We start from the raw sequence: 57362 nt of genomic DNA, 5'->3' as shown, positions 1-57362 counted from the left end.
GAATCTTTAAATTGTATCGTTCTCAAATCAAACATGTTTATATTTACGCAATCGTTACCCTGTGTGAGATCACTCAAATAGTGTAATTTACATATGAATTACACTTTTAATAATGATCTATATCACAGTAAAAATATCCTCTTGGCATAAAATGGTCTGCCGCATCAAAGTTCGCCACATTGACAAAGAGCGTGTGGCACCGAGATGTTTAACAATGTCATCACAAGGATTTATAATGAGAAGCCGCATTGAACATGCACTCGCAGAGACACCTGCAAGCATTGCAGACTTCCTATCTCCTATTCTATTGGCTGAAAACTTTGATGCCACTCTATCAAAAGAACAATATTCTAAGCTTTTGGATTTATCGGGACTTACTGATCAAGACTTGAGAGTCGCCTTACTCCCTTTTGCCGCTGCCTATGCTCATGCTTCGATATCAAATTTTTATGTTGGCGCGATTGCTCGAGGCTTATCTGGACGTTTGTATTTCGGCGCAAACCTAGAAATTTCAGGAACTCAACTAGGCCAGACCGTGCATGCTGAGCAATCGGCCATCAGTCATGCATGGATGAAGGGTGAGAAAGGCATTTTAGATATTACCATTAACTTTAGCCCTTGCGGTCATTGCCGCCAGTTTATGAATGAACTGATCACCGCTGATAGGCTCATGATTCAGCTACCAGCTCTGAGTGAGAAACCACTTCAAAGCTATTTGCCAGATTCTTTTGGCCCCGCAGATCTTGGCGTAACTTCTGGTTTAATGGCTGACACTGATCACCAACTTGTATCTGAACACAATGATGAAATGATTGCATCGGCGGTCGCTGCGCTAAATAAAAGCTACGCACCATACACAAAGAATCATAGTGGAGTCAGCATCAAGATTAAAGGTGGCAAAATTTACCAAGGCGCCTACGCTGAGAATGCTGCTTTCAATCCTAGTTTGCCCCCGCTTCAAGTCGCACTTTGTCAGCTCCTACTAGATGGAAAGTCGTTTAGCCAGATAGAATCAGTCGCATTGGCAGAAAAACTGGATGGTTCATGCAGTCATTTAGATACAACACAAACTACTTTGGACACTATCGATCCCGACATTCCATTAAGCTATTTAAGCCTTTGATATATTGAGGACAGAGGTGGATAAAAACCACCTTTGTCTAATTGATCAAACATCGAAGAATGACCTGGCATCAATCTCCAAATCGCATGGTGCGATTGCCTTCTCAATTTTGTATCGTTTATCCTTTAAGTCAATGAACTTAACATCAATAAATCTTTTATACTTGCGCGAGTAAAAGCACTTCACTTCCGGTTTTAAAGGATCACTCACATTCGATGTCCACACGATTCCAACTTTTCCATCGTTTAACTCAACAATCGCACCAACAGGATAAACTCCAACGCAGTTTATGAACTTATAAACCAAGTCTTTGTCTAGGTGAAAAGGGGTCAGAGAAAGTAAAACCTTGAATGCATCAGCCGAACTCATGCCTTCTTTGTAACATCGGTCGGCAGTCAGAGCATCATATATATCCACAATGCAACTCATGCGGCCATGCAACGGGATTTCGTCTCCTTTCAGCCCATTTGGATAGCCTTTTCCATCAAGCTTTTCATGGTGCATCAAACAAACATCACGACTGATGGGGCTGATCCCTTCCACTTCGGAAATAATTTGTTCCGCATACACTTGGTGGAGCTTCATATGCTCAAACTCTTCCGGCGTTAGTTTTCCTTTCTTATGTAATACCTTATCATCAACTTTTATTTTACCAACATCATGAATAATACCGCCTATCGCCATCTCCTTGAGCATATCACTTGGTAACTCTAAGAACTTACCAAATGTCACTAGCAAGGTAGCTACATTAACTGAGTGCTCAAGTAGATACTCATCCTTGTTTCTTAGCGCAGACACACAATGAAGCGCATCCGTATCGTCAAGCGCTTCACTAATCAAGTCTTCAGCCCAACGTTCAAGATCAGGAACAATAAGCGCAGTATCATCAAAAGTATCATGCAAAAGCTTATTCGCTAATTCTTTGGCGTCGCGGATTATCTTAGCGGCTGTCGACTGTCTTACCTTGCGACTCGATAACTTGCGTTTAGCCGTTGTTACCATGCGAGGAATATTATCGGACAAACCATCACCAACGGGTTTAAATACACTACCTTCAATAGAAAGGCTCTGATCCACCCAAGCGAATTTAATCCCACTACTTTCTAACTGTTGAATTGCTTTCTTTGACGATACCCTTCCGGCATGGGCAAGATGCACACGCTCACTATCTTCAATCGCGGTTACAAACATCCCAACAGTAAGCGTTTTAATGGGGATCTTTATCGAGTTATCAGGGTCAAACTTCATGAAGTCACTTCACCAATCGATAGTAATGATATAAATATAATTTAAATTATAAACTCAATTTATTTCAGTCACTGGAAAGTTAACGTGATTCCATTGGTACAGGAAACCAGAGGCACATAAGTGGAGTGAATTATATGCATGTCAAATTCAAACCCAACAAATACTTATCTATTGAGTTTGAATCGATCGCTTTTGCTGTCTTACCTACTATTTGTTATTCAATGGTGCTGCACAAACAGGTAGCGGTACCAAAATCAGCAAATCGACTGGTGAACTGCGTCCCGTTAGGCTTGGCTTCATCATAATTTACCTTGAGTACACTAGGCTCACCTTGGGATGCATCAATTAAGCTGATTGACTGATCTGCATTGATGGTAAACAAGACATCGTTAGTAAATCGATCAGGCTCTTCCCAATACCACACCTGAGTATTGGGAGCGTAATCATCACTGCATTGATCACTCAGACTGAGCTGTTCATCTGACGTATCAAGACAGAGTCCAAGATCGGCAACACTACGGTAACGTTTCTCTTGATCATAAACAAAAGCTTGCGACTTACTTCCTTCGACACATTGCTTAAACGACAGCTGGTAATTTGGTTCAACCGTCAGACACATAGCATCGTCTTGACTCAAGTAGACAGATTTAATTGTTACAGCGTCACTACCAAGAAACCATGGACTGTCCCAATCGACCAATATAGTGAAATCGTCGCTGTATTCTCGTTGTTCAAAATTACGATCTTCTCTCCAACTGTGATGCCTACCTGATGAAAATAACTCATTAGAAATGATGTACCTCCTACCAAGAAACATACGATTTTGACCAAACAAAGCAAGTGTGTTTACTGTTGATCGAATATTAATGGTTGAAAAGCCTGTCACCAAAGGTTTGGCCGCAATTTTAGCCACAAAATCGGGACGTAAGCCCTGTAAAGAAAGTGGATTCCTATCTTTAAGCTTACTAAAATCCCATGGCTTATCCATTGATGTAGCCCAATCCCAACACCAACCATCTGCCGTACCCAAACTACAAAATCCTTCTTCAGGATTTAAATGCGATCCGTAAGTATTATTGAGATATTTAAGCTGGTATCCATATCTGTGAGCTTCGGTTTTTAAGCCAAATTGTTTACTACTATTGATTTGATATTTGTTTGTAAGACGATATTCTATGTTTTGAATCGGTAACTTTGGAGCGAGACCCAGCCCAAGTTTTATGGAAGAGGTCGTTTCTTTTTCTATCCGAGTATCTGTCTGGTCTTGCATCTTTGGCTCGAGATCATTCAGATAAATATCACCATTATCTAACCGTTCACTCTCATTAACTCTAATGTCAATACTTGCTGAATCTATATACTCTCGGTAAACATAACTGGTATGACTATTTTTTTTCCAAGATGCATAGATATCCTCTTCATCTCCCATATTAAGCCCAGCACCTTCATCTAATATAATTTCGACAAATTTATCTTTGTCACCAAACTTATAAAAGTATGGAGATTTTCTATAGTATCTAACTTTAAATTTTAAGTTTGTATGTCCTTTACCATCTCTACCAATAGAAAACCGTCGATGAAATGCAAATTCGATAATTTGCGAATTGTTAACGTTTGTACTTACTCGTTCTGATTTCAATATCTTGTGAACCCGCTGATTAACAATACTAACAATATAATCTAAATCTCTTTCTTCCATTATATATATTTGGCGAAGACTTATGTTTTTGGGGCTTGTGATTAGGGTATACGGAGAGCTAAAGCCAATACCTAATATCTTGTTAGTAAATATTTGTCTTTCAATAGAAGAAATGTTGGCTAAATCGAGGAAATAATAGCTACATTGATCTGGATACTCATTTTCATATCCAAATAGAGTGCACCTATCTACATCAAGACTACTCTTATCGTCTTTGGAATGGGCCTGATGAGTAGAAAACACTAACATAATTAGTATAATAATTCGGTTAAGATATTTAATCATCACTGTTTTCTCTAATATACATTGCTGTTTCAGTCAAAAATATACTTGGAAAAAACATCCATCAACAATTATTTAACATCTTAGATCACATACGAAAAAATTTATATTATTATAAAAATATAGATTATTCATTCCAATGAACAGTGTAAGGAATTGTATATACTTTATTATATTAGAAAAAATTAGTCGCTACGCATAGTTTAATCTCTGAATTTAACGATATTTTTATTTTTAAAGAATGAACTTTTAAGTGAGCCATAGAGTTTTATGACTCATTTGACAAAACTCAAGTTTTAACTTTCTATTAAATACACTTCTTCAGCAAACCTAGAAAGTCCATGTTTTACAACTCTTGGGTGTAATAATTCTGCTTCATCTCTGTGAAGCTTTGAGATTTTAAATTCTGAAAACAGTTTTTTTACCTCATGTTCCGTGACTGAAAAAGGTGGGCCCAACATTTCTTCCTGTTCGTATTCAGTAGTAATCAGCAGTAGGCGGCCCCCGATTTTGAGTAGACCTTTTATCCGCTCTGCATACTCAAGCCTCATTGGCTCAGGCAATGCTACCAAGGCTGCACGATCGTAAATGATATCCGCTGGCTCTATTGGGGCAGTAAAAAAGTCACCGGTATAAATGGATAGCTCATCAAATTGATATAAATCGTGCTGACCATTGACTGAAGTCACCATAGGTGTATAGAAGTGCTCTGAAAAAAAAGAACGGACTGCAATTTCACTTAATTCAACGCCCTGAATATGTGTATGTTTAGTAGCAAGCCATACTAAATCTTCAGTTTTACCACACAAAGGCACAAACACTCGATCAGATCGATTTGGGTTAGTCGCTGGCCAGAACTCAACAAGCAACGGATTGACATCTTGTAGATGAAAACCAATTTTATTTGCCGCCCATCGACTATGCCAAAACTCTGGATCTTTCATCCTCTTTCCTCTCATGATTTTCTACCTCCTTAGCCTATCTTAAACTCTTATGCAGCGGTACTTATTTTGCTGCATCATCTGTTCAGATTAGGTTCAGGTTGGACGATTATACTTGTGGTACGTTAAATGGAATGTGTTGGCGTAAGCAATTAATATTAAGTGTGACTTAGTTCTACTAATTGCACTAACACTTTGAGCATTCATTGTTTTTGTCACACTGACACCACATCTAGATACATAGGATAAATGCTTTTTGGAGACGTTAACCTTTTTCCTTCCCTTATGTCCAAGCAGCTATGAATCTAAGGAGAGTCAATGAGCCTATTTCTGCGAACAACTGCACTGATGCTTTTAATGCTCAGCCGTGCACCCGCCTTCGCCACCGTTCAAGCCGAATCCAATGTAGAGGGAAATTGCTCAACTGATCAAAACCAAGTTTGCTCAAAAGCGTTCAAGCACAACCTAAGTGGTTTATACAGCATTCAAACAACATCGACCACACCAATTCAACCTTACAGTGACTTCGATATTCTGTATAGCAAAGCTCATCAAGCTCAAGCTGAACTTGAAATGATCTGTAAAAGTGCTGCAATGCTGACCTCTACACAAGCCTATTTTTCAGGGGTTAAATCTTCTCATCGGGCAAGTGAAAAGATAGCCTTAGAACTCGATGGGCAAGTGGATAGAATCACAGATCTCGCCAGAGCCACCTTAGTGGCTGATGATATTGAAGGTTTGATCTCTCTTTATGAGGTACTGAACCGCGAAACAACCATAGTCAAAACTAAAAACCGGTTTAAAAATCCAACTGCATCAGGGTATCGCGACTTAAACATACTCGTTCAGTTACCTAAAACCAATCTGATTGCAGAAGTACAATTGCACCTAAAAGCGATTGCTGATGTAAAGAACGGGCCAGAACATGACCTTTATGAAAGTATCCAAACGATTGAACGTCAAGCGACACTTCAAAATCGCACCTTGAGTGAATTCGAATTAGCGCAAATTCGCTCTATGAGAACTGAGTCCAAAGCGCTCTATCAAAATGCATGGCAGCCATATATCACTACTCATCTAAGTGCTGCTTAACTTAATCAACACACTGTATTTTAGTTGTTAAAAAAGGAACAATACATGACACCGCAACAGGAAGCATTTCTTAATCAATATCTCGCCTCTCTTCCAAGCGACCAACGTGAAACAAGAACAGACACCATTGCTGAACATTTTTGTGCTGATGAGTACAACGCAAATCAGTGCGCAAAACTCATCAACCAAGGCATAAAAACAGCATCATGTAGCCTTAAAGAAGCATACGATATCGAAGATGAGCCCCTACCAGAAGTCGGGAGATTGGGGATTGTGTTGAATTGGCACCAAGAGCCAGTTTGCATTATCAAACTAACCGACGTTTCTATTTGTCCTTTCAATCAAGTGACGGAAGAGTTTGCGCGCCTAGAGGGTGAAGGAGATCTAAGTTACCAATGGTGGCATGATGCACATATTGAGTTTTTCACAAACTATGCAAAAGAAGTAGGAGCTAGCTTTACGCCAGAATCAGAGCTTATATTAGAGCGATTTGAAAAAGTATATCCGCTGTGAATAGACTGTCTTCCCATCGTTAAAGCACAAAGTTAATTCGCTTTACTTATAGTTCGAATATTAAAAGAATTAATAACAAATCAAATAAGCAAACGTCCGCAAGCTACACTAATCTTATAGAAGTAGAATAAGAATTAGAACAGGTCACATGAATGGCATAAAGACGTTTTGCTTTTTTCTTCTTGCAGTACTGGCATATTATGGACACGCGTCAAACATTGATTACGGTCCAGTACAAAGTTACACCCAGTCTCCATTTCATACCAACAGCCTCTCTCCGCAGATTCGGTCAGGCTTTTCGATGGACAAAAGCCAAGTGGAGTTGTTCGGAACTGGAACCATCTCAAGTATCTGGGCAGTAACACCAGAGTACAAGCTCGATTATTACCAAAATCAAATAGCGATTGGTGGAAAGTGGCAACCTCACCAAGAGTGGCAGTTTGAAATGAATTACCGATGGAACTACGCCGGAAATAACCATCTGGATCGCCTTACCATCTCGTTTCATGATTGGTTTAACATTGACCAAAATGGCCGTGAAGATGTAGACAATGATCAGTTCATTATCGATATACCAGAGTATGGGATTGAACTTGAAGACTTTCGCGGCGAGAGCTTAAGCCACGCTTTAACGAGTTATGTACAATATCAAATTGCAGCAAAACAGCATCATGGCCTGTCTGTGGGGGTATCTCTGTATTACAACAATACCAACCACGGTATTTTTTCGTCTTCAGAATTTGAGCAAGCCGTCCAGTTGAACTATGGATATCGCCGGAATAAACACTCCTTAGATGCCATATTAGCATTTACATACCGAAACACGCCGACGGTGTTCAAAGAAATGCCCTACCGTCCAAGCACGTGGACGGTAGGAGCCAGCTATCGATATAAGATTTTCGAAAAACACCACCTGATCGGCCAACTGGTAGTCCATGAAGGCGTATCAAGTGGCGACGATGAATTTTCCAAACCCTCTACTGAGTTTACTTTTGGATATCGGTACCAAATGGACAACTCCTCACTAGAATTGACGGCGATTGAAAACATGTTCAATGCGGACAACAGTACCGATATCGCATTCGGTATTGGATATCGCTACCGTTTTGGTTCCCGAGACGACAGCTTATCAGAACACCCTTAAACTGACAGAATTTGATTTACTGCTGAAAGTATCTCTGAGTGACTCGCATTTCGGTCTAGCGAAAAAGAAATATACTGGTCCCCACGAAAACTTAAAGAACGATCAACCTCAGCTAGACAGTGAACAGTGTTCATATCCAATATAAAGGACAGTTCTATTTCTTTTTTGTTAATCATGCCGCTATTTCTAAATTCAATCTCTTGATAACAGCCCGATTTTGATGAAAAGTTACCGCCATTTAAATATCCTTTTTCAACATCAGCTTTAACCATACTAAAACCCGAGTTCTCAATTGCAGAAATGAGATTAGCAACGACAGGTAAGGCCTTAATTTCAAAAAAATCTCTGTCTTTAGGGTCAATAGCAAAGTCAATATCAAGGCTGGTTTCAAGCCACACATGGCATTGATTGTTTATCGTATTCAGAGATGTGATGGGTGTTTCAGGATCAAGCTTAAACTGAAATGGCACTTGCTTGTTTTCACCAGCATGAATCGTAAATGGCTGCACAGCCTGCAAAGTTCCTAAGGTAAAGTTCTGGTAGCTCGTGCCTTCTTCACCTTCTACTTTAACTTCTGTGCAAAGTTTTAAATTAATTGCATCAATCTGTTGATCAACGTCCCCACCTTGGATGTGCACTATCCCGTTTAGAGTATCGCCTTGTGTATATGACATACTATCGAGAACTGTATCAACCTTCGCAGCACCAATACCTAATGATGCTTTTAACTGACCAAACATGGTGTTTCCTTTTTTATGTTAATGGTTATGTTTGATTATCATGTTTAGTAAATTTACCGCAAGTGATTTATTTAATAGATATATCATAAAGACATTCAATTCATATAATCAATCCATCAATAGATAAACAACAACCAGAGTTGCAATTAATTCAAAAATAAATCACTATTTGTATAGTCAAATATGATTGAGCTATAAGATAATGAATCAGTCACCTTTATACCTTCAAATAAAGCAGTACATCAGTGATAAAATTGAATCTGCGCAGTGGCCCGTTGGACATCGTATTCCAACAGAATTAGAGCTGACTGAGCAATTCAAAGTGAGTCGTATGACAGTCAATAAAGCAGTACGTGATCTGGTAGCAGAAGGTAAACTTCAGAGAAAACCGAGACTTGGTACCTTCGTTTGCACCTCGGACGATAAAGCCGAGTCACCTTTACTCGATATCCAAAACATCGCAGAAGAAGTCAGAGTTCGAGGAAAAAAATACTCCAGTAAAGTGCTTCAGCAAATCGCATTACGTGCAGATGACTCGGTTGCAACAAAGCTTGGCGTTATGTTGAACAGCCCTGTTTTCTATAGCGAAATTATTCATTTAGAAGACGATTTACCAATTCAATATGAGCTTCGTTGGGTCAACAGCGTCTATGCTCCTGGGTACCTTGATCAAGATTTTACTCAAATCACACCCAATGAGTATCTTTCCGATAACTGTCCATTAAATGCAATAGAACACACTGTTGAAGCAATAGCTGCATGTGATCATGTCCGAAGTGCTTTAAAAATGGGGCTCAATGAACCCTGCTTATTACTCAATAGAAGAACTTGGAGTGACAACCGACTTGTCAGCTCAGCACTTTTATACCACCCCGGTACTCGCTATAAATTAAGTTCAAAAGTTCTTCTTACTTAACAAATTAAAAATCTTTTGATCACAGTTTTCTAATAATCTTCTTGATCAAATTATTGTCCTTAACATATATTTGTATATACATTTAAATATATGGACGATAATATAATGCATGGTAACTCAACACCTCACGACCAACATCAAGAGCTGTTACTCACTAACGCTAGACTAGTTACCATGATATCGGGCGAACAAGGCTACTCTGTATCTCAACCCACTACTTTATACATCAAGTCGGGTAAACTGAATGGCTTAACTAACGGACTTCCCTCCAACATCAAAACTTACGACTGTAATAACAAACTCATCACTCCCGGCTTTATCGATTGCCACACACACCTCGTTTACGCAGGAAATCGTGCGAACGAATTTGAAATGCGCTTAAATGGCGTCCCCTACTCAGACATAGCAAAGCAAGGCGGTGGAATTCTTTCTACGGTCAAAGCCACTCGAAATGCCACTCTAGAAGAATTAGTCGAGTATGCTTTGCCTCGTCTTGATGGGCTTATTCGTTCAGGAGTGACTACCGTTGAAGTCAAATCTGGCTATGGGCTGACTTTAACAGATGAAATAAAGATGCTGCGTGCAGCAAAAGCATTACAACATCATCGTAAGGTTAACATTGTCACTACTTTACTTGCTGCCCATGCTATTCCACCGGAATATCAAGGTAAGGCCGATGATTATATCCAACTCATATGCCAAGAAATTATTCCACTAGTGGCTGAAGAGAAACTTGCATCCAGTGTCGATGTATTCTGCGAATCTATTGGGTTTAATTTAGAACAAACCGAAAAAGTATTTATCGCAGCTAAACAATATGGTTTGGATGTCAAAGGTCATACTGAACAATTATCAAACTTAGGTGGAACCGCTTTAACAGCTCAATATCAAGGGCTATCGGCTGATCATATTGAATACTTGGACGAGGAAGGGGTTGAAATTCTAGCCAATTCCGACACTGTAGCAACTCTTTTACCTGGCGCTTTTTACTTTTTAAGAGAAACTAAGCTGCCTCCAATCTCACTTCTGCGTCAGTATAAGATTCCGATGGCGATTGCAACTGATGTGAACCCAGGCACCTCACCTTTCTCAGATTTGACTATGATGATGAATATGGGGTGTACACTTTTCGGGCTAACACCTGAAGAGACGCTGCGCGGAGTAACCTGTAATGCAGCAAAAGCACTTGGGCTTGGAGACGTTAAAGGCCAGATCCGTGATGGATTTGACGCAGACCTCGCCATTTGGGATGTGGAGCATCCAGCAGATTTTAGCTATCAGCAGGGAATAGCAAGACTGTCAGCTCGAGTCATTAATGGAGAAGTTGATCATGTCTAATCTACCAATAACAAATCAAGAGTTTCACTGGCAAGGGCGCCATGACCAAGAAGATGGTGCTTTAGGCAAACGTGTTCACCACATTATCAAGCAGCTGCAAGTCAAAGATTTAGAGCCCTACCGTAATGCTGTGAGTATATTAGGATTTGCGTGTGATGCCGGTGTTGCTCGTAATAAAGGACGTATTGGCGCCCGCAAAGCCCCAGATTTAATTCGACGAGCATTAGCCAATATGGCATGGCACAAAGAGAGTGCCGTGATCGATCTTGGTAACATAGTGTGTGAAGACGATTTACTCGAACAATATCAATCGGAATGTGCTGATGTCATTGCCGCAGCTTTACACTCCACACCTGTCATTACATTGGGGGGCGGCCATGAAGTTGCTTGGGCATCGTTTCTCGGACTCGCTCGCTACTTTGAGTACCTTAACCCAGCCAAAGCGCCTAAAATTGGCATAATCAACTTCGATGCGCACTTCGACTTGAGAGCCTTCGAAAGCAGTAACGCCGACATCAGGCCTAGCTCAGGAACTCCATTTAATCAGATTCATGATTATTGCCTCAAAAATAATTGGCCATTCCATTATGCATGTTTAGGGGTTAGCCGTGCGAGTAATACTCAAGCCCTATTTGAAAGAGCCAAAGACCTCAACGTATGGTTTGTCGAAGATAAAGACCTAGCGCACTTAAACCACATTTATCATCTTACCCAGTTGCAGCACTTTATCGACAAATGTGACTACATCTATCTTACGATCGATCTCGATGTATTTCCTGCAGCAACAGCGCCAGGGGTCAGTGCACCAGCTGCCAGAGGCGTTAGTATGGATACAATGGCTCTATTCCTCGACAGAATCTTACACTACAAAAAAAAATTAGTGATTGCTGATATTGCTGAATACAACCCTACTTATGATGTCGACAGCCAAACTGCTCGCCTTGCAGCACGACTTTGCTGGGACATAGCTAACGCTTTTTCTGAAAAATAACCAATAGATACATAGCGGGTAATGTACACAGAAGCACTACTTTTGTGTCGGTCGCGCACAAATAAATAAAGTGAAACACAAGGAATTAACTTATGACGGAACGTCAATCTGAAGATATACGCCTCGATACTAACCGTACCATTCGAGCCCCACAGGGGACGAAACTAAGAGCAAAGTCATGGCTAACTGAAGCGCCACTTCGCATGTTGATGAACAATCTCGATCCTGAGGTTGCAGAGCATCCTCACGCGCTGGTTGTGTATGGTGGAATCGGACGCGCAGCTCGCAATTGGGAGTGTTTTGATAAAATCGTAGAAGTACTTGAAAGGCTCGAAGAAGATCAAACCTTATTAGTTCAATCTGGTAAACCTGTTGGTGTCTTCCCAACTCATAAAAATGCACCCAGAGTATTAATAGCCAACTCTAATCTCGTTCCTCATTGGGCTAATTGGGAACATTTTAATGAGTTGGATAAACAAGGCCTGATGATGTACGGCCAAATGACAGCAGGTAGCTGGATTTATATCGGTTCACAAGGCATTGTCCAGGGCACATACGAAACTTTTGTTTCAGTGGCGAAAAAGCACTTTGGCGGCGAAGCAAAAAATCGTTGGGTCCTAACAGGCGGCCTTGGCGGAATGGGAGGAGCGCAACCTCTAGCTGCTACTATGGCGGGCTTTTCTATGATTGCCGTAGAATGTGATGAATCACGCATAGACTACCGCCTGCGTACTGGTTACGTCGACAAGAAAGCGACAAATTTAGATGAAGCCCTTGCGATTATTTATGAGTCAGAACATCCGATTTCTGTCGGCTTACACGCCAACGCAGCCGATGTCTTTCCAGAGCTTGTTGAGCGTAACATCACGCCAGATGTTGTCACTGACCAGACATCTGCTCATGACCCATTGAACGGATACTTACCCATTGGCTGGTCGATGAGCCACGCAGCAGAAATGCGCCTAAAAGAACAAGCAACTGTGGTAAAAGCGGCCAAAGAGTCCATGGCCATCCAAGTTAGAGCAATGTTGGAGCTTCAAAAGCGTGGAGCTGCGACGCTTGATTATGGAAATAACATTCGTCAAATGGCGCTTGAGGAAGGCGTCGAGAATGCCTTTGACTTTCCTGGTTTCGTTCCCGCTTACATTCGACCGCTATTTTGTGAAGGCATTGGGCCATTCCGCTGGGCTGCCCTTTCAGGAGAGCCTGAGGACATCTACAAAACCGATCAGAAGGTGAAAGAACTGATTCCCGACAACCCTCACCTACACAATTGGCTAGATATGGCCAGAGAGCGTATTCAATTCCAAGGCTTGCCCGCTCGGATTTGTTGGGTAGGTTTAAAGGACCGAGAACGTCTAGGCCAAGCCTTTAATGAAATGGTAAAAAATGGCGAGCTCAAAGCGCCTATCGTGATAGGTAGAGACCACCTAGACTCTGGTTCAGTTGCAAGCCCTAACAGAGAAACCGAAGGCATGATGGATGGCTCAGATGCTGTTTCAGATTGGCCTCTACTTAATGCTCTTCTTAATACTGCTGGTGGCGCTACATGGGTTTCTCTTCACCATGGCGGAGGCGTAGGCATGGGCTTTTCACAACATTCAGGAATGGTGATCTGCTGTGATGGTACTGACGATGCTTCTCAGCGCATTGCGCGTGTTCTACACAACGACCCAGCAACGGGGGTCATGCGCCATGCCGATGCAGGCTACGACATTGCCAAACAATGCGCAGCAGAGCAAGGGTTAGATCTTCCGTTGCTTAATAAAGAGTTGAGCAAACTCAAATAATAAAGGTGAACCAAGGAAATATCAGAATGTTTAATTTAACGCTAAAACCAGGCAGCATTAGCTTAAAACAACTGCGCCATGTAAGTCGGTCATCACTAAAACTTTCTCTCGATGCAGAAGCAATTCCCGCAATTGAAGAAAGCACCAAAATCGTTGAGCAAGTCATTGCAGAAAACCGCACTGTTTATGGCATAAATACTGGTTTTGGGCTTCTTGCCAATACTCGTATTGCTCCCGAAGATCTTGAAACCCTGCAAAAAAGTATTGTTCTTTCACACGCAGCTGGCATAGGTGAATTGATGTCGGATGAAACAGTGCGTCTGATGATGGTATTAAAAGTCAATAGCCTCGCACGCGGCTTCTCTGGCATACGTCTATCTGTCATACAAGCCTTGATAGACCTAATCAATGCCGAAGTCTACCCTTGTGTACCACAAAAAGGATCTGTCGGAGCTTCTGGCGACCTCGCACCCCTGGCTCATATGAGCACAGTATTACTAGGAGAAGGTCAAGCTCGTCATAAAGGCAAAATTATTTCGGGGCTGGAGGCAATGAAGATCGCAGATCTTGAGCCGATAACACTGGCACCTAAAGAAGGGCTAGCATTGCTTAATGGGACTCAAGCTTCAACCGCTTTCGCATTAGAAGGACTGTTTGCTGCTGAAGATTTATTTGCATCTGCAACCACATGTGGTGCTATGTCTGTTGAAGCAGCGCTGGGTAGCCGTCGACCTTTTGATCCACGTATTCACCGAGTTCGCGGCCATCGCGGCCAAATGGATGCTGCACTTTCATACCGTGAGTTATTGGATGTGAGAAGCCAAATTGGTGACTCACATACAGGTTGTGAGAAGGTGCAAGACCCCTATTCACTTCGTTGCCAACCGCAAGTCATGGGAGCATGCCTACAGCAGATCCGCAATGCTGCCGACATTCTAGAAGTTGAGTCCAATGCGGTATCAGACAACCCTCTGGTTTTTGCCGATGATGGCGACATTATCTCTGGAGGTAACTTTCATGCAGAACCTGTCGCTATGGCTGCGGATAATCTCGCTCTTGCAATCGCAGAGATGGGCAGTTTATCTGAGAGACGCATGGCGCTGCTCATTGATAGTGCTTTGAGCAAGCTACCTCCTTTCCTTGTCGACAATGGCGGCGTTAACTCTGGCTTTATGATTGCTCAAGTCACATCTGCCGCTTTAGCCAGTGAAAATAAAGCACTTGCTCACCCTGCATCTGTGGATAGCTTACCCACTTCCGCCAATCAAGAAGATCATGTTTCTATGGCTACCTTTGCAGGTAGACGCTTGGGTGATATGGCTGAAAACACACGTGGTATATTGGCCGTTGAATATCTTGCAGCAGCTCAAGGGCTTGATTTTAGAGCGCCGAATAAATCATCGGCAAAAGTAGAGGAAGCCAAGCAAATATTGCGAGAAAAGGTGTCTTTCTATGATAAGGATCGCTATTTTGCACCAGATATAGAGCAAGCGAACAATCTACTTTTACTCGCTGTTCACAATCATCTTCTACCCGAAAAAGTCTTACCTAGCGTTTGATTAATAATAAGTGAGTATTCGGCTGAGCTATTTGCTCAGCCGGTTTTGGTTATAAGCAGCGTAATCCTGAACGAGAACGCAGCGCGACCTCCTCGCCATTATAGCTGTCATAAACGTGAATATCTGGCTCCGCACTAACGTACTTAGCTGGATTTTTCACTTCCCTTAGTTTTATGTAGTTTTTCGTCGGAGACACTTTTTCTATTGCTTCAACACGAAAATACGTATTGGGCTTAGCTAAGATTTCCGCTTCATAATCTTTAAATGTGTATGCATTGATCGCACGACCCGATGATTTGAGCTCTATTTTAAACTGCGCGATGGAACGCTCTTGAGATGCTCCTGTTGAAGCGAAATTACGAGCGACACTCGGTATCGTTGACGTCGACAAAAACGCTTTCTCATAGAGGATATCCCCGACATTTAACTTCTCTAACAGGCTATTTTTAATTGATGAGCCTCTATAGACAGTCCCTTTATAATTTGGAAGCTTGTTTAAGGCACTACGTATATTCGACACACTCGATTTAATTGAGCCATCAAACATCGGACCCAAATAACGTTCTGGTTCACCTGCTCTCATATACTCGTTAATAACATCGTAATCAACACGGCCATAACGTTTAATAGCACTATATTCCTCTGGCAGCATTTTTCTTTCCGCTCTTGCATTATGAGCTGTAGACCACTGCATTAAGTCTTCAGCCTGCTGCGCTTCCTTTTGCGGCGTTAGCCTACGTCCTTTAAATTCAGCAAAATCTTCAGCATTTACGTAACTTTGCGTCGACAGTAATAATAGCAAAGTGAGAAGAAGTGTTTTTATATTGAGTGCCTTACCGTTTATGTATAGACGCTGTAATATGTTAAGTTCCTTAATTATATTCATATCTATTAATATCCTTTCTTAACGCCAATATTCAGGGTTATTTGGACTAAGGTCACAGCCAATGTTAAGTTCATTTTGTTTCATCACGGCAAATCGAATTGTGCTGAATAATTTAAACTGGCGACGAGTCAAGCTATCAAACCAATCAGATACGGGGGTCAACCAATAAAGACTTTCATTTGCTGACACTTGCATTAGTGCTTCTTTAAGCTGTGGATAAACAATCAAACAAGTACGACCCGGCTGGTCAGTAAACCTAGCGTTAACCTGCTTTAACTGGTTCAGTTTATTAGCCAGCTCTGAGCTGGAACCAAATAAAGCATCAATAGAAAAATGTAAGCGTGTGTCGTAGCTCATCTCATCATAATTATTAGTGGAGTAATAATAGCTTGGCTGCTCACCATCAATACTCTTGTATGTATCTAATGTTAGGTAGCGCAATTGATGGGCTGGTAAAGGTTCTGAGAAAAGACCTGTCACACCCTGTTCACCAGAAGCATAGTGTCCTGTTGAAGTATTCTGCGCATGGACAATTGAAATGTAACGATGAAAATCACCAATCTGCTCGTTTAACCACCCTTCATCATGCTGCTCAGCACGATTCAAAGCCTCAGTGATATGTGTTTTAACAATCCCTTTTGCTAAATCAAGTGTTGAGGCTAAATTAGTGACATCAAGATTAGAGTTCTTAAGCGCAGAAGCAATCAAGGGGGCATGTTTATCTAGATCAAAACTATCTGGGTATACATAACTATAAAAACCTTTAATATGGTTAGCTTGCCATTCACTCTCTAAAGCATCTGGAATCAAGCTATTTAGCTTTTCTACACGCTTTGAGTGGACGTAGTAACCTGAGTCTTTATTGCGTGTATACCAATTAGCAATGTGATGTAAAGACGAATCACGAGATAAGTTTTCTTTGCTCAGATATTCTGCTGACCACCCAGCACACGCATTACCGCTGCCACATTCAGACTCTAATGCTGATGAGGAATCAAATAGCCAGCGCAATACATTCGACTTATCCTGCTGAGCTTTTTGTACAGTTCTTTGCTTCTCTGAGAAATTTAGAATTTGCTTTTCAAACCAATCTTCTTCCTGTTGAGAACTCCATCCATTGTCGATTAAGTTTTGTAAAGAGCGATCAAACACGCGCTTAATATGGTCTTTATCTGGCATCACCATCTGTGATATCACCGCATCCTTTGATGAATCATATCGCTCAATTTCAGCGGGAATCCATGTGTATTGAGTACATCCTCTAAAATTAGGATCTCCACCTAAGATACCTATTTTAGTACACTTTCTATAGCCTTCTTGAACTACAAAATGTTTTTGACGAAGCTCGGCAGACGTTGCTGGTCGACCGAAAATACTCCGAGACATTTCATCAATCGCTACATAGTCAGCTTGCTCAATAAAATATCTATGGGCAGATTCTACCGCTCCTGATTGGAACAAGTTCTCGATGGCTTCTCGACCTTCTGCACGCATTTCTGTAATCAACCGACTCTTCATTCCCTCTAACTGCTGTGCAGCGGTTTCAACAATGCTGATTTTTGCATTTAGGACTTGTTGATATAGCCTGTGCATAGATTGACGCTCAAGTCCTTCAACACCATCATTTCTTACTCTATCGAGTAAAGACAGTGCCGCGTCTAATTGGTCTTGCTGACAATGTTGCAAATCCGCAAGCGCACGATTAGCCTGACGCTTTGAAGGGATAGCTGGTGGACGTTCATTGTTGACCTCTTGCTCAGGATAAAGCGCGAGTATAGTATCAACCTCAGTTTGACAAGATGATGCAAAGTCAGCTGAAAAAACTCTTCTTCCAGATTCTTCAAGGGACAGTTTGCTTGAGATTGACTTGTATCTCTCTTCCTCAACGGCGCTAAGCAAGGTTTCAACCAGTTGAGTCTGCCCTATAACTGCTTCTTGGTAGTACTGCTGATATTTAAGAGCGACATCTGTAGCAAAACCTTTCGCAATCCCTTCAAGCATCATTTGTTGATTTTTAGATAAGTCTGCCCAGTGTTGTTTGTCTCTTTTATCTTGCTGCGTCACAATATCATTGTGAACCTTGAAGCTGTAATGTTCACCCGCCGCAACTTTGTTCCAGCGTGAGACGAGTATTTGACGGTCTATCTCACGCTCAGGTAGCTTTAAAACACCAAACCAATCAATCAGACTCATCACAGTTGCAAAACGGTCGTAACTGGTATTGGTCTCGTCTTCAAAGGACTTGGCAACGTCATTGGCCCACAAACCAACCATGACAGCATCACCCACTGGCCCTAGCACTTCAAGTGCTCCTTTTGCCGCTCCTATTGTCGAACGACCGACTGTCTTTAACAAACTTGTCGCTTCTTCTGCTTCAAGAATCACAGTACTTGCAGGACCAGCATCAAGCAATGACGATGTCTGTGGATATACATCTTCCGCTTCGATTAATGAGGGTTTAACATCCGACTTATGCAGTGGGTTTGAGGTAAACAAATGCTCTGGTGTGATATCTTCACTGAATGCTTGATAATTTGATTTACGTAATTGGTGCAAACCTTGGCCTTCAAGCACCCCATACTCCTCACCTATATTGCAAACCTGAAACGCATTCGCGTAAGGAGACGCCATGGCACAAATGAGTGCCAGTTGTCGAAACTTCATATTTTTTCCTAATTAGATTAAAGCTGCTTTCTTCGCTATTACGAATAAATTCCTAATGGGTAGTCTTCCACACCTATTAAACTAAAATATTCGATTAGTTTATGGAATAGTAAGAAACTATTTGTTTCATAGAAATAAGGACCTAAAAAACTGGCCTAAATATAAATACAATTGATATCAATAAATAAAATGTGATGTTTATTCAAAAATATCATTAAGAAAAAAGACACGATCAAATATCTTCAACACCCTATCTATAGCTATGAATTGAATATAAAAAGCGGAAACTCTTTCCGACCTTTAACTATTAATTAAGCTTTTGGTCCTTAGTTTTTGATATAAAAATTTTAAAATTAAATAAATTCACAATAAAATTTATAAAAGACCCCTAACGTGCCTTATAAAAACACATGCTCGAAACCTGCTTATTTTTTAACAAGTGAACCATATTTGAAAATTATTTAAATCAATTGACTTATAACATATGAAACAATTAAATATAAAGTCATAACTACTGGTTATGGTTTATATCGCACAGCTTTTTAAGAGATTGCATACTTATTCTTTTGAACAAAGTCAAAGTAGCGAACTAAACTCTATTGTTCTTTCGCACGCTCAAATGAGATTGTAACTAATGGCACCTGTCACTGGATGGACCATTGAATCGAAAACCTCATATATAATTCACTTCAGTTTTGGCAAATTAGCGTAACTCATGTTTTTAAAACCTTACTTTTCAAGCAACGACAAACAGTTCGAATTCACCCGTCAGCAGGCAAGCCACTTTGCTAAGGTGGTCGCTGGTGACTTCAATCCAATTCATGATGAAGACAATAAGCGCTTCTGCGTGCCCGGAGATCTTCTGTTTGCTGTCCTGCTTAAAAAAGAAGGCGTCAGTCAGAAGATGCGGTTCGATTTCTCAGGCATGGTCGGTGAAGGCATTGCTCTTCACATTGATAATAAATGCAGCAAGCAAGCGAGTGTTGTCGATTGCAATGGTAAAGAGTACCTTCAAATGACACGCGAGGGAGATATCAATCGTGATCCCGCATTCATCGAGCATGTTGTGACAAACTATGTCCAGTTTTCGGGGATGAATTTTCCTCACATCATGGTTCCATTAATGCAAGAACAAAAGATGATGATTAATTGCCAACGTCCACTCGTGATTTACGAGAGTATGGAAGTAGAGTTTTCCCGCTTAAATATCTCTAATCCAGAAGTAGAGTTTAACGGTGCAACATTTGATGTCGAAGGCAAGCGTGGAGTGGTCACGCTAAATTTTGATTTTAAGCAAGAAACTGAAGTCGTCGGAAAAGGCATAAAAAGAATGGTCGCTAGCGGCCTAAAAGAATACAATCAAGACGATATCGATGGGCTAGTATCTCGTTTCAACGAACGTAAAAAAGCCTTTCTAGCACAGCTCAATCAAGCAGCTTAAGCTAGCAGAATAAAAGTCCCACAACCATGTGGGACTTTTATATCCAACGCCTAACACGCTGCTTATAATCCACATAGGTTGCTCCAAATAACTCCTCTAAAGCCGCTTCCTCCGGCAAAATTTGAAATCGATTAATGTAGAATACAAAAATAAATGTAATCAGCATACTTAAGATATTTTGCTGCCAATAAGCAAAACCAAACAACAAAACGAACATACTTAAGTACATTGGATTTCTAGTAAACGAAAATACACCTGTATCGACAACCTTGGACGCTTGCTTTACCTGAATAGGATTAATAGTTGTCTTCGCTTTTCTAAACTCATACACACCCGCAAAACCAACAAGCACAGATACGACAAGACATGCTATCAATACGATGTGAGCAAACGGCAAATTAACAGACAAGGTATTAAATTCTTCGCTGGTAAACTTAATCGCTAAACACAAAATGATAAAAACAAGTGGTGGAGGAAGCTTTCTTTCAAGACTTTTCATATCCCATACCAACCTGACTGACTTATATAAAAAATAGCCCAGCACAGCGTGCTGGGCCAGATGATTCACACAATCTTTAGTAGTGCTTGCAATGGATGCTGCATTTTAGTGCTATCAAACCGCTTAACCTGACTTCGACAAGAATAGCCCGTAACAAGACATCGATCTTTCGGCAACTGCTCTATCTGGAGTTTCCAACTTAAACCATAGATATCCCGCGACATTTCAAGCTTGTCGACCTCATGGCCAAAGGTTCCAGCCATACCACAACAACCCACTGGCACAGTGTTTAGGCTTGCCCCAAAATGAGTGAATATCCTGCCCCATTCTTTTTCAGCATTGGGCATTTTTGTCTTCTCAGTACAATGAGAAAACAAATACCAAGGTTGTGTTGATTTCGAAGTAGTAGCTTCAAACTCTTCGAGTCTCGGTTCTAGCCACTCGTGAACATTGAGTACTTCGAAATCCCCTCGTTTTTCTCCCAAGACTTCGTTATATTCATCCCGATAGCAAAGGACAAGTGCGGGGTCAACACCAACCATGGATAGATTGCAGTTAGCGACTTGCCGCAAAAAGTCCGCTGTAGTTTCTGCTGTGTGAGCAAATCGCTTCAAAAAGCCCTTAACGTGTTGAGCTTTGCCATTAGGCTTAAATGGCAGTAACACGGGTGTTTTTCCGAGTTTAACAAGCAGTTTTGCAAAGTCTTCGACGACATCCGCATCGTAATAGCTGGTGAACGGGTCTTGAACAATAACCACATGATTAGCCTTATCATCAGCAGATAGGCGTGTCATTTCGTCCAAATTAAATCTTTTATAGATGCTCATTCTTGCGTCAAGTGTCGGTACAGACATCAAAGGAAGATCTGTGTAGCCGACCACAGAAGTAGTCAATTTCTGTACCCAATACTGACCCAAAACACCATTTATAAGCTTCGGTGTCTTTGCCATTAACGGCAGTAGAGACTCAATATTAGCAACAAGATAGTCTTTTGCGGGGCGTTGATATCGCGAGTAGTAAATATTCAGAAATCGAGAACGAAAGCTTGGTACATCAACTTTAATCGGGCATTGGCTGGCACACGCTTTACAAGCCAAGCAACCATTCATAGCTTCCAGCACTTCATGCGAGAAATCATAGTCTCTATGCTTGGTTAGAGAATTTTTTACTCGCTCAATCATAGACTTTATCGACACTGTATCTGTAAGCGCTTTCTTCTCGAGATCAAGAATATCGATACCCTGCTCGGTGAGCTGCCTTAACCATTCCCTCACAAGGCCCGCTCGCCCTTTTGGTGAGTGGCGTCTGTCAGCCGTCACTTTCATTGAAGGGCACATGGGTGAGGACGTATCATAGTTAAAGCAAAGCCCGTTGCCATTACATTCCATCGCTTGTTTAAAACTGTCACGAACCTTTACATCGATCTGACGATCGTAATAACCCCGTTTAATCCCTGCCACTTTGACCAATTCAGCTTGGCTATCAAGAGGTGTGCAAATCTTACCTGGATTCATTTTATTATGTGGATCAAAAGCGGCTTTCACTCGCCTTAATTCCGTAAATAACTCATCGCCAAAAAACTCGGGACCATATTCAGAGCGATAGCCTTTACCATGCTCTCCCCACATCAAGCCACCGTATTTAGACACAAGCTTAACCACCTGGTCAGAGATTTCATGCATGAGCACTTCTTGCTTAGGATCGCACAAGTCCAAAGCTGGACGTACATGTAAAACCCCTGCATCAACATGACCAAACATACCATAAGACAGTGATTTAGAATCAAGCAATTGACGAAACTCAGCAATAAAATCGGCTAAGTTTTCGGGAGGTACACAAGTGTCTTCAGCAAACGCTACTGGTTTAGCACGCCCTTTAGCAGCGCCGAGTAAACCTACGGCTTTCTTTCTCATGTTGTATATCCGCCCGATACTCGATAAGTCTCGACAGACTTGATAACCTATGATCCCGGCTTCTTCACTGGCAATCATGTTGTCGAGCTTTTCGGTCAAAGCCTTGAGTTGGCGATCAACTTCCTCAACATCATGACCAGCATACTCCACCATGTTGATCCCTTGCATATCTTTACCAGGGACATCGGTCAATAAATCACTTACCGTGTGCCATACAATGTCTTGTTTGGCTAAATTCAACACGTTGGAGTCTATAGTTTCTACCGATAATGCGCTTGCTTTAACCATAAAAGGTGCATTACGCAGTGCAGAATCAAAACTGTTGTACTTAACATTCACCAAAACTCTTACTTTAGGGATCGGGGTGAGATTAAGTTTGGCTTCAGTGAGAAATGCTAAAGACCCCTCAGCACCACAGAGAACTCGGGTGATATCAAACTCGCCTGTTTGCTCGTTAATGGCGTTATTTAAATCGTATCCGGTTAAAAAACGGTTAAGTGGTGGGAATTTTGCTTTGATTTGATCTCGCTTTTCACGACATACTTTTTCGGTGACTTGCAAGGCACGATGAGCCAAACCTTCTTCATTCGGTCTACCATCAGACATATCGGATTCGAGCAACGAACCATCTGCAAAGACCGCCTGGACGGACAAAACATGATCTGACGTTTTTCCATATTTTAATGAGCCTTGTCCAGACGCATCGGTATTGATCATGCCGCCAATCGTTGCTCGGTTGCTGGTTGAAAGATCCGGTGAGAAAAAATAGCCATAAGGCCTTATGGCATCATTTAGTTGATCTTTAACAAGCCCAGTCTGAACTCTTACCCAACCCTGTTCTTGATTAATTTCAAGCACCTTGTTCATATAGCGAGAAAGGTCAACAACGATTCCTTGAGTCAAAGACTGACCATTCGTCCCAGTTCCACCGCCACGAGGCGAGAAAGTAATCCGCTCATAATTTTCTTGTGTGCTGAGCCTGCTCAATAAAACGACGTCTTGAGTCGATTTAGGATGCACAACAGCCTGAGGGAGCTGTTGATATACGCTATTATCGGTGGCGACCGCTAAACGGCTAGAATATTGACTTTCGATGTCGCCTTCAAAACCTTCATTTTTGAGGTCTTTGAGAAAACCGAGTACAAGCGGATCAACATCAGACTGTGAGTGTAATCTTGGTAACATTTGCTTCCTGCCCCTACTTCACTATTCCTAACAGTAAAGGGTCCTAATAAACGGATAATATTTTTTGATTTTCGTCACTTTACAACATTTGAAACGGCGAATAAAACATAAATACGATTTGAAAATGGCGCTTATCTAATTTCTTATCCACACTTAGTCATTATGGATTAGTTAGCACATGTCTTTTACAAGAGAGCCATCAATGAAAAAAAATCAAATCATCACTACAGAAGATATTCTTTTAAAACTTTGCCAATCCGTATCAACCATATTGAGCGAAGCGAGTAATTCAGATATCCATTACTCTGCCATGGTACAAAAAATCACTAAAACAGGTTTAAAGCCTGATTTCGGCTGCTTTGTTCTGTTCGATGGCGGTTTCTCCGGTTTGGTTGTCATCAATTTCACTTCAAAAGCTGCATTAGAACTTTATACGAATTACATGCGCCATATGGGCATGCCAGAAGAAGAATTAGCGACATTACACACCTCAGACGAAGTGGCAGATGTACTCGGTGAGCTTATGAATCAGATAGTTGGTGGTTTCACCAACCAAATACGCAAAGACCTCCAGACGCACATCACTCAAAACCAACCTAAAATGCTTACACTCAACAAGCAAGTTATCTTGTCAGTCGATACCAACCTTGATCGCCCTCAGGCGAGACGTGTAACGTTCTCCACCGAAACGGGCAATATTTTCTATCTTGAACTCGCCATGGACAAAACAGAGTTTATTCAGCTTGAAGAATTCGAATCACATGAAGAGGAAAGCCCTGACGCTATTTTGGAGCAGGCACTCATGGATGTGAAAGAAGAAAAAGACGGTAAAGAAAAGTCAAATACACAAGCTTCTGATTTAATGGATGACCTCGGCATTTAGGTTCTCACACTATATCTACAGCCGCTCATACTGAGCGGCTGTTGTTTGTCTTAATTATGCACCGTCACTAAGATTCTAGCTTCAAGAGTTCCGTTTTAATGTCAGAAGAGTTAAAATACCCGACTTCTATAGAAACGGTGAGATTTTCTGTTGTCGATGGATAAACAAAAAGCCCTAAAAAAGATCGCTAAATGTCTTGAACTTGGTAACTCTGCCAATGTTAACGAAGCTGCCAATGCGATAAAAATGGCACATCGTCTGATGCTTAAATATGGCTTAGACAAAGATGATATTGAATTCATCAAAATGGGTAAAACTCAATCGACACACCTGCTACCCTCCAACATCAGCTCTACCTTGTTGCGTATTATTCGCGGAATTAACACTAAATTTGGCGTAGAGGCAGTACTTACTAATCATAAAGGATTAAAAAGAGCTGAGTTTATTGGCGAAGCAGATCGCGCTATCTTTGCAGCCTTCGCATTTGATATCGTTTATCGAGAGCTTAACGAACAAACTGGAAAGTTTCGTAACAGCTTTGCGGGAACAGGGACCTCTAACACCGAAGTTACCCGCCGCGTGAACTCATTTATTTCTGGGTGGGTCGAAGGGGCACTCGAAAAGCTGCCGATGATCAATCCTGATGAAGACTCTTGCAAAAAAATCGACGATTACATAGATAAAGAGTTTAAAAACATAGATCGCGAAACCTTCAAGAAACAGTTGAAGGAAGCCATGAAAAACCTAACCGAAGACTATGAAGTCGGCTTGAAAAAAGGTCGTTCTGTATCAGTAAGCAGACCTATCGACGGCGCGCAAGCACCCAAAATGTTACGAAAACACTCACAGTAATCAGCACAAGGCGGCTAAATTTCATCCACTTATGTTTGAGGTCAGTAAATATTCAGTAAATTGATACATATATAATTGACATAAATATCAACTGTAGCATTAATTGCTTTGCTCTCACAGTCGGGTGTGGGCGCATTCAATCAATGATTCTACATGGAGATGTTTTGTGAATAAATTAGCTTTAGCAGTGATGGTAACAAGTCTTCTTTCTGGTTGCCAAGCAACCCAACGTGAAAATGCAACAACAGGTGAGAGTGAGACCAACTCTGCGACTAAGGGCGCATTACTGGGTGCAATAGCGGGTGTGGCTGTCGGTCTAGCGACAGGGGACGACGCTACCGAACGCCGTCAGCATGCATTAATAGGTGCAGCAGGTGGTGCTGCTATCGGTGGTGGTGTTGGCTATTACTTTGACCAGCAGGAAGCCGCTTTAAGAAAATCATTACTAAATTCCGGTGTACAAGTTGAGCGTGTTGGTGAGAATCAACTATTGCTACGTATGGAAAATGGTATTGGATTTCAAAGTAGCGCATACAATCTCGACACTAGCATTCACAAAACCCTGCAAGGTGTCGCCAAAATCTTGGTTGAGTACCCTGACACAAGCCTCGTTATTGAAGGGCATACAGATAGTACAGGTAACGATACTAGCAACCAAGTACTATCTGAGAAGAGAGCCGAATCGGTCCGTTCCTACCTCATTTCTCAGGGCGTTGCTTCTGGCCGAGCCATCGCTCGTGGTAATGGGGAGCGCTTCCCTATCTGCACTAACACTACCACCGAAGGTAGAGCCTGTAATCGTCGTGTAGAAATTAAAATTCTTCCGCTTAAATAAAACGTATTGACTTGACTTACTACTGTACCTTTCTCATTACCCAATAAATACATTACACTATAGGTCAGGTCATTCTGCTTGTTTCGTAAAGGGATACATTGAAATTTGTTAGCCTTTCACTGCTTCTGTTCTGCTCTTTTTGTATGGCAGAATCCATCGACGCTTTAACAGCTAAAGCGCAGAACAACGACGTTGAGGCGCAAATTCTCCTTGCTGAGCAGTATCTCACTACCTCTTCGCCTACCTCACGTGTCGATGCGTTATATTGGTTTGAACAAGCCGCCAACAATGGTAGCTCTCAAGCAGCAGCTCGTTTGGCCTCCCTTTACCTTGAAGACGGAGCGTCAAAACGTGATATCCAAGAAGCCATCTACTGGTTGACCCGTTTAGCTCTTGAAGGCAGTACAGATGCGCAAATCAATTTGGGTAAAGTCTATGAAAGCTTGCCTCAACTACCCAAGACACTAGATTTAGCTGAGGTGTGGTATAGAACTGCATCCGCTGGCAATGAAAAGGCGGAGGAAGCCTACTCGGGAGTGCTGGAAAAGAAATTTAACGCTCAGAGAGCCAAGCAAATATCATCAATAGAGCAATTAGAAATTCAGTTCGACGATCTAAGCCTTAAGATTGACCCTATAGCTAAAAAAGTATTAGGTTCATCGGTCAATAATGATAGCTTAATCTATGCACTATTGGGTTTTTCCCTCATCCTTTTAATGATAATCATCTGGTACCACTTAAAACTACGCAACTTTTCGATTCAATCAAGCGCCCTAGAAACAGACTCAGACTACGAAAAACGTGAATTACAAACAAAGCTAGCAGAGAGAAACCATCAGCTTAGGCAGCAAAAAAAGCAATTAGAAACCCTCTACAGACAATTCAAAAAGATTCAGTCCTCTTCCTCTCCGCAGCAAGCTAAGGCCAGACTCAATCCTACAGCGCCGGAAAAAGATCAGAAGCTCTCACTCGCCTGTGCACTTTTTGGGTTTAAGATTAATTCCATTCCCAGTGAAAAGAATATCAAGATTCGCTACAAGCAGCTGTGTAAGATCTATCACCCAGATTTAAAAGGGAGTGATGAAGAGATGAAGAGACTGAATGGCGCACTTAGAATCATCCTTCACCACGTTAATGCCCCACTTCAAAGGTGATAAGCCCCAACCTCTCCTAATCAATTCATGACGTTACGTAATCGATTCCTTTCGCAATTCGCATAACAAATAGTTAACTTTTATTTATTGGCCGTGTAATAATTCGCGCCGAAAATAACACCGTAGAATAGGTTTAGGGGTGAAGGATGTTTACTATTGAAGGTGTTTGCGATTGGTGCAAAAAGCTCAGTATGGTCACCAAACATGAATATATAGATGGGCTTTGCCATCACTCGTGTGAAGAGTGTAACGACATTGCTAAATTAGATGTTCGCCAATTTAATGCAGCTGAGATCCAGCAGCAAGAAAAAGACGCTCGTTCATTAAATTAGATGAAGCATAATGATTGTAGAGATTGGAACGCGTACATACCGAATAACAGTATGTACGCTTACAGGTTAGGCTCTAATAAATTGGCACTTCTTTTGTGAATCTCGGGCTCAATAGAAACTCTGTACTCTGTTCAGTCGTGCTAACTTTAACTGCCTCTATATAAGGCTCGCTGTTATTCGCTTCTGACCTCTCCCACATCTGTATATAAGCTTCTGCTGAGTTCATAACCGCCTCGTATACTCGAGCAGAACCTTGCTCTCGCATATCTTGAATGTGATCGGCCAGCATACCGTAATGAGCCATTCCTTCCTGATTAAAATCAAATACCCGATTACCTGAAACTTGCTTGTCAAACACTAATCCAAATTCCGACACGTAAGGATAATTGAGAGGATTAGTGGATACATCAAACCTAGGTCCCGGCTGTGTGCCTAAGCCATTCATATCTGTGCCAATACCAACTCCAGCCAAATAAGACGTCTTTTCTAACTCATCAAGATACCTAGATACCATAATTTGCATTTGATAAGCGTCACCATTGTAGGGTCCGACAAAGCCACCAGCATGAATCAAACGCTTGGTGTTGGGGTGAAGTCCGCCACCTCTTGATGTATTCATCCAGCTGTGAGATGAAATGACCCCGCTGTATTGCCTCTGCTCAACAATATCCATCACCGCCGTAGCCGTGTCTGGGCTCATATGGTCCATTTCAATCAGCATTTTTTTATCTATCATTCGATTAACTAAATATTCACCAAGTGTGCTTAAGCCATGCTGGTTACAATGCAAAATGCTCTCATCATATTGAGGATTTAAACCAGCTGCATCAAGAATGGGTTTGATGAAGGGAAGCTGGCCGATTAAAGGGAAACCTGGGTAAAAATGTTTGTCCGTCCCAGTGTCAGCATCGCACTCTTTAGTTTCAAAAAAATAGCCTGTCGATAGTAGTTGGCCGATATTAATAAACTCATGTTCAACCCGAGAGCCCGCCAATTGATTATCGAATTTATGAGTGGGGTAAACGATTCTTACTCCCAAGTCATAAAGCTCATTGAGCCCAGCTTCGATAGTCTCGAGATTACATATATCCTTCTTACCACAGTTCAAGGTTTCAGACGCTTCAACGCCCATGACTACCGCCATCTTTCCTTCGGCAATCACTTGGCGAGCCTCACTGGGTGAAGTCACCAGACGAAAGAAACCCTTACCAACCCCACCCGATTGAGCATCTATATAGTCCTGCATCTCATTGAGCCTTTGGATCTGTAAGCGTATGCTGTCCATAGTGTTACAACTGTTTGGATTTATCCAAGAACCAGGATTTACAGTCGATTGAATATGGCAAAGTACTTCATTTTCCACTAAATGACTCACCATTAACCTAAGACCAGATAAATACGCGCGTTCGATCCACTTGTAGTAGTATCCCATATGGCTCATTTCTTTATGATTCGGCCAAAAAGGGAAATCAGGCCAACCTCGGGTATCGTATCTATGCGTAATATCATTGAAAGCCAGCAAGTTACCAATAATGTCAAGCGATCCATCAGGGCCATGCGCTTCAGCGCTGTCTTTCAACGCTTCTTCTACTCCCCACGGATGAAACGGCTTGCCATGCATCATTTTGCCCCCCATAAACTCATACGATGTAATATGGGTATGAGGATCCACATACCCTCTAATCGGTTTATTAACATCTCCGGCTAGCGCAGTTCGGTCACCGGTAACATTGACCTCAACTTCAGGAAAGGCTTTACAACCCGTTTGCTCAACCAGCAAAAACTCTCTTTCGCTGGTTTTATGTCTTGGGTTCAGTAAGTCGAAGAAATAGAGGCCTCCATCTTGCCAATTGTGTCTTAGCCCCATATTCAAAGCTTTATTATACAATCCAAACCGCTGCTCATTTGCAATTTCAGTTGATGAGATACTCCACTCAGCAAAACTGCCAACATATCGCCCTGCACCTATCTGTGCAGGCAAATGGCTGGCAAGAAATCGCCCTTCTCTATCGGTCAAAAAGTAATTCGTAAACGATGTCGGTTTCATGTAAAACCGCTCTGCATCAGCTATTGGTACAGCTTCAAACCGGTAACTCAGCCCATCATTAACAGGCCCTCCTTTATCATACTTGGTTAGAAAAGTTCCATTGTGAGGTGATTGGATGGAGTAGCACCCAAGTGCTAATTGGTTTACGACTTCGTTCTTTGGTTCGGCATAAGTATTTGCAGAAACAGCAACAGCGCAGATCACCAAGCCAGAGCAGAGAGTAGTTTTCATTGTGCTCTTTTCCTTGTTGTTTGCATTAAGCCTTACTACTGACGCGTGAGTTGATAGGAGCAACCAAAATTGTGACAAGTTGCATATCAACATTAACAAAATAGTCAGGTATAAGTGCAATATCCAGATTAAAATCACAAATAAGAAAATTTAAAGTGACAAAAGAGATATTATTGCTTGATGGGGGCTAGTTTTGAGGGTTACGAAGGACAGAGACGCGCCAACAATGAGTTATTGACGCCTGTGTTTATTAGTTCACAATTTCAGTTACCACTTCAGTGTTTACTGAATTGGCAATAAAGCAGTTTTCATGAGACAGGTGATGCATTTTAGTCAGTTGGTCATTGGTAGGAACCTTATCACCAGAAAACACTATATGTGGGCGTAAGGTAACCTTTGTAATTGCCTTTCTACCCTTGCTGCTTTTTCCGAGAATGCCAACTGCTTCATCTGTGTAGCTATCGATCACATACTTACGTTTAGCTGCAATCGACAAAAAGGTTAACATATGACAGCTAGATAAAGCTGCAACAAATGCTTCTTCGGGGTCAAGGTTAGATTCATTAGATAATGGTAATGGCACAACATGCGGGGACGGAGATGCTGGTATCGATAGTCCACCATCAAATTCCCAAATGTGCGCCCGACTGTATTGATTGTCTTTAAATATCTCGTCTTCATTTCGTACCCAGCGAATAACGGCTGAATGCTGTGACATATTATGATTCCTAACGGTAATAAATAGAATTTATTGCTGACTTTTAAATATATCGTATGGTGATTTTCACCTAGCGATTAATACAAGGCTAGATGGCAAATGATTTATCATAAAAATAGGAATAAACCTATTCCACCTCTTAAGTTAATTCCCAACGAAAATAAGGCCTTTGGCCTTCCATTCGTTCGATCTCTGCACCAAGCTTTTTGTAAAAGTCATGCGCCCTTATGTTATAGGGACTGGCTGTCCACGCTATGTGTGATACTAATTCTGCATCAGCCTGTTCTCTCATCGCTAACATAAGCTGCTGGCCATATCCTTTCGATCTCTCACCTCCTAGCACCAATAAGTCATCAAGCCAGATTGATGCATATCCGCTGAAAGAAGAATACCGATAATGATACAAAGCGAAGCCTAATACTGCTTCATCAAGCTCAAGTAATAAGGCATAAGCATAAGGAGTATCGACAAACAAGGCACGCTCAATTTTTTCAACAGTGGCAGCCACTTCGCCTGAAAAACCTTTCATGCTTCGGTCAAACTCTGCTTTAAGCTTGATAAACTGCAAAAGTGTCTTTGCATCTTTCTTGACTGCTTTTCTAATTACCATCAGTGCTCCAACCAAACTGCATTGATAAGGAGTAAATTTACTGCAATTCTATATCACTTACCCATTTAATTAGGCCAAAAATTAGATGCTCATCAAGTTTTCGTGGCGTTTAGCCAACTATATGAAATTACAAACGAATTATCTTGTTCTCTCTTACCTTGATTCTCGTATTTGAGTTCAAAGTATTAGTAATAATCACCATGGCTACTTGGGTGAGTAGAGTACTGTGGTCGCTAATGACATTTTATCCAATTAGAGGGAGAACAAGAGCTATGACCAAAAACATCACTATCGCGCTAGGAGCTGGTTTTATCGGAAGCCTAGCCAATGCACTGGCAATCTACCTTATTAATCCCTTGCAAGGACTAGCGTCACCGGATCACCTTTTTGTCTATAAACAAGTCTTTTGGGGCGGCTTGTGGGCATTATTGTACTGTTTGCCTTGGTTTAATACGCAAAGATGGCACATTAGAGGTATCTTAGTTGGCGTTGCAGCAAGTCTATGTACGTTTTTTGTTTTTCAAGCCATCCCTCTCAATCCAATGAATCTTATCAAAGCTTTTATAGTCAATGTAATTGCTTGGGGCATATTGTCTTCGTATTGCTATGAACAAGCAATAAGTCATGAGAAAAATGAAAACAAGGCCATTGAACTTACTTCATAAAAATCAGCGCTATATTGTAGTTTGAACAATATAGCGTTTCTCATAACTATCAATTTGCAACCCACCATAACGCTCCCAATATTAACAATATTGTTTTTAAAAATGGCAATTTGGGCCCTGAGCGTTAAAACTTAAACGAGACGGAGGTGGCTATGAAAAAGTTCAACAATCTACTGTTCTTAACCAAAGGTGTGATGGATCATAATGAGCCCCTTGCTCAGTCCATTCACATCGCCAATAGGAACCAAGCTAAATTGACAGGCCTTGTCGTTTGCCCGCACCTTCCTGATGATATGCACGAATATCAAGAACATTATGAAGGTTCGCTAATTGAATCATTGCAAAGTCAAATCCAAAGTAGCTTATTGCTGTCCATAAACGATATGGATATTGCAGTCGAGCTGATTGTGGCCGAAAAGCCGGATGTTGAAGCCATTCGTTATGTCGAAAAACACAATATTGATTTGGTCATCAAAGAAGCGGAGTCGAACAAAACTAATAGTTTGGGTTTGCGTGCTATTGATATGAACTTATTGCGTAAATGTCCATGTCCAGTATGGCTAAATCGTCCAACCAATAAACCTACTGATCAGCAAAGAGTTGCCGTAGCTATTGATGCGAATGCAACAACAGAAGAAGAGCGTAGGCTTTCTATTGACCTTCTACGACTGGGCCGCACAATTACCGACAACTGTGATGGCCAGCTTCATATTGTTTCCTGTTGGGAGTATGTTTTAGAAAGCTACTTAAAAGATAATGTATGGTTTAAACCCTCGGAAGAAGAGCTGGATAATCATATAACGTCAGCTAAGCAGCAACATTCCGTCGCATTACAAGCATTAATCGATGATTCGGGTATTGGAGGCGATATCACCATTCATCGACTTCATGGTGCTCCAGATGATGAAATTCCTGCATGTGTTGAAGAAAAAGAGGTTGATATTCTGGTGATGGGCACATTGGCACGTACGGGAATAGAAGGAGTAATAATAGGCAATACTGCTGAAAATATAGTACAGAGCGTAAGCTGCTCATTGGTTGCATTAAAACCCAAAAATTTCAGCTCATAGAGAAAGTCATCTAAGTCGCCGGGTATAACTTTAGTGCAGGATGTAAAAGTGTAGATGGGCAGCCACCTACCAAGATAGTGAAAGGTGGCTAGCTAATCATGTTGTGACAAGGAGACGTTTGCTACAACTCAGCTGTCATCCAATAACAGCATCAGGCTGGTTTTCTGGCGCAGCGTCAATGAATGCGGGTAGCTCTCTTAATGCAGCAGAAACTTCTCTTATTATTGGAAAACCAGTCAGGTCAACATCAAAGCGCTCAGCATTATATACCTGTGGAATCAAACAAATATCAACCAAACTCACTTCATTGCCTACACAATACGTTCCTCTGCTTTTAGCCAGTTTTTGCTCCAAGCCTTTAAATCCGAGTAGGATCCAGTGTTTGTACCAATCGGACTTGCAAGGTTCTTCCAGCGACAACTCTCCCGTCAAATATTGTAATACTCTGAGGTTATTTAATGGATGAATATCGACTGCAATGTCCTGAGCCATAGCCTTAACTAGGTAGCGCTTCTGTTTTTCCAACGGAGTCAATAAAGCTGTTGGATACATTTCATCAAGGTAATCGATAATCGCTAGAGACTGATTAAGCTGCATATCACCATCAACTAAGACGGGAACAAGCCGGCTTGGATTTAACGACTTAAAGTCACTTGTATGCTGCTCGCCGCCATTTTTGACCAAGTGAATGGATTTTTGTTGATACGCAAGCCCTTTATAATTTAATGCGATTCGAACTCGATACGCCGCTGATGAACGCCAATAGCCATAAAGCGTGATATTAGGCATTAGTATTTCACCACTTTCTGGTCGATAGCGCCAAAAATAGAATCACCTGCTTTGTCTTTCATCTCTATTTTGATGGTATCGCCAAACTTCATAAACTGCGTAGAGGGCTTACTATCGCGAATGGTTTCTATCATACGTACTTCTGCGATACATGAATATCCTACTCCACCTTCTTGGATTGAAGTACCAAATTCAGTGCCTTGCTTATTTGATACCGTGCCCGAACCTACAATCGCACCAGCAGCAAGAGGTCGAGTTTTGGCTGCGTGCGCGACTAACTGCGGAAACTCAAAGGTCATATCCACGCCAGCGTTAGGGCAACCAAATGGCTCATCATTGTAATAGGAAAGTAAAGGTAAGCTAACTTTGCCTCCATCCCATGCTTCACCTAATTCATCAGGCGTCACCGCAACTGGAGAGAATACCGACGAAGGTTTTGACTGAAAGAAACCAAACCCTTTGGCCAGTTCATTAGGAATTAAACCACGTAAAGAGACATCATTGACCAGCATGATAAGGCGAATTGAATTAGCCGCTTGCTTAAGGCTTGCGCCCATAGGAACATCATCAGTTATCACCGCAACTTCGCCTTCGAAATCTATTCCCCACTCTTCACTTCCAACCGGAATATCATCACGAGGCCCGATAAAGGCATCGGAACCACCTTGGTACATCAGCGCATCCGTCCAAAAGCTTGGCGGCATTTCTGCGCCGCGCGCTTTGCGTACTAGTTCGACATGATTGACGTAGGCACTGCCATCGGCCCATTGATAGGCACGCGGCAATGGTGACTCACAAGCTTCTTGGTTAAAAGGCATTGAGTCAGCAACACGCCCTTCATTCAAGGCAAGGTAAACTTCATTCAACTGCGACTCAACTTTAGCCCACTGATCGAGCGCAAATTGAAGCGTAGGGGCAATATCTTTGACTGCCGAACAAACACTAAGATCTTTGCTTACGACCACCAGTTGGCCGTCACGAGTTCCATTTTTTAGGGTGGCTAACTTCATTATAATTCTCTTTGTTATTTACTAGGGTGTGATTTCCAGCTGTACACGTATTCCTGATTCTCAACCGATTGCGCTTCATCACTAAAGCTCAGTGCATGGCGAGTATCTATCATTACAGCCACTTCGTCAGTGAACTTTTTCTTGTACTCTCTGCCTGCTTGAAATGCTTTTGGATGAGGGCCGTGAGTAAAACCTGCCGGATGGAATGTCACCATACCTGCTTCTATGTTATCTCGGCTGAAAAAGTCACCTGCGTGATAGAAAAGGACTTCATCATAATCATCGTTATTATGATAGAAAGGCACTTTCAGAGCACCAGGATCACTTTCTATTGGTCGAGGGACGAAGGTACAGACAACAAAGCCTGCTCCAACAAACGTTGTATGTGCAGACGGCGGCAAATGATATCGATGTGACATTAGTGGTCTGATATCACGCCAGTTCAGTTTCACTACTGCCAAATCACCATGCCAACCAACGGCATCAAGAGGATTAAACGGATAAGTGATCACGCTCACCTGACCATGCCTTTTGACTTGAACCTGTGTTTCTTGTTCGGAATATTGATCCTTAAACTGCTGATTGATTGATGGTACTTCTAGCACTGCAGGATCAAAGACCGCATGATTACCTACCATACCTTTCTCTGGCAGTGAGTAAGCAGCATCAGTGTTTTCAACCATCAAAATGAACAAAGGTTCTAAAGGTTCTATCCGCCAGTTAGTCGAACGCGGGATGACAACATAATCGCCTTCACCAACCGTCAGATGACCATAATCACTGTACAAATCCGCTTTACCCTGATGAATAAAAAGTAGTTCATCACCATCAGCGTTTCGCACCAGAAAGTCCATCTTTTCTTCAAGACGCCAAGTGCGAATCTTACAATCGTTATTGAACAGTAGGTCTGGTACAGCCCACGGCGACATTTGCGCCGCTTTTTCTACCAAATTGAAGTTAAACGCTCTTGGGCGCAAATCACCTTCCCATTCAATCCAACCCGTTGGAGCATGTTGATGATGAAAATGTGAGGCAGGTCCGAAGAAACCACTTCGGCCTGTTTCACGCTCATATATAGCCTCTTCCGGAAAATCTGCATGCGCCTGCTTGGAGCACACTCCCTCCCGGTGAGGGAATGTAATCCACTTATGCATCGCTCAACACTCCTCGGCGAATTTGATCTTCTTCAATTGATTCAAACAGTGCCTTGAAGTTGCCTTCACCAAATCCTTCATTCCCTTTACGCTGAATGATTTCAAAGAAGACTGGCCCTATCACAGTTTGAGTAAATATTTGTAGTAAGATCCCATCTTTCATAGGCGCACCATCAATTAGGATTTGTAGCTCCTTAAGCTTATCAACATCTTCAGTGTGTCCTTCTACTCGAGAGTTCACCTTCTCATAGTAAGTATCTGGGGTTGGCATAAAATCCATGCCTCGGTCACGCAGTGTCTGCACCGTTTGGTAAATATCGTCTGTTGACATTGCAATATGCTGAATACCTTCACCATTGTATTCACGAATAAATTCTTCAATTTGCGATTTGTCATCAGAAGATTCATTGATAGGAATTCGAATTTTGCCACAAGGCGCGGTCATGGCTCGACTGACTAAACCGGTTAGCTTGCCTTCAATGTCAAAGTAGCGAATTTCACGGAAGTTGCCGATACGCTCATAGAAACCAGCCCAAGTATCCATATTACCTTGCTTAACGTTATGAGTGAGGTGGTCAATTTCATACATACCCACATCCGCCTTTTTCAAGCGCTCGTCGGCATCATCATAAAAGTTGAAATCAACATCATAGATACTCTTCTTACCATAGCGATCAACAAAGTACAGTAAGCTTTGTCCGATACCATAGACAGCGGGAATACTCAGCTCCATAGGCCCAATTTCGGTTTTAAATTCCTCTGCGCCGTTGTCAAGTGCGTGCTTCAGAGCAACAGAGGCGTCTTTTACACGAAATGCCATACCGCAGACTGACGGGCCATGAACTTTGGCAAATTCTTCGGCTTGGCTATGTGGTTGAGCATTAACAATGAAACTGATGTCTCCTTGGCGATATAGCCATGCTTGTTTCGAACGATGCTTAGCAATCTCTGCAAAACCCAAAGAAACAAACAAGTCTTTTAGTTGACCAATACCCTCTTCGGTTGCGGCTGTGTATTCGACAAATTCAAATCCATCTGTTCCTAGTGGGTTATATTCCTGAGTCATTGTTTTTTCCTCTGTGATTTTTTGATGTCCTTTTCTATCTAACTTGTACTAACTTTTACGTTAAGGGAATAAAAGACCATCAAATTATTAAATCAGAAAAATACGTGGATTTTGTAAACAAAACGTAACACAGGATTGTTTTGTCAAAAAACTTCATGAGGATAAGGGAAACACAGACCATGGTTGTAACATTTATTTTACAACTGACTTGTCTGCACTTGAATTGAGTGAGGTACTTTCAAGTAATTCGATTTGCCCACATAACTTATTACCCCAACCGTTAATGAGGGTATCAATTTCATCTACCGTCGCTTCGCTTGAAGTTACCATACACATAGCGAGTTCTATATATCGAACATGATTTGGGTAATAGTATCGTACAACATCAGCACAACGGTTTAACTCCGTATGCCAGCTGTTATCTTTGTGAGCATTAAGTGTATAAGCAGTACGCAACATTTTTTTTGCTAATATTTTTCCAATGGTATTTTGATTACACTGATCCACCTTCGAGCGCTGCTCAGTCATAAAAGTACCAAGATCGTTATTAAGTGCTAAAGCAATATTTATACTTGGCGTTTGACGCGCAAAATGCTGGGATAAATCGGTCCCCCACACACAGCAACAACAATGCTTGAGCCAGAAGTGCCAGCGATATACTTCATTAGGGCTGAGGACTTGTTCCAAATAACCAGGATCAAAATCGATCTTTGATAGTATGGGACTTTGAGATTCTAAATGCGTTTTGATCGATGATAGCTCCTCGACGATACTTGGTTCTATCGGACACCGAAATACTAATGAAATGTCTAAATCAGACACATACTTTTTCGCATTTCCTCTCGCAACGCTGCCATATAGATATACGCTATGTAGTTGGTTCTCAAATGTGGATTCAAGAGTTTGGATTGTATTTTTAAGATAAGGCTTAAACTCTGACTGAAGATAATCCAATGAGCAAGGATTTACTATAAAACCCTTGCTATCCAGACCACTATTCAACTCATCAGACATGCTATTCCCCCGCTTTATTTACAACCTCACTATAAATATTGCTCCATAACAAAGTTGGTCATAAGTTGGCCTCGCATTTCGACTTGTTGCTCACGCACAAGATTAAATCCCATACGCTCATAGAACGGGCGAGCGGTGATACTGACCTCGGAATAAAGTCTTGAGATACCACGTTGCTTGGCCTGCTCTATAACATATTCCATCATTGCACGACCGACACCTTTCCCTTGAAACTTATAGTGACAAAAAAAGTGATCAATCAAACCAGAGTCTTGCAGATCCGTATAGCCTGCAACCTGACCATCAATTTCCGCAATGTAGGGGCTGATTTGCAACATTATTTCCTGCCAAACCTCTTGATTCCAGTAATCTGGCGCCCATGCTTCTACCTGCTGCTGAGAGTAGTGCTGGATATTAATATTGCGAACAGTGAAGAAAAACACTTCCCATAGTGCCTGTACGTCTTCAGGCTTGTATTGACGAATTGTAATCATTAACCGCTCTTTAAGTCTTAATACAAGACTCGCATCTTGTGCTAGAAGTAACGAAAAATCAATACATTACCATGATCCGTATATAGATATCGAAAGACAGACGAAGGTTAATCAACCGATTCGTGGCAAATGCTTTCACTGAACCATTGCGCGATTGCATTTGCTTTCGAGAGGTTATTTTCTTTATTGACAGGAAGGTAGCCAAAGCCTCTGAACACAAATTGCATATATTCAGCGGTCAGTTCAAATGGCTCAATAAAACAATCTGGTAATTCTTGCTCATGACCAGTAGAAAGCACAGAAATTTCTTTCCCTTGTAGCTTGCGCCCGAGAGATTTTTCTATGGTCAATAAATCAGAAAGTCGGTCAAAGAAGACCTTGAGTTGCGCGGACATCGAGTACCAATAAACAGGGGAAGCAAAGACAATATGATCATAATTTTTTAACATATGAATCAGTGGGATAAAGTCATCATTGCGATTTTCATGAAAATAATCGTAATACGATATTTTGTAATCCGCTAAATCAAACACTTCAGCTTGGGTCAGTTCAACGAACTGATTGACCAAATAAAGTGTATTCCCATCTGCTTTCGACGTCCCCAACACCACTGCTATCTTCATTGGAAATCCCTCCAATAATTCAGCTATTTCGCATTTTCACAAAAATGCCCGCACTCCTTGCATCGATATCCATGTTTGTAGAAAAACAATGGAAATCCGAGAAGTATAAATACCAAAAACGCCGAGCGTTTACCTTTGGTAAACGGCTCAATTTTTACACTATCACATTTTGGGCAATGATCTTGTGAAGTGGCGCTTTGTTCAGCACATAATACATCTGAAAAGTCAGTGCTCAGAATATTCTCAGCTTGCTCTAGATCTTGCTCAGCAACCATCAAGCGCACACCCCCGATTGCATTAGAGTACAACCACTGCGTATTGATCGTATGCTCATCAGCAATACAACTTTCAATACCAGCTGCCTCCAGACTCGCTTTCGCAATATGCGCTTCATGCGGAAACGAAAAGCGCGCGACAACAATCATACTTCACCCTCCGGTACTAGCCCTTTAGAACAAAAGATAGCATTAATCACTATTAAAGCGATTCGTACCGACCCTAGCAATAGTAAAGCCGGCTTGAGTGAAATTTTTACATTCCTCAAACATAAAGGCTCAACCGAAAGCTAGTTTTGTATATCGAACGCCGTTTTTGGATCGATAGAAAATGTAATGAGTTCGTCGCAATCCTGATACAGATTTAAGTCCGGCTCTGGCGTCATCCCCAGTTTTCTGAGAACTGCAACCGATGGTAAGTTGTCAATCATTGATACACCATATATCCGTTTGTGTTTGTTCAAGCCAAATGTTTCTCTAATGACGGCTAGTGACGCTTCTAGAACATAGCCTTTACCTTGATACTCTTGCAACATACCATATCTGATATCACTAAAGTTTGGATCTTCACATCGCTCAACCCCAACATAACCAATTTTTTCTCTGGATTGAGACTTTAAATTTATGACGTATGAGCCAAAGCCATGGACCCAGTGTGCAATTCTATTGCTATGTGTACGTTGGATTTCAGTTTCAGTATAAGCCGTGCCTTTAGGTAAAAACTTAGTCAGTTGATTTGAACTAAGTATTTTTCGATAAATATCTATATCATCCTCTTTGACGGGGCTAATCACTAATCTCTGTGTCTCTAATGTCTTCATATTCCCTCAACAGATGCCCATTTTCTTGGCACTGATACTAATAACAAAGGTTACAATAATATTCGAACATAACATAAAAAAGCCAAATGAAACACGTCCACATTCAATTCAAAGAAGCCATAGAATTGAGTTAGTTAAAGCATCTTTATTTGCTCGTCATGTATCTATAAAATAGCGGGGTTTATTTATTAAATGTGGAAAAACCATGGCAAAGCTATCGCTGCAAGAACAAATGTTGAAAGCTGGTTTAGTGAATGAAAAGAAACTAAAGAAGGCGAAGAAAGGATCCAAAAAATCTCGCACTCAAGCTCGTGAGGTTAAAGCTGCTGTAGAAGAGCAAAAACGTCAGCAGCAAGAGCGCGACAAGGCACTCAGTACAGAACAAAATGAGCAGCGCCTCAACAAAGAAATCCAGTCACAAATTAAGCAACTCATTGAAATGAATAAGCTTGCTAATAGTGACGGCGACATTAAGTATAATTTTACCGATGGCACATTAGTTAAATCTCTATATGTCGATAGCCTAATGCGTGAACAACTTATTAAAGGGATATTAGCTATTGCACGCTTTGGTGAAGGTTATGCGGTCATTCCTAGTGTGGTGGCAAACAAAATTTCGCAGCGCGATAGCGATATCATTATCGATCTTAAAGAGCCTGAATCTGATGTCCCTGCAGAAGACGATCCATACGCTGACTTTGTAGTACCAGATGATCTTATGTGGTAACCGACTATGCCACTCATACATGAGTGGCTAATTAACCCATTTTACCTCGCAAACCGATAAGATTACCAAAGGGATCTTCCATCTGACAGATAGACTGCCCCCCTTCAATCTCCATTGGACCTCGATATAAGGTTGCTCCGATAGATTGTAAAAAGTCGATCGATTCCCTAACACTATCTACTGACCAGTAAAGGACGGTTCCTGATTTCCCAGACGACACCTTACTATCGGCTTGGACAATCTCCAACGAAAACCCTTCAATATCGAGTACAGTAAAATCAAACTCGGGCAGATAACGTGGAGAGGTAAGAGGAAACGCTTTCTGGTACCACTCAAGTCCTACAGAGACGTCAGGCACATGAACAAGAAGTGCAATTGGATTATACAGAGTATTCTATTCCTCATAGGTTAGGTAGTGGTATCCACCAAACTCGTCCATGTGTTGTGATTGACTAATAAAGCCATGAGATTGATAGAAGTTTAACGCTGATTTATTTGGCTGCATACACTTTAAACTTAAGCTAGTGTATCGGGGTTTAACAAACTCAAGTAACCGAGCACCGATGCCTTTTCTCGTATATTCAGGCGAGATGTAAAGGTGATGGATAAAGTTCTCAGGCTCCCAAACCGAAATAAACCCTACCGGCTTACCTTTGCAAAGAGCTACCCATATTTGCTCACCTTCCACATCTATATCAAAGTCAGCAAGACAAAACTGCTTGCTATCTAGCCATTTAAAAGTTGTTGTTCTCGAGGCCAGATAAATCTGCTTCAGTGTTGGTAAGAATTTATTTTGATTTGAGGCAATAATGATTTCATCATGCACCGCGCTTCTCCCCGACTCCAATACAGATTATGACTTTTTAACAAAATGAGCCGTGATCATCATCTCTCCTGCTCCATCTACTTTGCAATCTAACTGATGGTCTTTACCTTCTTCTATTCGCCTTATTAAAGCCTTGGTACCGATTTTTAATACCAAGGAGCTGCCTTTCACTTTAAGATCCTTTGCTAAGGTGACTTTGTCGCCTTCTACCAACTCATTGCCATTCGCATCTTTGACGGTCACAATTTCTGGCTTTTCGTCTGGGTTCCACTCATAGGCACATTCTGGACACACAAGGTGGTTCTGATCTTGGTAAACATAGTCAGATTGACAGTTTGGACATGAGGGATAAGACATAAAAAGTACTCCAGTTACGACATCCTGCAATAATACCTAGCTAGTACTCAAAGCGCTAGCTAAGTGCAAAATTTGGGGATAAACAATATTATATAGGGGATCACCTAATCTATGGGTTTGATTGCAGCGTTCCCCGAACCGCTGAAATTGCCGATACTAAGGGCAACATCGCCAGAGTCCGTATGCGGTGTCTTAGTTTTGCTTTTTGAAACCATACGATAAGATTCAGTAATATAATGCTTAAGCTCATCATCTCGATACCAAATAGTATCAAGTTGTTGGATCCACTTTCCATCACGACCTGAGGCATGAGGCGCGGGTGTATATCCTTTATGGCTTTTTAAAAACTCATAATTTGAGTCTGACGCTTTAAAACTAAATGCAGGCTTTCCACTTCTGCCTCTCCCACCAAAAGCGAATACTTTTCCATTGATTTTCCAAACATGGCTATTACCACCTTGAACCGCTTGGGTGGTATCAGGTAGCGAGCGACAAAACGCGTTAAACTGGTCATAATCCAAGTTAAAATCCTCTTTATTTTACGACTAACCCTGAGAAAAGGCCGAGTTAAAATGAGGAAGAAAGTAAAGCGTCGTCACTAATACGCTCAGATAGATGGTAGGTTGTTAAGAACGAAATTTGCTCGCTCTATTATTGAAGCTTTAGGCACCTCAACCAATTGATAACCAAACCTTTCGTATGCATTTACCATCTGCTGATACGTCGCAACCGCTTGACTAAAGTCTTGCTTACGTTCTTCATCATTCTTATAAATTTCCTCCCAAGGAGGAAAGACAAAAACCTTTGAGTTGTATATAAGCTCATTACATCGATTTATTAGTTCGGTAGATAGGAATATTTGCTCAAGTTGGCTATATCCGTAGCAATCTATAATGCTACGGTCATAAAACATTACATTAGGATCGATATACATTTTGTGATTAAACACTTCTTGAATAATCATTAGATCGCGAAACGCTGTTTTGTTTGCCCACGGAAGGCCTGTACCGCCTTTCCTTATCTGATCTTGAATCACTTTACGTCCGGACTCTGGCGCTGACGGATATCCCATGTCGCTGAGGTGCTCTAATACGGATGTTTTTCCCGCACCGGGGCCACCAGTAAACACAATTCTGCTATTCATATGCCTCCACCTAATAATCAAGCTATTGTACTGCTATCACGATTAACGCATTTCTATGCTGGGCATGGGGCACTCATATTCCGACATGTTAAAAAGTATATCAATCACAAATGACAAGCCATGTGGTAAAATTTGTCATCTTCCTGTTCAATCAAAAAGTTTAAACGTTTATATAAATGATAAGCAGGACTCATTTTAAATACTTTAAGCCTAAGAATATTTGCACCCGAACCAATAGCTAAACGCTTTACTTCGTTGAGTGCTAAACCACCAACACCTTTGTTTTGATAGCTATCAATGACTTGTAAATCTCTCAAATAGCAACAGTCATCGCTACTCTCTAATCGAATAGCGCCAATAATCCTTCCATCAGATAAAATATCAATATTCTTCAGCGAAGCGATTTTTTGTTTTATCGTGTCAGCTTGCCAATCAACTCCATAATATTGATAGTATGAGCGCATATTGGCGTAAGTCATTTCCGCTGACTTTAACAAATCTACAGTGCTTTCAAATGTAACCACAGTACCTCCTTGTTGCTGATGAATATTAATAAAGTTCATCCTAATGTCTGTACTTAAAATAAATGAGTACATAGGAGAACCGAGTAAACAACCTAAACTTTGACTCAGCTTTCAGTAATAGTGACCCAATCAGATCTCCACGGTTGTGGTTCCATAGCATCAGGCCAAAACTCTGTTTGTCGAGTAATTAGTCCGTTTTTCACTGTATGGAAGGTGATTGCACGTTCTTTTTGCACTCCATCACTGACAGAAACATCTGTAACAACTCTTTCGACCTCACAAACCAGTGAGTTGATAATGAAGCTCCATTGACCATTGCTTGGGTAGGCCGAGTTGATCGCAGAAAAGTTATCTCTGCCACAGATCAATTCATTAGATTGAGGCCAGAAGCCCTCGAAATCGATACTAAGGTATGTACTAGCTTGGTGAAAATCATTACTATTCATCGCTTCCCAATAAGCAAGAACTACACTTTTCGCATCCATTACACACCGCCTATTTTTGTTAAATAAATAGTAGGTTAGCAAAAAATAATCTAATAAGTAAATGTATTATCTGAAGTTTTTAGATATGTATCCTTGATACAGCAATGGCACAGTCAGTCACTGTACCATACTCTGCTCAATGGATAGATTTTGCAAAATGTGATGGGTACTCTTGGAGGATATGGCGTTGTTCTTCTACCATATTCTTGAAGGTTGGCCCTTCATTCAGCTTAAGGATAACTTCGCCATTATCAAAGCGCAGAACCGCCCCTTTGAACTCTATTTTATCTTGGCTGTGAAGCTCAAGAGTGCCCGACATCAACAGGCCTTTATACCAGTCGGTAAACATGTTCATCACAACACGTATACCCCCTTCTGAAACTTCTGTGACATAAAAAATCTGATCGTATATACGTACACAAGGCCGAGCTTTCTTAGGATACTTCAAGCGATAAAATTCTCGTTTTTGATTCTGTTCAATCATAAGCAGCCTCCTACCACAACAAATAGCCTGTTCTTGCGGTCCTATCTCCTGATATGAAAAAGATTAACTCCTACATCTAGTATCGACCTCAGTGACAATAACTTTAGAATATTCCAATCCGAGCAGAAGATAGTCGAGTTACCCCTTTTATAAAACTAGGCTAAATCATAAGCTTTAATCAGGACTGAGGTATCCATTCGGCCCAACCCTTGCTTCTGAAGAGCAGCATACATACCATCGACTTCCTCTGTCATAGGCAAAGGTATATTCTTACTTGATGCTTCATTTAAGCAGATACCCAAGTCTTTTCTCATCCAGTCAATAGCAAAGCCGAAGTCAAATTTTCCTTGCGACATTGTCACGGCACGATTCTCCATCTGCCATGAACCCGCAGCTCCATGTTGCAGAACGTTCACTACTTTTTCTATATCCAAATCCGCAGACTGTGCAAGTTGAAGTGCTTCACTCAACCCCTGTAAAATACCCGCTATGCATATCTGATTGACCATTTTACAGCGCTGCCCTTGACCATTTTCTCCAAGAAGAACGGCTTGCTTACCATATGTGTCAAATACCGGAGACAGAGCTTCAAATACTTGTGTTTCCCCTCCACACATAATAGTTAGTGCTCCGTTTTCAGCGCCAGCTTGCCCTCCTGAGACTGGAGCATCGACAAAATGTACGTTTTTATCATTACAAGCTTTTGCTAATTCTTCGGCCAGCTCAGCTGAAGTCGTAGTGTGGTCTACTAAAATAGACCCTGGTTTCATGGCCGCTAAAGCGCCATTATCACCGAGCACAACACTTCGAACATCATCGTCATTACCCACACATACAGCAACAAGATCACAACCTTGCGCAGTCAGATAAGGCGTGGCAAAGAATTGGCCTGAATGCTGATCGGTCCACTGCTCTGCTTTTTCGATAGTACGGTTATACACACGAGTAACAAAGCCTGCATTCGACAAATGCCCCGCCATGGGGAAGCCCATTACACCTAAGCCGATAAATGCCACTGTCTCTATTTTCATGTACTACATCCTTATGTTAGGCGGTTCAACTAATTGAGTATGATATCACATATACTTTTGTTTTTACTAAGTTAGTTGAATAGCGAAAAAACCATATAGTTTCACTCAGGCACAGGTCTATAAAGCGTAAAAATTGTCTTCTACGATTGGCTGTAGGAAATATTTTGAGTTAATCTCTTATAAAACTGAACGCATATTTTCACAAAACTCTTCTTCGCTGTTTACGTTTGGTAACTACCAAGCGCAACAACGTTAGAACCTATTCATGAGTATTTTCTCTACAACAACTAAGGACGTAATACTATGCCAAATGGTGTGACACTCTATAACAAGTATCTTTTTGGAGACTGTATTCAATCTACAGTTATTCAAAGTTTAAATAACGCGCCAGGACTTCCAGGTGGTGGAGGAATAGATAGCGATACGGCTGGCCGTATCGGTTATAAAAATATAGATACGGGCGTAAAAGTCGCTGGCTCCAACAAAGGTAGAATCCAAGGAATATGTTGCGGTATTACTGCTGGGTGGATGGTAGCACTATTAGGCGGAAACGAAGAAGCCACAGCACATAACCAGTTCACCAGTTTTTTTAAAGGTCCATTAAGGTTTCAAGGGGGCTATGTCAAAGACTTTAAAGGCAATTCTTCATCAATAAAAAGCTTACTCGCGGGATTCGGCCTTAAAAACACTAATAAAGCAAACTCCTCTGAAACAATGACACCAGAAAAAATCGCCTCTGTGTTACCAGGCGAACAAGGTTACTGGGCAGGTTATCTATCAGCCTACGCTCATGCAATCGGAATCGGTTATAAAAATTATAGGTATTTTATTATGGAGCCAAATGGAGGCTTGTTCGAATACCGCAACAAGAAAAAATTTGCAGCAGACCTAAAAGCTTTTCTTAAGGCAAGGCGTGACAGAAAAAGTCCAGGGACTGACGCAACCATGGAAGCTTATTTCTATACGTCTTAAAACATGAAAGCAGGGCGTTGCCCTGCTTTTTTATTTAATGAGGAGAGTCACACGGGTCGTACCCAAACTCTGATTGTTGGTAAATATCTGATAAAGCCTTTTCTTTTTTCAACTTCGTTGATTTTTTCAGGGGTTTTATACTATCTACCCCCTGTGACTCTAACGCTTTTTCATGTGCTTTAGCTGAGCGAATAAACTCAGGGTTATTTAACGCCACTTGGCGCAGGCGGTTAACACGTTCAAGGGTATCCCATAACATAATTCACCTCCAAATAACTGGTTACATATACAGTATACACATCTCCATCTACAACTCAAGAAAAAGAACTGGTTATTTAACCAAGTACACTTTAGTTCATATATGCATTAAACATCCACATTAATTTTTCTTGTTCGCGAATATAATCACCCATTAGAGCTGCAGTACCTTCATCGTCAGCATCTTCAGCTTGGGCTAATATTTGGCGCTGTTGAACAAGTAGAGCGCTAAATCCGTTTACTAAGCCCTTAACACACTCTTGTCCTGTGGTTGAGTTTTGGTGTTCTTGAATACTACTTTTATTCAGATATTGGCTGAAGCTATGATCTGGTGTAGAACCTATCGTCAAAATACGCTCTGCCAGTTCATCAATCTTAGTTTGTAAATCAACATATATTTCCTCAAACTTTTCGTGAAGTTCAAAAAACTGCTGACCTTTTATATTCCAGTGGTAACCTCGTGTATTCATATATAATACTTGGTAGTGCGCTAACAAAGCATTTAACTCGTTTGCAAGAGCTTGAGATTTTTCGTCATTTAGGCCAATTAAGTTTACTTGGTTGGTCATAATTAATTCCTCATCAATTTATTCGGGTTTTACCCTTTCTTTGAGTTCAATATACACATTAGTTCAAAATTGATGAAGGCGTTCATATCTATATAATTGATAGTCACAGGCTATCAAGAAAACGTTCAGTGGTTAGAAGAGAAAAAGAGATAGGCGCCGTTAGTTGTTATCAAGTGCTGAAAGGTTAAGCTCAACGGGTTTTCCTAACCAATAGGCATACTCTGTATGATCAGTAATGTCATCACCAGTAACAGCATGGACTAAAATAGACAAGCCCCCACGAGCATTATCTAGCCAAGGGATTAATCGTTCAAAATCAGCTTTCTCAAAACTGATAGAAAAGCTCCACATCGTATGCGGCCCAACTAATTTCTGATGAAAGCGTCCTACTGCCAAAGTGAAATCTTGAGTAATCTTTGACCGTAGCTGCGCGGCAAAATCACTCGTTTGATCATCAAAATAAACATGAGCATGGTAGGACTGATGAATATTAGTTGGAAAAGTCATGAAAAGCTCACTTTGTAGGTGTGTAATGCACCTAATATACCATATCAGAGTGGAAAGGGCTCATTTCTTACACAGATCGTAGTTGGTATACAAACAAAAAGAGCCTCGATATTATCGAAGCTCCAACTGGTCATGCATATTACTTCGCATACATGAATGCTAGCTAGCGTTTTTTTAAACGGGCTTATAAATAACTTTGTTTCCAGCTAGCTGTTCTTTCGCTACTAGATTCTCTTCTAGTAATTTTTTAAGTGCACTTGTTGCCCAAGAAGCGGCTTTTGATTCCTCTTGTCCAGCAGCAAGGCCAATACCTTTAGGGTTGATACCGTCAGCATTGGCAACGACAATATCAAGTACTTGCTGCTGCTTGGGTGTCAAACTAGTGTCTGCCACTTTCGCTACTACAGTTTTCTTTTCGGTAGCAGCAACTGTGACTTTTTTCTCAACCTGTGGCTTTTTGCTTGGTGTCGCTTTTTCTTTAGCAACCGCGGCCTTCAAGTGCTTTTTCAATTTCATCTGCACTTTGCGCTTATGAGCTAGTCTCATCGAGTATCTCTCCATTTCACTGCATTACGAGCAGTGGAAAAAAATTAATGGCGTTTTATAGCAAAAATCTGACGACATTGACAGTATCTAACAAGCTTAATCCGGTAAAAATACGTGTTCTGCTAGGTGGCGGCTACAATTTAATCTACACCTAATGTGATCTATGCTGTGGCCACTGAATATATAAACAGAGGTTAAAAGATTTACTGGGAGCGAACTATGGAAACATTGCATATTATTCATCAACCTATCCAACTGTCTTCCCCAGGAGCAAAATTGCTCGCAGCAATTATTCTAGCAGGCCTCATTTCTCTTGTGGTACTTGCACCTAACTTGCAGCTGGCAATTATTACCTTGATTGCTGTGCTAATTTTTCTCGGTTTTGCTCAATGGTTAGTCCACAAAAGTACGGTTTCCTACACCTTGACCGCTTCTCACTTTCAGCAACACTTACATAAAGGTGGCTGGGTAGTGAAATGGAACAATATCGGCAAGATTGGTATTTGCCATTATGACAACCAAGGATGGCAGCAGCCCCTGCCATGGATTGGAATCAAGTTAAAACAATACTCTCCTTACTTAGAAAGTATATGCCCGAGAATTGCTACAGATATTCTTTTAAGTCAACGTGCCCTACTGTATATGGGGATGAAACAAAGTATTCTGAATGCTCACTTCGAAGATATAGTACTTGACTCAAAGCCGTATAAAAGTGAGCAAGGTAGAGAATATCGGGGCTTACAAGCAATGCTGGCAAACCGAATGAACTACCAAAGGAGCTACTTTGACTATGATATCTTTATTTCAGCCAATGATATCGATCGAAGTGCTGAGGAGTTTGTCGGCTTAGCACGGCGCTACATGGCAGCTGCAGAGTCAGAAGGTACGAATTGATCCTATGTTGACGAACATTCCTCGGCGCTATAATTCATCTGCAACAAATGGGTTTGATGCTCGCTCATAGCCAAATGTCGACTCTGGCCCATGACCCGGTACAAACCTAACATCGTTACCCAAAGGCCAAAGTTTCGTTTTAATTGAGCGTATCAGTGTATCAAAATCACCTTTAGGAAAATCCGTACGTCCCACAGAACCGTTGAATAAAACATCCCCAACAAACGCTAATTTTGCTGGTTCACTAAAGAGCACGACATGGCCTGGGGTATGTCCTGGAGTATGATAGACATTCAAACACTCTTTACCAAAATGTATTGTGTCACCATCGTTGAGCCACTTGTTAGGTGCAAAAGCCTGAGTAGGCGGAAAGCCAAACATTTGACTTTGCTCTGCAAGTCCTTGGAGCCAGAAGTTATCGTCTTTGTGAGGGCCTATGATATTGACGCCACCCAAAAGCACAGAAAGTGATTGAGTTCCACCAACATGATCTAAATGTCCATGAGTTAAAACAAGCTGAGTAATATTAATCCCATTGGCTTTGATTACCGAGGATAATTGCTCAACATCTCCTCCCGGATCAACAACAATACCGTCCATCGTTTCATCACACCAAACAATAGAACAGTTTTGAGAAAATGAGGTGACAGGAACAACTTGGTACTTTAGAGACATATCCTAGCCTTAATCAATAACTAAACTGGCAAGACTATGACACTTGGGAAGGTTTTTGACAACCTTATAGCATAAATCTATTGTCTACCAGTGGCGTACTGGCCCAGTATCTATATGGACAAAGTTACTTCTAGGATAATAGCCTACTCCTCCCGCTTTTAGATCCATAGCTACATCTCGCACCTGTTTTAGGTTAACACCGTCTAAGCGAAAATCGATTGCCTGCCCCAGCATGTGATAACTTTTTTTGGCAACCCCACTCGATACTGAACGCAATGCTTGATTGGTTTCAGGTGAGCGATAACCAGAAATGATTTGAACCTGAGTATCCACACCTAATTCAGACTGGATCAGGGAAATCATATCAAACAAATTCTTATCCATCTGATGAACTTGGTTTAAACGAAAATCTCTGCAAATATTATCGATTCGAGCCAATTCTCTGTTTATATAATTTCGACCATCAAAGTAGCAAGATTCTAGCTCTTCACCTGTATGCAAATTATTAAATGCAAGGCTCCGAGGTGCTGTAGCACATGCTGATAAAGCAACAGATGGTGTGCAACTCGCAGCAATAACACTGCCACTGGCAAATTTAATAAAATCTCTGCGAGAGAAGTTCACAATAAAGCCCCATCCATATCTTTGGCGAATATATTTTGAGCGGGGACCTTACCTAACAATAAATGAGAGTGCAAACGCCAAAACGCGTTTTTACAGGCGCAGATAATCTTGCGTCAGGTTACTATCTGACGAGATTAGAAAAAATCAAGATATGAATAAATGTTATTTTTTGGCAAATTTAGCTTTTACCATGGATTCGTCTATCAAAACGATATATATCGTCCCTGTATTGAATTTTTCCACCTTCCGACCACGCGGTTTGGTAAATGATGTGCACAGGAACTTTACGTGTAAGTGGAATCGACTGGTTAGCCGCAACTTCGTTTTCATCGACTAGAGACATATCCGCACCTTGTCGTTTCAACAAAATTGAAGCAAACTGCTCAGCATTTTCAACTCGAACACACCCCGAGCTAAATGCTCTGCTTACTTCTTCGAAAAGTTCTTTACTTGGTGTGTCATGCAAGAAAATTGCTCGTCGATTTGGCGTATTAAACTTGTATAAGCCCAAAGCGTTATTATCACCTGACAATTGAGTCATTTTGTAAGGAAATGTACTCGGACGAAGGTTCTGCCAGTCAATTTCGTTAGGATCGATTAACTCTTTAGAACCCCACCTTGGTACAATAGTGATATTTTCTTTGACTAAATATTCAGGGTCTTTTTTAACCCTAGGTATAATGTCACGTACCATAATCCGCCAAGGCACGTTCCAAGTAGGATTGAGAATCAATGATTCAAGTTCAATAGTCATCAAGGGCGTCGGCCGGCCTCTGCGTCCGACCACTACCTTGGACTCGAACACTTCTTTACCAGAAGACCAGTATTTCATCTCAAAACCGGGCACATTCACAATGATCAGGTTATCGAAATTAATCGGCCACAAGCGACTTCTTTCAGCGTTTAGAGCAAGGATAGCCAACCTTTTGTGGGGCGATGTGTTTAACCACCGCATGGTGTTAGAACCTATAACGCCGTCATCCTTTAAACCATGCAGTCTCTGAAACTCTTTTATTGGTGCTTCTAATGTTTCGTCATACCAATCAACATCGCGTCTCACTCCTGATAAATCAACATCTACCATTTCCATTCGCACAAGAAGGATTTCTCGATTGTCCAAAGGCTCACCAACTCCTCTAAGCCCTTCCTGCGTGTATTCTGGAATATCCAATTTAGTGAACTTAACCACATGAAGGTAGCTATCAAGCAATTTCTGATAGTCCGAGCTGTCAGGGGTATAAGCTTCGATGAGCTCGCTCAGTTGCTTGTTTACTATGGATGACACCACCATTTGTAGAACAGCACTGCTTAACCTTGGGAGTGGCTTATACAACATAGATTTGAAAAACCAATCATAGCCCAACACTTTGGCTTGTTCGGCATAACTGATGTAGAGAAGCAGAGTGTCTGTCGCTAGAACGTCATACTCATGCCAACGGTTGCTTTTCCGGTAGTATTCCAAGTATTGAAGTTGGCGAGAAAAGAGAGGGCTAAACCCTGCGCTTGCGATAACCTCTAACTGGAACTCAAGACGAGTGCTTTGTTGGAGATCGAACCATATAAAGCGATTGCCATATTCATTATAAATACTCTCTACATCTTTTGAGAACTGCAAAACACGAAGAACATGGCTATCTTTCTCCAACCAACCAATTTGTTCAAAGTAACTATTAGCTAAAGATTGGAAAGGCATCAAAATTACTAGCAGCAATAAAGGATTCAACCTAGCCATCTTACTCTCCGATTCCTTCGTGTAGATAGAAAGTATGGCAGAGAAATAAGAGGCCAGTTGTAAATGTTGATAAGAAAGTTAATTTTTTTAAGTTTTACAATAAGCTAGGTTAAAAAACTCTCGACCAATGGTTATCCCATTGAATTCCCGAATGAATTTTTTTCTTTTTGTGTGGAGAGTATTGGGTGATAACACCTCCAGCACCCGAGCTAATTTTGAAATACCCCGCATCTGCAATCACTCCGGACGCATCAGGTAATGCATTTAACTCTTCCAACAGACCTGTTTGTTTTGACCAAATACCATAACAGTTTCCTCTTGGAGATGTAGCCAGAATCCACTCTTCCGTCGCCGCAATACTAGCAATATAGTGGTTAAATCTAGCCCATTGCTCTGGCTGAGCCTGTAAAGAGCGCATTTCTCCACCTTGTGTGTGCATAGCTAATAGAGATGGATACGCATCGGGTTCACCTCTGTATTGCTGACCACAAAGGACTGTATCAGACCCATCGTGTGCAAGATGACGAATACTCAGGTGATGATCAGGTAGAGAGACTTGTTCTACCAGCTCACCAGTCGAGTCTAAATAACTCAGACTTGGCTGCATAGATGAGAGATTCATAGGCTTGCGTCCATCGGTATGGACCCCACCAACCCCTATGGCAAGTTTATCGTCGGGCATCACAATAACCTCATGAGGCCCGATACCAAAGTCTGTAAATTCGGCAACCTTTGTGTAGCCAGCGAGCACATCATAAACTCCAATGATCCCTCTACTGGTTGTGCGCTCTCCCTCTGTCGCATACAACCACATACCATCATTTGAGTAGACACCATGTCCATAATAATGTCGATTAGGCTTTGCAGTCTTAAGAGTAATTGTTTCACCCGTTATGTAGTCAAACACGATAAAGTACTGACCAGGCCGCCTTGCAAAGGCAACCGCATGATTCAGTGTTTGATGAGTTGCAACACCATGACCACGTGATGGAAGTGGCAGTTGTTTGAGAGGCAAACCTTGTTCGTCAGCAATAACAACAGAGTATTTATCTCTACCTTGTAGGGCACAACCAATAAGAGCAGGCTTTCTCGTTGACATGGTTTTGTTTGCACAGCCGAGCGGAAGTACAGGCACAGCTATCCCCATCAATGCTGCCTTTAGTAGGTTGCGTCTTGTATTATCAGTCACCATCTGTTGCATTAAACCCTATTACTACACCCAATTTAATCGCCACTTCCTCATGAATAAGATACTTAAGCTGTTCCAATTTGTTATATTGGGCATAAGCGACGCGATAACCTTCTTTAGATTGAAGTAATTCAAATAAGCTTTCATCAACGGGCCATGTTTCCAAAGTAGATGAGAACTGGCGCGTTATGCTATCAGCAAGCTGAATATGCCCATTTTGACGTAAGGTATGATCTAACCCATTACCATCAGACAAATACAAAGTTTGCATTGCAGTAATATTTGCTTTTAAGTTTTTCATTGACGTGCGAGAGCGCCATGATTCGGCAAAATAAGGCCGCGGCTTACCAAACTTTGCAAGCGGACGAGTCATCTTCTTCATACTGTATTCCAGTTGATTGGACAGCAAAGAGATGTACTCAGAGGTCCACGCCTTTTCATCTAATCCCGACCAAGGGTTTTCTTCCCAAGCAGAAGCTATCAGAGCCGCATTATTGGCCAAATTACTTGCAATTGCTGTTGCGACATGACAGTGTCTAGCCGAAGTCTTAAGCGGCGAATCTTGGTCATATAGCAACCATTCAATGGAACCAAGCCCTTGAACGGTCACACTCTGCTGGGCAATATCATCTTGAGACCAATGTTTGTCACTATTGACCAAAGCGGTCATTTTGCGGCCCGTTGTGTTCTTTTTATCCGGCCAAAACTGTATATTCCAACTCTTTTCTAAAGCGCTCTCTGGGCCTCTTTCTTGGCCTTGTAGTGCCATCCAAGACAACATGGTTTGCTGCCACTGCTGTTGAACTTGTTGTAAATCCCCCTCTTCACAAAAGGTGAGCATTTCGCTTTCTAATTTATTGGCTTGGTGCATGAAGTGTTTAGCAGAAGCTAATTCTACCTGATACACACCTCGACTAGGGTGCTCATCTTCATGAGACACCAAACTACAACCTGCTACACTGGTCAGTAGAAAAGTCATAGCGGCTATTGATAAAGGCTTCATTTCCTTTCCTTATAATGAATTCAGAAATGCTATCAAAGCATCACGTTGCTTTTGATTAAATGTCAGCACCTTCTGTTTTGACGACTCGGCTTCACCACCATGCCAAAGTACCGCTTCCATTAAATTACGTGCTCGACCATCATGCAGGAAGTAGGTATGTCCATTAACCTCTTGGGTATAACCAATTCCCCAGAGCGGGGCTGTTCTCCACTCTCTTCCATTAGCTAAATATTCCGGGCGATTGTCTGCTAAGCCCTCCCCCATATCATGCAATAGTAAATCCGTATATGGATGGATGGTCTGATTGGATAATGCTGGTAAACCTTCACGTACTGATGTGGTGACTTGACTCTTATGGCAACTGTCACAACCTGCTTTGACAAACAAGCTTTGTCCTAGTTTGACGTTTGGTTGCTCCAAATTGCGTCTTGTTGGCACGGCTAGATGTTGCGTGTAAAACTCAACGAAATCAAGTATATTATCACTTACTTCTGGTTCTCCACCATTGGGCAACTCGGCGCATAGGGTTTGCTTTGAAGTGCAGTTTTCATTGGGAAATAGGCGACTAGTCAGACCGACATCACCATTAAATGCCGCAGCATTTTGCTGCATTAGAGTTGGTTGACCTGACTTCCAACCAAATCGACCAATAGCAAATTGGTTTTTCTCAACATCCCACACCTTATTCACTTTGCCAGAAATACCATCATTATCATCATCACTTTCGTCTGCCCATGACATGAGTGTGTGTTCTGAGATACTTTCCAATAACCCTAAACCAATCATTGGTGGTGCGACGCGAGCAGAAAACTGCGTATCAGGATGCATTTCACCGTAGCCAAGCTGCTGTATTTTGAGCTCAGGTTTACGTAAGATGATTTCTGTTCCATCGGTAAAGCGCACGGGAACTTGTGTATAAGTGATACTTATCTGCCCTTCTGGTATTTGATCTTGCAGAGCGAAGTCTTGAAGCTGACCACCATACGTCGGCTCTGGTAGAATCCCTTCTCTTATGAATATCTTTTTCTGCTCGGCTGACATAGCAGGGATGCTCAGACGAACTAACATCGATACTGCATGAATATCATCTTTCTCAGGCGGATGTCCGCGACCATCTTTAATATGACAGTTCTGACACCCATTAGTATTGAAAAGCGGACCTAACCCATCTCTTGCATCTGTCGTTGCAGGCGCTTGAATCCATGGATTACGGAAAAAACTGTTACCAACACTAAAATCAAGTCGTTTAGTCAAGGGGAGATTAGCAGCAGGAAGTGAGAAGGCGTTAGCTCCTTCCTTTGCAACACTTGTCGCTCCGCCAGAATCTACCTCATATGCCGGTACACTGCTACTCAAGGTAAGCAAAGTGGCTAACAAAGATTTAAAGCACAACTTCATACTAAAATTTCTCAGGCAAATGGAACCACATAATTGAGATGAGTTCTCATTAAAATATGGCTTTAAAAACAACAAAAGGGCTCTAAAAGAGCCCTTAGAAAAGAGTGTATCTTAATTAGAATTCATGATCCGCTGTATCAGGATTCAGACTGCTAATACCGACAATTTTTGCGGCACGTTCAATAGAGGCAGTTTGATCGACAAGAGACATAATAGTTTTGTTAACCAACGCATTACCTTTTACATTATCGGAAGCAATCAGTTGATCAAAGTACTGATTATTCTTTTCCGCTGATGTAACAAGTTGTCCTACTTGAGTGCGAGTCGTATCGAACTGTTGCTGGATTTCTTTCGCTGCTTTTGCATCTTTTTGAGCCACTAATTGAGCAATGCTTGCACCAGAAACTACTGTTCCATCAATTCGTTTGTATGAACCAGTGTAAACATTGTAAATACCCTGCTCATTGTAGTAATGGGAGTTGTGGGTGTTATCTGAAAAACAATCGTGCTCGTCTTCGGTAGAGTTAGCTTCCAACGCCACTTTCATCCGTTCACCTGCAAGTTCTCCCAGAGAAAGAGAACCCATACCAAATAGCATTTTACGTAAACCATTATCCGCAGATTCATTGAGAAGCTGCTCTCTGTAGTTGCCCTTAACACCCTCTTGCCACTGTTTCTCCATCCACTCCAGATCTTGGACTAAAAGATCGGCAGTTGCTTTTAAGTATTCTCCACGACGATCACAGTTACCATTGGTACAACCTTTACCAACTACAAAATCCGTATAAGCACGCTCACCAGCTCCCGCCT

At 41.5% G+C, this 57362-nt stretch carries 60 protein-coding genes (1 of these 60 only partly in view); 20 read left to right on the top strand and 40 right to left on the bottom strand.

Annotated elements, in window-relative coordinates; genetic code table 11:
* The first annotated feature begins 235 nt into the window (after nt 1-235).
* The gene (gene cdd, locus MHN79_RS02115; protein ID WP_239171484.1) at nt 236-1123 is read left to right on the top strand and encodes a cytidine deaminase; all 888 of its coding nucleotides are present in this window, start codon (nt 236-238) and stop codon (nt 1121-1123) included.
* Nucleotides 1124-1168: 45 nt separating this feature from the next.
* Here cdd and MHN79_RS02110 read toward each other — a convergent pair whose 3' ends face one another.
* From MHN79_RS02110 to MHN79_RS02100, 3 genes are all read right to left on the bottom strand, one after another.
* The gene (locus MHN79_RS02110) at nt 1169-2371 is read right to left on the bottom strand and encodes an HD-GYP domain-containing protein (RefSeq protein WP_239171483.1); all 1203 of its coding nucleotides are present in this window, start codon (nt 2369-2371) and stop codon (nt 1169-1171) included.
* 214 nt (nt 2372-2585) lie between these two features.
* Nucleotides 2586-4070 (bottom strand): RICIN domain-containing protein, encoded by a 1485-nt coding sequence (locus tag MHN79_RS02105; RefSeq protein ID WP_239171482.1) that lies wholly within the window; start codon nt 4068-4070, stop codon nt 2586-2588.
* 578 nt (nt 4071-4648) lie between these two features.
* Complete coding sequence (locus tag MHN79_RS02100; RefSeq protein ID WP_239171481.1) at nt 4649-5296, bottom strand: thiopurine S-methyltransferase; 648 nt, start codon at nt 5294-5296, stop codon at nt 4649-4651.
* Nucleotides 5297-5611: 315 nt separating this feature from the next.
* Between MHN79_RS02100 and MHN79_RS02095 the strand changes: the two genes are divergently transcribed.
* The 3 genes from MHN79_RS02095 (at nt 5612) to MHN79_RS02085 (ending at nt 8042) form a co-directional block, all read left to right on the top strand.
* Nucleotides 5612-6385 (top strand): phosphoribosylglycinamide formyltransferase, encoded by a 774-nt coding sequence (locus MHN79_RS02095; protein ID WP_152430292.1) that lies wholly within the window; start codon nt 5612-5614, stop codon nt 6383-6385.
* 45 nt (nt 6386-6430) lie between these two features.
* Entirely contained in the window at nt 6431-6898 is a 468-nt protein-coding gene (locus MHN79_RS02090; protein ID WP_239171480.1) for an ASCH domain-containing protein, read from the top strand.
* 148 nt (nt 6899-7046) lie between these two features.
* Nucleotides 7047-8042 carry a DUF3187 family protein gene (locus MHN79_RS02085; protein ID WP_239171479.1) on the top strand — a complete coding sequence of 332 codons (996 nt, stop codon included), beginning with the start codon at nt 7047-7049 and terminating at the stop codon, nt 8040-8042.
* On the opposite strand, the gene MHN79_RS02080 is transcribed toward MHN79_RS02085, so the two are convergent.
* A complete protein-coding gene (locus MHN79_RS02080; protein ID WP_239171478.1) occupies nt 8039-8782 on the bottom strand; it encodes a sporulation protein in 744 nt (247 codons plus the stop codon). The genes MHN79_RS02085 and MHN79_RS02080 overlap by 4 nt on opposite strands.
* Nucleotides 8783-8984: 202 nt before the next feature.
* Here MHN79_RS02080 and hutC point away from each other — a divergent pair, with 202 nt between their 5' ends.
* The 5 genes from hutC (at nt 8985) to hutH (ending at nt 15376) form a co-directional block, all read left to right on the top strand.
* Nucleotides 8985-9698: a histidine utilization repressor gene (gene hutC / locus MHN79_RS02075; protein WP_239171477.1), complete on the top strand. Its 714-nt coding sequence runs from the start codon at nt 8985-8987 to the stop codon at nt 9696-9698.
* Nucleotides 9699-9872: 174 nt separating this feature from the next.
* Nucleotides 9873-11036 carry an imidazolonepropionase gene (gene hutI, locus MHN79_RS02070; protein WP_239171521.1) on the top strand — a complete coding sequence of 388 codons (1164 nt, stop codon included), beginning with the start codon at nt 9873-9875 and terminating at the stop codon, nt 11034-11036.
* Complete coding sequence (gene hutG, locus MHN79_RS02065) at nt 11029-12027, top strand: formimidoylglutamase (RefSeq protein ID WP_239171476.1); 999 nt, start codon at nt 11029-11031, stop codon at nt 12025-12027. Before hutI ends, hutG begins: the two co-directional genes overlap by 8 nt.
* Nucleotides 12028-12119: 92 nt before the next feature.
* The gene (gene hutU / locus MHN79_RS02060) at nt 12120-13817 is read left to right on the top strand and encodes a urocanate hydratase (protein ID WP_239171475.1); all 1698 of its coding nucleotides are present in this window, start codon (nt 12120-12122) and stop codon (nt 13815-13817) included.
* Between the two features lie 20 nt (nt 13818-13837).
* Nucleotides 13838-15376 carry a histidine ammonia-lyase gene (hutH, locus tag MHN79_RS02055; RefSeq protein WP_239171520.1) on the top strand — a complete coding sequence of 513 codons (1539 nt, stop codon included), beginning with the start codon at nt 13838-13840 and terminating at the stop codon, nt 15374-15376.
* 49 nt (nt 15377-15425) lie between these two features.
* Here hutH and MHN79_RS02050 read toward each other — a convergent pair whose 3' ends face one another.
* Complete coding sequence (locus MHN79_RS02050; protein ID WP_239171474.1) at nt 15426-16262, bottom strand: ADP-ribosyltransferase; 837 nt, start codon at nt 16260-16262, stop codon at nt 15426-15428.
* An 18-nt stretch (nt 16263-16280) separates the two neighbouring features.
* Nucleotides 16281-18926: an ELKS/Rab6-interacting/CAST family protein gene (locus MHN79_RS02045; protein WP_239171473.1), complete on the bottom strand. Its 2646-nt coding sequence runs from the start codon at nt 18924-18926 to the stop codon at nt 16281-16283.
* Nucleotides 18927-19641: 715 nt separating this feature from the next.
* Between MHN79_RS02045 and MHN79_RS02040 the strand changes: the two genes are divergently transcribed.
* Nucleotides 19642-20367 (top strand): DUF3581 domain-containing protein, encoded by a 726-nt coding sequence (locus MHN79_RS02040; protein WP_160927181.1) that lies wholly within the window; start codon nt 19642-19644, stop codon nt 20365-20367.
* 37 nt (nt 20368-20404) lie between these two features.
* Here MHN79_RS02040 and MHN79_RS02035 read toward each other — a convergent pair whose 3' ends face one another.
* Together MHN79_RS02035 and MHN79_RS02030 are read right to left on the bottom strand one after the other, a co-directional pair.
* Nucleotides 20405-20866: an isoprenylcysteine carboxylmethyltransferase family protein gene (locus MHN79_RS02035; protein ID WP_239171472.1), complete on the bottom strand. Its 462-nt coding sequence runs from the start codon at nt 20864-20866 to the stop codon at nt 20405-20407.
* A gap of 65 nt (nt 20867-20931) precedes the next feature.
* Nucleotides 20932-23964, bottom strand: a complete 3033-nt coding sequence (locus tag MHN79_RS02030; protein ID WP_239171471.1) for an FAD-binding and (Fe-S)-binding domain-containing protein — start codon at nt 23962-23964, stop codon at nt 20932-20934.
* Nucleotides 23965-24166: 202 nt separating this feature from the next.
* Between MHN79_RS02030 and MHN79_RS02025 the strand changes: the two genes are divergently transcribed.
* From MHN79_RS02025 to MHN79_RS02005, 5 genes are all read left to right on the top strand, one after another.
* Nucleotides 24167-24847 (top strand): DUF3334 family protein, encoded by a 681-nt coding sequence (locus MHN79_RS02025; protein WP_239171470.1) that lies wholly within the window; start codon nt 24167-24169, stop codon nt 24845-24847.
* A gap of 156 nt (nt 24848-25003) precedes the next feature.
* The gene (locus MHN79_RS02020; RefSeq protein ID WP_114785457.1) at nt 25004-25699 is read left to right on the top strand and encodes a DUF2786 domain-containing protein; all 696 of its coding nucleotides are present in this window, start codon (nt 25004-25006) and stop codon (nt 25697-25699) included.
* A 190-nt stretch (nt 25700-25889) separates the two neighbouring features.
* The gene (locus MHN79_RS02015; RefSeq protein WP_239171519.1) at nt 25890-26534 is read left to right on the top strand and encodes an OmpA family protein; all 645 of its coding nucleotides are present in this window, start codon (nt 25890-25892) and stop codon (nt 26532-26534) included.
* A 98-nt stretch (nt 26535-26632) separates the two neighbouring features.
* Complete coding sequence (locus MHN79_RS02010) at nt 26633-27688, top strand: tetratricopeptide repeat protein (RefSeq protein WP_239171469.1); 1056 nt, start codon at nt 26633-26635, stop codon at nt 27686-27688.
* A 146-nt stretch (nt 27689-27834) separates the two neighbouring features.
* Nucleotides 27835-28020, top strand: a complete 186-nt coding sequence (locus MHN79_RS02005; protein WP_239171468.1) for a hypothetical protein — start codon at nt 27835-27837, stop codon at nt 28018-28020.
* Nucleotides 28021-28093: 73 nt separating this feature from the next.
* On the opposite strand, the gene MHN79_RS02000 is transcribed toward MHN79_RS02005, so the two are convergent.
* From MHN79_RS02000 to MHN79_RS01990, 3 genes are all read right to left on the bottom strand, one after another.
* Nucleotides 28094-30298 carry a membrane dipeptidase gene (locus tag MHN79_RS02000; RefSeq protein ID WP_239171467.1) on the bottom strand — a complete coding sequence of 735 codons (2205 nt, stop codon included), beginning with the start codon at nt 30296-30298 and terminating at the stop codon, nt 28094-28096.
* Between the two features lie 250 nt (nt 30299-30548).
* The gene (locus MHN79_RS01995) at nt 30549-31016 is read right to left on the bottom strand and encodes an OsmC family protein (protein ID WP_239171466.1); all 468 of its coding nucleotides are present in this window, start codon (nt 31014-31016) and stop codon (nt 30549-30551) included.
* A 139-nt stretch (nt 31017-31155) separates the two neighbouring features.
* The gene (locus MHN79_RS01990) at nt 31156-31626 is read right to left on the bottom strand and encodes a GNAT family N-acetyltransferase (RefSeq protein ID WP_239171465.1); all 471 of its coding nucleotides are present in this window, start codon (nt 31624-31626) and stop codon (nt 31156-31158) included.
* Nucleotides 31627-31898: 272 nt separating this feature from the next.
* Here MHN79_RS01990 and MHN79_RS01985 point away from each other — a divergent pair, with 272 nt between their 5' ends.
* A complete protein-coding gene (locus MHN79_RS01985) occupies nt 31899-32291 on the top strand; it encodes a hypothetical protein (RefSeq protein WP_239171464.1) in 393 nt (130 codons plus the stop codon).
* A gap of 152 nt (nt 32292-32443) precedes the next feature.
* Nucleotides 32444-33361: a universal stress protein gene (locus tag MHN79_RS01980; RefSeq protein ID WP_239171463.1), complete on the top strand. Its 918-nt coding sequence runs from the start codon at nt 32444-32446 to the stop codon at nt 33359-33361.
* A gap of 135 nt (nt 33362-33496) precedes the next feature.
* Here the strand turns inward: MHN79_RS01980 and maiA are convergent, their stop codons facing one another.
* The 9 genes from maiA to MHN79_RS01935 all read right to left on the bottom strand — a co-directional run bounded on the left by maiA (nt 33497) and on the right by MHN79_RS01935 (nt 40607).
* Nucleotides 33497-34150 (bottom strand): maleylacetoacetate isomerase, encoded by a 654-nt coding sequence (gene maiA, locus MHN79_RS01975; RefSeq protein ID WP_239171462.1) that lies wholly within the window; start codon nt 34148-34150, stop codon nt 33497-33499.
* Nucleotides 34150-35160, bottom strand: a complete 1011-nt coding sequence (locus MHN79_RS01970) for a fumarylacetoacetate hydrolase family protein (protein ID WP_160927157.1) — start codon at nt 35158-35160, stop codon at nt 34150-34152. The genes maiA and MHN79_RS01970 overlap by 1 nt, the downstream gene beginning before the upstream one ends.
* A 14-nt stretch (nt 35161-35174) precedes the next feature.
* A complete protein-coding gene (locus MHN79_RS01965) occupies nt 35175-36314 on the bottom strand; it encodes a homogentisate 1,2-dioxygenase (RefSeq protein WP_239171461.1) in 1140 nt (379 codons plus the stop codon).
* A complete protein-coding gene (hppD, locus tag MHN79_RS01960; RefSeq protein WP_239171460.1) occupies nt 36307-37380 on the bottom strand; it encodes a 4-hydroxyphenylpyruvate dioxygenase in 1074 nt (357 codons plus the stop codon). The genes MHN79_RS01965 and hppD overlap by 8 nt, the downstream gene beginning before the upstream one ends.
* Nucleotides 37381-37572: 192 nt before the next feature.
* Entirely contained in the window at nt 37573-38394 is an 822-nt protein-coding gene (locus MHN79_RS01955; RefSeq protein ID WP_239171459.1) for a nucleotidyltransferase domain-containing protein, read from the bottom strand.
* Nucleotides 38395-38423: 29 nt separating this feature from the next.
* Nucleotides 38424-38888 (bottom strand): GNAT family N-acetyltransferase, encoded by a 465-nt coding sequence (locus tag MHN79_RS01950; protein WP_239171458.1) that lies wholly within the window; start codon nt 38886-38888, stop codon nt 38424-38426.
* A gap of 107 nt (nt 38889-38995) precedes the next feature.
* Nucleotides 38996-39511, bottom strand: a complete 516-nt coding sequence (locus MHN79_RS01945) for an NAD(P)H-dependent oxidoreductase (RefSeq protein WP_239171457.1) — start codon at nt 39509-39511, stop codon at nt 38996-38998.
* 23 nt (nt 39512-39534) lie between these two features.
* Entirely contained in the window at nt 39535-39936 is a 402-nt protein-coding gene (locus tag MHN79_RS01940) for a DUF2007 domain-containing protein (protein WP_239171456.1), read from the bottom strand.
* 140 nt (nt 39937-40076) lie between these two features.
* Entirely contained in the window at nt 40077-40607 is a 531-nt protein-coding gene (locus MHN79_RS01935) for a GNAT family N-acetyltransferase (protein ID WP_239171455.1), read from the bottom strand.
* A 205-nt stretch (nt 40608-40812) separates the two neighbouring features.
* On the opposite strand from MHN79_RS01935, the gene MHN79_RS01930 reads away from it, so the two are divergent.
* A complete protein-coding gene (locus MHN79_RS01930; protein ID WP_239171454.1) occupies nt 40813-41334 on the top strand; it encodes a DUF2058 domain-containing protein in 522 nt (173 codons plus the stop codon).
* A 31-nt stretch (nt 41335-41365) separates the two neighbouring features.
* Here MHN79_RS01930 and MHN79_RS01925 read toward each other — a convergent pair whose 3' ends face one another.
* The 9 genes from MHN79_RS01925 to MHN79_RS01885 form a co-directional block, all read right to left on the bottom strand.
* Nucleotides 41366-41722 carry a VOC family protein gene (locus MHN79_RS01925; protein ID WP_239171518.1) on the bottom strand — a complete coding sequence of 119 codons (357 nt, stop codon included), beginning with the start codon at nt 41720-41722 and terminating at the stop codon, nt 41366-41368.
* 6 nt (nt 41723-41728) lie between these two features.
* Entirely contained in the window at nt 41729-42160 is a 432-nt protein-coding gene (locus MHN79_RS01920; RefSeq protein WP_239171453.1) for a GNAT family N-acetyltransferase, read from the bottom strand.
* Nucleotides 42161-42187: 27 nt separating this feature from the next.
* Nucleotides 42188-42517, bottom strand: a complete 330-nt coding sequence (locus MHN79_RS01915; protein ID WP_239171452.1) for a zinc ribbon domain-containing protein YjdM — start codon at nt 42515-42517, stop codon at nt 42188-42190.
* Nucleotides 42518-42621: 104 nt separating this feature from the next.
* Nucleotides 42622-43038, bottom strand: a complete 417-nt coding sequence (locus MHN79_RS01910) for an MmcQ/YjbR family DNA-binding protein (protein ID WP_239171451.1) — start codon at nt 43036-43038, stop codon at nt 42622-42624.
* Between the two features lie 86 nt (nt 43039-43124).
* Nucleotides 43125-43661 carry an AAA family ATPase gene (locus MHN79_RS01905; RefSeq protein ID WP_239171450.1) on the bottom strand — a complete coding sequence of 179 codons (537 nt, stop codon included), beginning with the start codon at nt 43659-43661 and terminating at the stop codon, nt 43125-43127.
* A gap of 104 nt (nt 43662-43765) precedes the next feature.
* Nucleotides 43766-44185: a GNAT family N-acetyltransferase gene (locus tag MHN79_RS01900; protein WP_239171449.1), complete on the bottom strand. Its 420-nt coding sequence runs from the start codon at nt 44183-44185 to the stop codon at nt 43766-43768.
* Nucleotides 44186-44289: 104 nt separating this feature from the next.
* A complete protein-coding gene (locus MHN79_RS01895; protein ID WP_239171448.1) occupies nt 44290-44670 on the bottom strand; it encodes a nuclear transport factor 2 family protein in 381 nt (126 codons plus the stop codon).
* 136 nt (nt 44671-44806) lie between these two features.
* Nucleotides 44807-45154 (bottom strand): PilZ domain-containing protein, encoded by a 348-nt coding sequence (locus MHN79_RS01890; protein ID WP_160927133.1) that lies wholly within the window; start codon nt 45152-45154, stop codon nt 44807-44809.
* 155 nt (nt 45155-45309) lie between these two features.
* The gene (locus MHN79_RS01885) at nt 45310-46185 is read right to left on the bottom strand and encodes an NAD(P)-dependent oxidoreductase (RefSeq protein ID WP_239171447.1); all 876 of its coding nucleotides are present in this window, start codon (nt 46183-46185) and stop codon (nt 45310-45312) included.
* Between the two features lie 303 nt (nt 46186-46488).
* Here MHN79_RS01885 and MHN79_RS01880 point away from each other — a divergent pair, with 303 nt between their 5' ends.
* A complete protein-coding gene (locus MHN79_RS01880; protein ID WP_160927129.1) occupies nt 46489-47157 on the top strand; it encodes a hypothetical protein in 669 nt (222 codons plus the stop codon).
* Between the two features lie 34 nt (nt 47158-47191).
* Here MHN79_RS01880 and MHN79_RS01875 read toward each other — a convergent pair whose 3' ends face one another.
* The 4 genes from MHN79_RS01875 to MHN79_RS01860 all read right to left on the bottom strand — a co-directional run bounded on the left by MHN79_RS01875 (nt 47192) and on the right by MHN79_RS01860 (nt 49037).
* The gene (locus tag MHN79_RS01875; protein WP_239171446.1) at nt 47192-47416 is read right to left on the bottom strand and encodes a hypothetical protein; all 225 of its coding nucleotides are present in this window, start codon (nt 47414-47416) and stop codon (nt 47192-47194) included.
* Nucleotides 47417-47507: 91 nt separating this feature from the next.
* Nucleotides 47508-47984, bottom strand: a complete 477-nt coding sequence (locus MHN79_RS01870; protein WP_160927125.1) for a Dps family protein — start codon at nt 47982-47984, stop codon at nt 47508-47510.
* A gap of 159 nt (nt 47985-48143) precedes the next feature.
* Nucleotides 48144-48491: a DOPA 4,5-dioxygenase family protein gene (locus tag MHN79_RS01865; protein WP_160927123.1), complete on the bottom strand. Its 348-nt coding sequence runs from the start codon at nt 48489-48491 to the stop codon at nt 48144-48146.
* A gap of 174 nt (nt 48492-48665) precedes the next feature.
* The gene (locus tag MHN79_RS01860) at nt 48666-49037 is read right to left on the bottom strand and encodes a MarR family transcriptional regulator (RefSeq protein ID WP_239171445.1); all 372 of its coding nucleotides are present in this window, start codon (nt 49035-49037) and stop codon (nt 48666-48668) included.
* Between the two features lie 219 nt (nt 49038-49256).
* On the opposite strand from MHN79_RS01860, the gene MHN79_RS01855 reads away from it, so the two are divergent.
* A complete protein-coding gene (locus MHN79_RS01855; RefSeq protein ID WP_239171444.1) occupies nt 49257-49931 on the top strand; it encodes a DUF2982 domain-containing protein in 675 nt (224 codons plus the stop codon).
* Nucleotides 49932-49958: 27 nt separating this feature from the next.
* On the opposite strand, the gene MHN79_RS01850 is transcribed toward MHN79_RS01855, so the two are convergent.
* The 7 genes from MHN79_RS01850 to MHN79_RS01820 all read right to left on the bottom strand — a co-directional run.
* Nucleotides 49959-50606: an MBL fold metallo-hydrolase gene (locus MHN79_RS01850; protein ID WP_239171443.1), complete on the bottom strand. Its 648-nt coding sequence runs from the start codon at nt 50604-50606 to the stop codon at nt 49959-49961.
* An 84-nt stretch (nt 50607-50690) separates the two neighbouring features.
* The gene (locus tag MHN79_RS01845; protein ID WP_114785487.1) at nt 50691-51230 is read right to left on the bottom strand and encodes a YcbK family protein; all 540 of its coding nucleotides are present in this window, start codon (nt 51228-51230) and stop codon (nt 50691-50693) included.
* Nucleotides 51231-51408: 178 nt separating this feature from the next.
* Entirely contained in the window at nt 51409-52962 is a 1554-nt protein-coding gene (locus MHN79_RS01840; protein ID WP_239171442.1) for a L,D-transpeptidase family protein, read from the bottom strand.
* A 109-nt stretch (nt 52963-53071) separates the two neighbouring features.
* Nucleotides 53072-54163, bottom strand: a complete 1092-nt coding sequence (locus tag MHN79_RS01835; RefSeq protein ID WP_239171441.1) for a DUF1513 domain-containing protein — start codon at nt 54161-54163, stop codon at nt 53072-53074.
* Entirely contained in the window at nt 54144-55130 is a 987-nt protein-coding gene (locus tag MHN79_RS01830) for an imelysin family protein (RefSeq protein ID WP_239171517.1), read from the bottom strand. The genes MHN79_RS01835 and MHN79_RS01830 overlap by 20 nt, the downstream gene beginning before the upstream one ends.
* 33 nt (nt 55131-55163) lie before the next feature.
* Nucleotides 55164-56552: a di-heme oxidoredictase family protein gene (locus MHN79_RS01825; RefSeq protein WP_239171440.1), complete on the bottom strand. Its 1389-nt coding sequence runs from the start codon at nt 56550-56552 to the stop codon at nt 55164-55166.
* A 115-nt stretch (nt 56553-56667) separates the two neighbouring features.
* Nucleotides 56668-57362: the 3' portion of an imelysin family protein gene (locus MHN79_RS01820; RefSeq protein WP_239171439.1), read on the bottom strand. 568 nt of this gene lie beyond the right edge of the window; 695 of the gene's 1263 nt are visible here — the last part of the coding sequence; the start codon falls outside the window, past its right edge; its stop codon occupies nt 56668-56670.

The sequence above is a fragment of the Vibrio sp. Of14-4 genome (assembly GCF_022347625.1).
Classification (GTDB): domain Bacteria; phylum Pseudomonadota; class Gammaproteobacteria; order Enterobacterales; family Vibrionaceae; genus Vibrio; species Vibrio pristinus.
The sequence above is the reverse complement of the archived record's forward strand: the minus strand, read 5'-3'. Positions and strand labels throughout refer to the sequence as shown.

Excerpts from the sequence above, each read along its gene's own strand:
- MHN79_RS01840 (WP_239171442.1), bottom strand. The coding sequence starts at position 52,962 with ATGGCTAGGTTGAATCCTTTATTGCTGCTAGTAATTTTGATGCCTTTC.
- MHN79_RS02100 (WP_239171481.1), bottom strand. The coding sequence starts at position 5,296 with ATGAAAGATCCAGAGTTTTGGCATAGTCGATGGGCGGCAAATAAAATT.
- MHN79_RS01850 (WP_239171443.1), bottom strand. The coding sequence starts at position 50,606 with ATGTCTCTAAAGTACCAAGTTGTTCCTGTCACCTCATTTTCTCAAAAC.
- MHN79_RS01950 (WP_239171458.1), bottom strand. The coding sequence starts at position 38,888 with ATGATTACAATTCGTCAATACAAGCCTGAAGACGTACAGGCACTATGG.
- MHN79_RS01890 (WP_160927133.1), bottom strand. The coding sequence starts at position 45,154 with ATGATTGAACAGAATCAAAAACGAGAATTTTATCGCTTGAAGTATCCT.
- MHN79_RS01825 (WP_239171440.1), bottom strand. The coding sequence starts at position 56,552 with ATGAAGTTGTGCTTTAAATCTTTGTTAGCCACTTTGCTTACCTTGAGT.
- MHN79_RS02080 (WP_239171478.1), bottom strand. The coding sequence starts at position 8,782 with ATGTTTGGTCAGTTAAAAGCATCATTAGGTATTGGTGCTGCGAAGGTT.
- MHN79_RS01870 (WP_160927125.1), bottom strand. The coding sequence starts at position 47,984 with ATGACCAACCAAGTAAACTTAATTGGCCTAAATGACGAAAAATCTCAA.
- MHN79_RS01980 (WP_239171463.1), top strand. The coding sequence starts at position 32,444 with ATGAAAAAGTTCAACAATCTACTGTTCTTAACCAAAGGTGTGATGGAT.
- hutI (WP_239171521.1), top strand. The coding sequence starts at position 9,873 with ATGATATCGGGCGAACAAGGCTACTCTGTATCTCAACCCACTACTTTA.
- MHN79_RS02020 (WP_114785457.1), top strand. The coding sequence starts at position 25,004 with ATGGATAAACAAAAAGCCCTAAAAAAGATCGCTAAATGTCTTGAACTT.
- MHN79_RS01945 (WP_239171457.1), bottom strand. The coding sequence starts at position 39,511 with ATGAAGATAGCAGTGGTGTTGGGGACGTCGAAAGCAGATGGGAATACA.
- MHN79_RS01935 (WP_239171455.1), bottom strand. The coding sequence starts at position 40,607 with ATGAAGACATTAGAGACACAGAGATTAGTGATTAGCCCCGTCAAAGAG.
- MHN79_RS01915 (WP_239171452.1), bottom strand. The coding sequence starts at position 42,517 with ATGTCTTATCCCTCATGTCCAAACTGTCAATCTGACTATGTTTACCAA.
- MHN79_RS02015 (WP_239171519.1), top strand. The coding sequence starts at position 25,890 with ATGGTAACAAGTCTTCTTTCTGGTTGCCAAGCAACCCAACGTGAAAAT.
- MHN79_RS02030 (WP_239171471.1), bottom strand. The coding sequence starts at position 23,964 with ATGTTACCAAGATTACACTCACAGTCTGATGTTGATCCGCTTGTACTC.
- MHN79_RS01875 (WP_239171446.1), bottom strand. The coding sequence starts at position 47,416 with ATGTTATGGGATACCCTTGAACGTGTTAACCGCCTGCGCCAAGTGGCG.
- MHN79_RS01855 (WP_239171444.1), top strand. The coding sequence starts at position 49,257 with ATGGAAACATTGCATATTATTCATCAACCTATCCAACTGTCTTCCCCA.
- MHN79_RS01865 (WP_160927123.1), bottom strand. The coding sequence starts at position 48,491 with ATGACTTTTCCAACTAATATTCATCAGTCCTACCATGCTCATGTTTAT.
- MHN79_RS02025 (WP_239171470.1), top strand. The coding sequence starts at position 24,167 with ATGAAAAAAAATCAAATCATCACTACAGAAGATATTCTTTTAAAACTT.
- MHN79_RS02090 (WP_239171480.1), top strand. The coding sequence starts at position 6,431 with ATGACACCGCAACAGGAAGCATTTCTTAATCAATATCTCGCCTCTCTT.
- MHN79_RS01985 (WP_239171464.1), top strand. The coding sequence starts at position 31,899 with ATGACCAAAAACATCACTATCGCGCTAGGAGCTGGTTTTATCGGAAGC.
- hutG (WP_239171476.1), top strand. The coding sequence starts at position 11,029 with ATGTCTAATCTACCAATAACAAATCAAGAGTTTCACTGGCAAGGGCGC.
- MHN79_RS01830 (WP_239171517.1), bottom strand. The coding sequence starts at position 55,130 with ATGACTTTTCTACTGACCAGTGTAGCAGGTTGTAGTTTGGTGTCTCAT.
- hppD (WP_239171460.1), bottom strand. The coding sequence starts at position 37,380 with ATGACTCAGGAATATAACCCACTAGGAACAGATGGATTTGAATTTGTC.
- MHN79_RS02105 (WP_239171482.1), bottom strand. The coding sequence starts at position 4,070 with ATGGAAGAAAGAGATTTAGATTATATTGTTAGTATTGTTAATCAGCGG.
- MHN79_RS02050 (WP_239171474.1), bottom strand. The coding sequence starts at position 16,262 with ATGAATATAATTAAGGAACTTAACATATTACAGCGTCTATACATAAAC.
- MHN79_RS02000 (WP_239171467.1), bottom strand. The coding sequence starts at position 30,298 with ATGAAAACTACTCTCTGCTCTGGCTTGGTGATCTGCGCTGTTGCTGTT.
- MHN79_RS01905 (WP_239171450.1), bottom strand. The coding sequence starts at position 43,661 with ATGAATAGCAGAATTGTGTTTACTGGTGGCCCCGGTGCGGGAAAAACA.
- MHN79_RS01940 (WP_239171456.1), bottom strand. The coding sequence starts at position 39,936 with ATGATTGTTGTCGCGCGCTTTTCGTTTCCGCATGAAGCGCATATTGCG.
- MHN79_RS02095 (WP_152430292.1), top strand. The coding sequence starts at position 5,612 with ATGAGCCTATTTCTGCGAACAACTGCACTGATGCTTTTAATGCTCAGC.
- MHN79_RS01965 (WP_239171461.1), bottom strand. The coding sequence starts at position 36,314 with ATGCATAAGTGGATTACATTCCCTCACCGGGAGGGAGTGTGCTCCAAG.
- MHN79_RS02085 (WP_239171479.1), top strand. The coding sequence starts at position 7,047 with ATGAATGGCATAAAGACGTTTTGCTTTTTTCTTCTTGCAGTACTGGCA.
- MHN79_RS02045 (WP_239171473.1), bottom strand. The coding sequence starts at position 18,926 with ATGAAGTTTCGACAACTGGCACTCATTTGTGCCATGGCGTCTCCTTAC.
- MHN79_RS01955 (WP_239171459.1), bottom strand. The coding sequence starts at position 38,394 with ATGTCTGATGAGTTGAATAGTGGTCTGGATAGCAAGGGTTTTATAGTA.
- maiA (WP_239171462.1), bottom strand. The coding sequence starts at position 34,150 with ATGCCTAATATCACGCTTTATGGCTATTGGCGTTCATCAGCGGCGTAT.
- MHN79_RS01880 (WP_160927129.1), top strand. The coding sequence starts at position 46,489 with ATGCCAAATGGTGTGACACTCTATAACAAGTATCTTTTTGGAGACTGT.
- MHN79_RS01860 (WP_239171445.1), bottom strand. The coding sequence starts at position 49,037 with ATGAGACTAGCTCATAAGCGCAAAGTGCAGATGAAATTGAAAAAGCAC.
- MHN79_RS01895 (WP_239171448.1), bottom strand. The coding sequence starts at position 44,670 with ATGGATGCGAAAAGTGTAGTTCTTGCTTATTGGGAAGCGATGAATAGT.
- MHN79_RS02035 (WP_239171472.1), bottom strand. The coding sequence starts at position 20,866 with ATGAAAAGTCTTGAAAGAAAGCTTCCTCCACCACTTGTTTTTATCATT.
- MHN79_RS01995 (WP_239171466.1), bottom strand. The coding sequence starts at position 31,016 with ATGTCACAGCATTCAGCCGTTATTCGCTGGGTACGAAATGAAGACGAG.
- MHN79_RS01930 (WP_239171454.1), top strand. The coding sequence starts at position 40,813 with ATGGCAAAGCTATCGCTGCAAGAACAAATGTTGAAAGCTGGTTTAGTG.
- MHN79_RS02005 (WP_239171468.1), top strand. The coding sequence starts at position 27,835 with ATGTTTACTATTGAAGGTGTTTGCGATTGGTGCAAAAAGCTCAGTATG.
- MHN79_RS02040 (WP_160927181.1), top strand. The coding sequence starts at position 19,642 with ATGTTTTTAAAACCTTACTTTTCAAGCAACGACAAACAGTTCGAATTC.
- cdd (WP_239171484.1), top strand. The coding sequence starts at position 236 with ATGAGAAGCCGCATTGAACATGCACTCGCAGAGACACCTGCAAGCATT.
- hutU (WP_239171475.1), top strand. The coding sequence starts at position 12,120 with ATGACGGAACGTCAATCTGAAGATATACGCCTCGATACTAACCGTACC.
- MHN79_RS01885 (WP_239171447.1), bottom strand. The coding sequence starts at position 46,185 with ATGAAAATAGAGACAGTGGCATTTATCGGCTTAGGTGTAATGGGCTTC.
- hutC (WP_239171477.1), top strand. The coding sequence starts at position 8,985 with ATGAATCAGTCACCTTTATACCTTCAAATAAAGCAGTACATCAGTGAT.
- MHN79_RS02110 (WP_239171483.1), bottom strand. The coding sequence starts at position 2,371 with ATGAAGTTTGACCCTGATAACTCGATAAAGATCCCCATTAAAACGCTT.
- MHN79_RS01970 (WP_160927157.1), bottom strand. The coding sequence starts at position 35,160 with ATGAAGTTAGCCACCCTAAAAAATGGAACTCGTGACGGCCAACTGGTG.
- MHN79_RS01990 (WP_239171465.1), bottom strand. The coding sequence starts at position 31,626 with ATGGTAATTAGAAAAGCAGTCAAGAAAGATGCAAAGACACTTTTGCAG.
- MHN79_RS01835 (WP_239171441.1), bottom strand. The coding sequence starts at position 54,163 with ATGCAACAGATGGTGACTGATAATACAAGACGCAACCTACTAAAGGCA.